The 54,700-nt window shown below is 70.4% G+C and carries 58 protein-coding genes, 3 pseudogenes and 1 riboswitch (2 of these 62 cut by a window edge); of the genes and pseudogenes, 33 read left to right on the top strand and 28 right to left on the bottom strand.

Translation table 11 applies throughout. The features are described from left to right. A protein-coding gene (locus ACQEVZ_RS28270; RefSeq protein ID WP_344501170.1) for a MarR family winged helix-turn-helix transcriptional regulator crosses the window boundary here: on the bottom strand, positions 1-290 show its 5' portion. Its footprint begins 166 nt before the window's first position; only the first 290 of its 456 coding nucleotides appear in the window; it begins with the start codon at positions 288-290; its stop codon lies off the left edge, out of view. Between the two features lie 84 nt (positions 291-374). Here ACQEVZ_RS28270 and ACQEVZ_RS28265 point away from each other — a divergent pair, with 84 nt between their 5' ends. From ACQEVZ_RS28265 to ACQEVZ_RS28250, 4 genes are all read left to right on the top strand, one after another. Then, positions 375-788, top strand: a complete 414-nt coding sequence (locus ACQEVZ_RS28265; RefSeq protein ID WP_433371896.1) for an HAAS signaling domain-containing protein — start codon at positions 375-377, stop codon at positions 786-788. 530 nt (positions 789-1,318) lie between these two features. Further along, the gene (locus ACQEVZ_RS28260; RefSeq protein WP_433371893.1) at positions 1,319-1,864 is read left to right on the top strand and encodes a hypothetical protein; all 546 of its coding nucleotides are present in this window, start codon (positions 1,319-1,321) and stop codon (positions 1,862-1,864) included. A 37-nt stretch (positions 1,865-1,901) separates the two neighbouring features. Further along, entirely contained in the window at positions 1,902-2,369 is a 468-nt protein-coding gene (locus ACQEVZ_RS28255) for a T3SS (YopN, CesT) and YbjN peptide-binding chaperone 1 (protein WP_433371890.1), read from the top strand. Between the two features lie 20 nt (positions 2,370-2,389). Further along, positions 2,390-3,940: an aldehyde dehydrogenase family protein gene (locus ACQEVZ_RS28250; RefSeq protein WP_433371887.1), complete on the top strand. Its 1,551-nt coding sequence runs from the start codon at positions 2,390-2,392 to the stop codon at positions 3,938-3,940. Positions 3,941-4,002: 62 nt separating this feature from the next. On the opposite strand, the gene ACQEVZ_RS28245 is transcribed toward ACQEVZ_RS28250, so the two are convergent. After that, positions 4,003-5,286 (bottom strand): MFS transporter, encoded by a 1,284-nt coding sequence (locus ACQEVZ_RS28245; RefSeq protein WP_433377027.1) that lies wholly within the window; start codon positions 5,284-5,286, stop codon positions 4,003-4,005. Between the two features lie 65 nt (positions 5,287-5,351). On the opposite strand from ACQEVZ_RS28245, the gene ACQEVZ_RS28240 reads away from it, so the two are divergent. From ACQEVZ_RS28240 to ACQEVZ_RS28230, 3 genes are read left to right on the top strand one after another with little or no spacing between them, the layout of a single operon-like run. Then, positions 5,352-6,335, top strand: coding sequence for a GlxA family transcriptional regulator (locus tag ACQEVZ_RS28240; protein WP_433371884.1), 984 nt, complete (start codon positions 5,352-5,354; stop codon positions 6,333-6,335). A 39-nt stretch (positions 6,336-6,374) separates the two neighbouring features. After that, positions 6,375-8,138, top strand: a complete 1,764-nt coding sequence (gene ggt / locus ACQEVZ_RS28235; RefSeq protein ID WP_433371881.1) for a gamma-glutamyltransferase — start codon at positions 6,375-6,377, stop codon at positions 8,136-8,138. Between the two features lie 60 nt (positions 8,139-8,198). Then, positions 8,199-9,419: an RNA polymerase sigma factor gene (locus tag ACQEVZ_RS28230; protein ID WP_433371878.1), complete on the top strand. Its 1,221-nt coding sequence runs from the start codon at positions 8,199-8,201 to the stop codon at positions 9,417-9,419. Here the strand turns inward: ACQEVZ_RS28230 and ACQEVZ_RS28225 are convergent. The 3 genes and pseudogenes from ACQEVZ_RS28225 to ACQEVZ_RS28215 form a co-directional block, all read right to left on the bottom strand. Next, positions 9,408-10,052, bottom strand: coding sequence for a LysE family translocator (locus tag ACQEVZ_RS28225; protein ID WP_344501161.1), 645 nt, complete (start codon positions 10,050-10,052; stop codon positions 9,408-9,410). The two genes, ACQEVZ_RS28230 and ACQEVZ_RS28225, sit on opposite strands and share 12 nt — an antisense overlap. 51 nt (positions 10,053-10,103) lie before the next feature. Beyond that, positions 10,104-10,529, bottom strand: a pseudogene (locus ACQEVZ_RS28220) (GNAT family N-acetyltransferase); the annotation flags it as partial. Between the two features lie 73 nt (positions 10,530-10,602). Further along, entirely contained in the window at positions 10,603-11,187 is a 585-nt protein-coding gene (locus tag ACQEVZ_RS28215; protein ID WP_433371874.1) for a GNAT family N-acetyltransferase, read from the bottom strand. A gap of 304 nt (positions 11,188-11,491) precedes the next feature. Here ACQEVZ_RS28215 and ACQEVZ_RS28210 point away from each other — a divergent pair. Together ACQEVZ_RS28210 and ACQEVZ_RS28205 are read left to right on the top strand one after the other, a co-directional pair. After that, a pseudogene (locus ACQEVZ_RS28210) lies at positions 11,492-13,282 on the top strand (family 43 glycosylhydrolase); the annotation flags it as partial. Between the two features lie 36 nt (positions 13,283-13,318). After that, positions 13,319-14,107, top strand: coding sequence for an alpha/beta fold hydrolase (locus ACQEVZ_RS28205; protein WP_433371871.1), 789 nt, complete (start codon positions 13,319-13,321; stop codon positions 14,105-14,107). On the opposite strand, the gene ACQEVZ_RS28200 is transcribed toward ACQEVZ_RS28205, so the two are convergent. Further along, entirely contained in the window at positions 14,104-14,289 is a 186-nt protein-coding gene (locus tag ACQEVZ_RS28200; protein WP_344501158.1) for a DUF3073 domain-containing protein, read from the bottom strand. The two genes, ACQEVZ_RS28205 and ACQEVZ_RS28200, sit on opposite strands and share 4 nt — an antisense overlap. A gap of 174 nt (positions 14,290-14,463) precedes the next feature. Next, positions 14,464-15,189, bottom strand: a complete 726-nt coding sequence (locus ACQEVZ_RS28195; RefSeq protein ID WP_344501157.1) for an SDR family oxidoreductase — start codon at positions 15,187-15,189, stop codon at positions 14,464-14,466. Positions 15,190-15,267: 78 nt separating this feature from the next. On the opposite strand from ACQEVZ_RS28195, the gene ACQEVZ_RS28190 reads away from it, so the two are divergent. Beyond that, positions 15,268-15,996: a TetR/AcrR family transcriptional regulator gene (locus ACQEVZ_RS28190; protein WP_433371867.1), complete on the top strand. Its 729-nt coding sequence runs from the start codon at positions 15,268-15,270 to the stop codon at positions 15,994-15,996. A 417-nt stretch (positions 15,997-16,413) separates the two neighbouring features. Here ACQEVZ_RS28190 and ACQEVZ_RS28185 read toward each other — a convergent pair whose 3' ends face one another. Next, a complete protein-coding gene (locus ACQEVZ_RS28185; protein WP_433371864.1) occupies positions 16,414-16,593 on the bottom strand; it encodes a hypothetical protein in 180 nt (59 codons plus the stop codon). A 44-nt stretch (positions 16,594-16,637) separates the two neighbouring features. On the opposite strand from ACQEVZ_RS28185, the gene ACQEVZ_RS28180 reads away from it, so the two are divergent. The 3 genes from ACQEVZ_RS28180 to ACQEVZ_RS28170 all read left to right on the top strand — a co-directional run bounded on the left by ACQEVZ_RS28180 (position 16,638) and on the right by ACQEVZ_RS28170 (position 19,930). Continuing rightward, entirely contained in the window at positions 16,638-17,099 is a 462-nt protein-coding gene (locus tag ACQEVZ_RS28180; protein WP_433371861.1) for a hypothetical protein, read from the top strand. Further along, positions 17,096-18,052: an L-threonylcarbamoyladenylate synthase gene (locus ACQEVZ_RS28175; RefSeq protein ID WP_433371858.1), complete on the top strand. Its 957-nt coding sequence runs from the start codon at positions 17,096-17,098 to the stop codon at positions 18,050-18,052. The genes ACQEVZ_RS28180 and ACQEVZ_RS28175 overlap by 4 nt, the downstream gene beginning before the upstream one ends. 159 nt (positions 18,053-18,211) lie before the next feature. Further along, the gene (locus tag ACQEVZ_RS28170) at positions 18,212-19,930 is read left to right on the top strand and encodes a BTAD domain-containing putative transcriptional regulator (protein WP_433371855.1); all 1,719 of its coding nucleotides are present in this window, start codon (positions 18,212-18,214) and stop codon (positions 19,928-19,930) included. An 89-nt stretch (positions 19,931-20,019) separates the two neighbouring features. Here the strand turns inward: ACQEVZ_RS28170 and ACQEVZ_RS28165 are convergent, their stop codons facing one another. From ACQEVZ_RS28165 to ACQEVZ_RS28150, 4 genes are all read right to left on the bottom strand, one after another. Beyond that, positions 20,020-21,513 (bottom strand): amidohydrolase family protein, encoded by a 1,494-nt coding sequence (locus tag ACQEVZ_RS28165; RefSeq protein WP_433371852.1) that lies wholly within the window; start codon positions 21,511-21,513, stop codon positions 20,020-20,022. A 167-nt stretch (positions 21,514-21,680) separates the two neighbouring features. Further along, a complete protein-coding gene (locus tag ACQEVZ_RS28160; RefSeq protein ID WP_433371849.1) occupies positions 21,681-23,708 on the bottom strand; it encodes a glycosyl hydrolase family 28-related protein in 2,028 nt (675 codons plus the stop codon). Positions 23,709-23,973: 265 nt separating this feature from the next. After that, positions 23,974-24,384, bottom strand: coding sequence for a VOC family protein (locus ACQEVZ_RS28155; protein ID WP_433371846.1), 411 nt, complete (start codon positions 24,382-24,384; stop codon positions 23,974-23,976). A gap of 41 nt (positions 24,385-24,425) precedes the next feature. After that, positions 24,426-24,719, bottom strand: a complete 294-nt coding sequence (locus ACQEVZ_RS28150) for a hypothetical protein (RefSeq protein ID WP_433371843.1) — start codon at positions 24,717-24,719, stop codon at positions 24,426-24,428. 132 nt (positions 24,720-24,851) lie between these two features. Between ACQEVZ_RS28150 and ACQEVZ_RS28145 the strand changes: the two genes are divergently transcribed. The 7 genes and pseudogenes from ACQEVZ_RS28145 to ACQEVZ_RS28115 all read left to right on the top strand — a co-directional run bounded on the left by ACQEVZ_RS28145 (position 24,852) and on the right by ACQEVZ_RS28115 (position 29,741). After that, entirely contained in the window at positions 24,852-25,550 is a 699-nt protein-coding gene (locus ACQEVZ_RS28145) for a ceramidase domain-containing protein (protein ID WP_433371840.1), read from the top strand. 153 nt (positions 25,551-25,703) lie between these two features. Next, positions 25,704-26,126 (top strand): hypothetical protein, encoded by a 423-nt coding sequence (locus ACQEVZ_RS28140; RefSeq protein ID WP_433371837.1) that lies wholly within the window; start codon positions 25,704-25,706, stop codon positions 26,124-26,126. Then, positions 26,123-26,311, top strand: a complete 189-nt coding sequence (locus ACQEVZ_RS28135) for a type II toxin-antitoxin system Phd/YefM family antitoxin (protein WP_433371834.1) — start codon at positions 26,123-26,125, stop codon at positions 26,309-26,311. The genes ACQEVZ_RS28140 and ACQEVZ_RS28135 overlap by 4 nt, the downstream gene beginning before the upstream one ends. Further along, positions 26,308-26,561, top strand: a pseudogene (locus ACQEVZ_RS28130) (Txe/YoeB family addiction module toxin). Before ACQEVZ_RS28135 ends, ACQEVZ_RS28130 begins: the two are co-directional and overlap by 4 nt. 288 nt (positions 26,562-26,849) lie before the next feature. Next, positions 26,850-27,377 (top strand): hypothetical protein, encoded by a 528-nt coding sequence (locus ACQEVZ_RS28125; protein ID WP_433371831.1) that lies wholly within the window; start codon positions 26,850-26,852, stop codon positions 27,375-27,377. A 475-nt stretch (positions 27,378-27,852) separates the two neighbouring features. Next, positions 27,853-28,614 (top strand): RNA ligase family protein, encoded by a 762-nt coding sequence (locus ACQEVZ_RS28120; protein ID WP_433371828.1) that lies wholly within the window; start codon positions 27,853-27,855, stop codon positions 28,612-28,614. After that, on the top strand, positions 28,611-29,741 hold the full coding sequence (locus ACQEVZ_RS28115) for an AAA family ATPase (RefSeq protein WP_433371825.1): 1,131 nt from the start codon (positions 28,611-28,613) through the stop codon (positions 29,739-29,741). Before ACQEVZ_RS28120 ends, ACQEVZ_RS28115 begins: the two co-directional genes overlap by 4 nt. Here the strand turns inward: ACQEVZ_RS28115 and ACQEVZ_RS28110 are convergent. From ACQEVZ_RS28110 to ACQEVZ_RS28100, 3 genes are all read right to left on the bottom strand, one after another. Further along, a complete protein-coding gene (locus tag ACQEVZ_RS28110; protein WP_433371822.1) occupies positions 29,731-30,465 on the bottom strand; it encodes a hypothetical protein in 735 nt (244 codons plus the stop codon). The two genes, ACQEVZ_RS28115 and ACQEVZ_RS28110, sit on opposite strands and share 11 nt — an antisense overlap. Positions 30,466-30,546: 81 nt before the next feature. Further along, positions 30,547-30,825 (bottom strand): hypothetical protein, encoded by a 279-nt coding sequence (locus ACQEVZ_RS28105; RefSeq protein WP_433371819.1) that lies wholly within the window; start codon positions 30,823-30,825, stop codon positions 30,547-30,549. A 29-nt stretch (positions 30,826-30,854) separates the two neighbouring features. Beyond that, positions 30,855-31,136, bottom strand: a complete 282-nt coding sequence (locus tag ACQEVZ_RS28100; RefSeq protein ID WP_344501097.1) for a hypothetical protein — start codon at positions 31,134-31,136, stop codon at positions 30,855-30,857. A 145-nt stretch (positions 31,137-31,281) separates the two neighbouring features. Between ACQEVZ_RS28100 and ACQEVZ_RS28095 the strand changes: the two genes are divergently transcribed. Genes ACQEVZ_RS28095 through ACQEVZ_RS28085 form a run of 3 tightly spaced genes read left to right on the top strand, consistent with a single transcriptional unit; the run spans position 31,282 to position 33,204 of the window. Then, positions 31,282-32,325: an App1 family protein gene (locus tag ACQEVZ_RS28095; RefSeq protein ID WP_433371815.1), complete on the top strand. Its 1,044-nt coding sequence runs from the start codon at positions 31,282-31,284 to the stop codon at positions 32,323-32,325. A 40-nt stretch (positions 32,326-32,365) separates the two neighbouring features. After that, positions 32,366-32,806, top strand: a complete 441-nt coding sequence (locus ACQEVZ_RS28090; RefSeq protein ID WP_344501099.1) for a MarR family winged helix-turn-helix transcriptional regulator — start codon at positions 32,366-32,368, stop codon at positions 32,804-32,806. Continuing rightward, on the top strand, positions 32,803-33,204 hold the full coding sequence (locus tag ACQEVZ_RS28085) for a hypothetical protein (RefSeq protein WP_344501100.1): 402 nt from the start codon (positions 32,803-32,805) through the stop codon (positions 33,202-33,204). The genes ACQEVZ_RS28090 and ACQEVZ_RS28085 overlap by 4 nt, the downstream gene beginning before the upstream one ends. Here the strand turns inward: ACQEVZ_RS28085 and ACQEVZ_RS28080 are convergent. From ACQEVZ_RS28080 to ACQEVZ_RS28070, 3 genes are all read right to left on the bottom strand, one after another. Further along, a complete protein-coding gene (locus ACQEVZ_RS28080; protein WP_433371810.1) occupies positions 33,201-33,662 on the bottom strand; it encodes a VOC family protein in 462 nt (153 codons plus the stop codon). The two genes, ACQEVZ_RS28085 and ACQEVZ_RS28080, sit on opposite strands and share 4 nt — an antisense overlap. A 12-nt stretch (positions 33,663-33,674) precedes the next feature. Further along, positions 33,675-34,634, bottom strand: a complete 960-nt coding sequence (locus tag ACQEVZ_RS28075) for an exopolyphosphatase (RefSeq protein WP_433371807.1) — start codon at positions 34,632-34,634, stop codon at positions 33,675-33,677. An 82-nt stretch (positions 34,635-34,716) separates the two neighbouring features. Next, positions 34,717-35,733, bottom strand: a complete 1,017-nt coding sequence (locus tag ACQEVZ_RS28070; protein WP_354889985.1) for a coiled-coil domain-containing protein — start codon at positions 35,731-35,733, stop codon at positions 34,717-34,719. A gap of 9 nt (positions 35,734-35,742) precedes the next feature. Beyond that, positions 35,743-35,879, bottom strand: a riboswitch (cyclic di-AMP (ydaO/yuaA leader). A gap of 388 nt (positions 35,880-36,267) precedes the next feature. Between ACQEVZ_RS28070 and ACQEVZ_RS28065 the strand changes: the two genes are divergently transcribed. Next, a complete protein-coding gene (locus ACQEVZ_RS28065) occupies positions 36,268-37,386 on the top strand; it encodes a glycoside hydrolase family 19 protein (protein WP_433371804.1) in 1,119 nt (372 codons plus the stop codon). Between the two features lie 61 nt (positions 37,387-37,447). Here the strand turns inward: ACQEVZ_RS28065 and ACQEVZ_RS28060 are convergent, their stop codons facing one another. Then, the gene (locus tag ACQEVZ_RS28060; protein ID WP_344501105.1) at positions 37,448-38,773 is read right to left on the bottom strand and encodes an NAD(P)/FAD-dependent oxidoreductase; all 1,326 of its coding nucleotides are present in this window, start codon (positions 38,771-38,773) and stop codon (positions 37,448-37,450) included. A 97-nt stretch (positions 38,774-38,870) separates the two neighbouring features. Then, positions 38,871-39,377, bottom strand: a complete 507-nt coding sequence (locus tag ACQEVZ_RS28055; protein ID WP_344501106.1) for a mycothiol transferase — start codon at positions 39,375-39,377, stop codon at positions 38,871-38,873. A gap of 117 nt (positions 39,378-39,494) precedes the next feature. Here ACQEVZ_RS28055 and ACQEVZ_RS28050 point away from each other — a divergent pair, with 117 nt between their 5' ends. After that, positions 39,495-39,851: a hypothetical protein gene (locus ACQEVZ_RS28050; protein ID WP_433371799.1), complete on the top strand. Its 357-nt coding sequence runs from the start codon at positions 39,495-39,497 to the stop codon at positions 39,849-39,851. A gap of 104 nt (positions 39,852-39,955) precedes the next feature. Here ACQEVZ_RS28050 and ACQEVZ_RS28045 read toward each other — a convergent pair whose 3' ends face one another. Continuing rightward, positions 39,956-40,810, bottom strand: coding sequence for a hypothetical protein (locus ACQEVZ_RS28045; RefSeq protein ID WP_344501108.1), 855 nt, complete (start codon positions 40,808-40,810; stop codon positions 39,956-39,958). Between the two features lie 30 nt (positions 40,811-40,840). Between ACQEVZ_RS28045 and ACQEVZ_RS28040 the strand changes: the two genes are divergently transcribed. From ACQEVZ_RS28040 to ACQEVZ_RS28030, 3 genes are all read left to right on the top strand, one after another. Then, on the top strand, positions 40,841-41,275 hold the full coding sequence (locus ACQEVZ_RS28040; RefSeq protein ID WP_433371796.1) for an N-acetyltransferase family protein: 435 nt from the start codon (positions 40,841-40,843) through the stop codon (positions 41,273-41,275). Between the two features lie 313 nt (positions 41,276-41,588). Further along, positions 41,589-43,010 carry a proline--tRNA ligase gene (gene proS / locus ACQEVZ_RS28035; protein ID WP_433371793.1) on the top strand — a complete coding sequence of 474 codons (1,422 nt, stop codon included), beginning with the start codon at positions 41,589-41,591 and terminating at the stop codon, positions 43,008-43,010. A gap of 224 nt (positions 43,011-43,234) precedes the next feature. Beyond that, positions 43,235-43,696 carry an NUDIX domain-containing protein gene (locus ACQEVZ_RS28030; RefSeq protein WP_433371790.1) on the top strand — a complete coding sequence of 154 codons (462 nt, stop codon included), beginning with the start codon at positions 43,235-43,237 and terminating at the stop codon, positions 43,694-43,696. Between the two features lie 34 nt (positions 43,697-43,730). On the opposite strand, the gene ACQEVZ_RS28025 is transcribed toward ACQEVZ_RS28030, so the two are convergent. Further along, a complete protein-coding gene (locus ACQEVZ_RS28025) occupies positions 43,731-44,711 on the bottom strand; it encodes an FAD-dependent oxidoreductase (protein ID WP_433371787.1) in 981 nt (326 codons plus the stop codon). Beyond that, positions 44,708-46,153: a carph-isopro domain-containing protein gene (locus ACQEVZ_RS28020; RefSeq protein WP_433371784.1), complete on the bottom strand. Its 1,446-nt coding sequence runs from the start codon at positions 46,151-46,153 to the stop codon at positions 44,708-44,710. Before ACQEVZ_RS28020 ends, ACQEVZ_RS28025 begins: the two co-directional genes overlap by 4 nt. A 457-nt stretch (positions 46,154-46,610) precedes the next feature. On the opposite strand from ACQEVZ_RS28020, the gene ACQEVZ_RS28015 reads away from it, so the two are divergent. Next, on the top strand, positions 46,611-47,033 hold the full coding sequence (locus tag ACQEVZ_RS28015) for a helix-turn-helix domain-containing protein (RefSeq protein WP_433377024.1): 423 nt from the start codon (positions 46,611-46,613) through the stop codon (positions 47,031-47,033). A 108-nt stretch (positions 47,034-47,141) separates the two neighbouring features. On the opposite strand, the gene ACQEVZ_RS28010 is transcribed toward ACQEVZ_RS28015, so the two are convergent. Together ACQEVZ_RS28010 and ACQEVZ_RS28005 are read right to left on the bottom strand one after the other, a co-directional pair. Then, positions 47,142-47,471: a PCC domain-containing protein gene (locus tag ACQEVZ_RS28010; RefSeq protein WP_433371781.1), complete on the bottom strand. Its 330-nt coding sequence runs from the start codon at positions 47,469-47,471 to the stop codon at positions 47,142-47,144. A 10-nt stretch (positions 47,472-47,481) separates the two neighbouring features. Next, positions 47,482-48,327, bottom strand: a complete 846-nt coding sequence (locus ACQEVZ_RS28005) for a helix-turn-helix domain-containing protein (protein WP_433371778.1) — start codon at positions 48,325-48,327, stop codon at positions 47,482-47,484. A gap of 58 nt (positions 48,328-48,385) precedes the next feature. On the opposite strand from ACQEVZ_RS28005, the gene ACQEVZ_RS28000 reads away from it, so the two are divergent. Next, positions 48,386-48,958, top strand: a complete 573-nt coding sequence (locus tag ACQEVZ_RS28000; RefSeq protein ID WP_433371775.1) for a helix-turn-helix domain-containing protein — start codon at positions 48,386-48,388, stop codon at positions 48,956-48,958. A 46-nt stretch (positions 48,959-49,004) separates the two neighbouring features. After that, positions 49,005-50,453: a glutamate--tRNA ligase gene (gltX, locus tag ACQEVZ_RS27995; RefSeq protein ID WP_433371772.1), complete on the top strand. Its 1,449-nt coding sequence runs from the start codon at positions 49,005-49,007 to the stop codon at positions 50,451-50,453. Here the strand turns inward: gltX and ACQEVZ_RS27990 are convergent. Genes ACQEVZ_RS27990 through ACQEVZ_RS27980 form a run of 3 tightly spaced genes read right to left on the bottom strand, consistent with a single transcriptional unit; the run spans position 50,347 to position 53,608 of the window. Next, a complete protein-coding gene (locus tag ACQEVZ_RS27990; protein WP_433371769.1) occupies positions 50,347-51,450 on the bottom strand; it encodes a hypothetical protein in 1,104 nt (367 codons plus the stop codon). The two genes, gltX and ACQEVZ_RS27990, sit on opposite strands and share 107 nt — an antisense overlap. 22 nt (positions 51,451-51,472) lie before the next feature. Continuing rightward, positions 51,473-52,357 carry a sulfatase-like hydrolase/transferase gene (locus ACQEVZ_RS27985; protein WP_433371766.1) on the bottom strand — a complete coding sequence of 295 codons (885 nt, stop codon included), beginning with the start codon at positions 52,355-52,357 and terminating at the stop codon, positions 51,473-51,475. Positions 52,358-52,360: 3 nt separating this feature from the next. After that, a complete protein-coding gene (locus ACQEVZ_RS27980; RefSeq protein WP_433371763.1) occupies positions 52,361-53,608 on the bottom strand; it encodes a methionine adenosyltransferase in 1,248 nt (415 codons plus the stop codon). Between the two features lie 214 nt (positions 53,609-53,822). Between ACQEVZ_RS27980 and ACQEVZ_RS27975 the strand changes: the two genes are divergently transcribed. Both ACQEVZ_RS27975 and ACQEVZ_RS27970 read left to right on the top strand, forming a co-directional pair. Beyond that, a complete protein-coding gene (locus ACQEVZ_RS27975; RefSeq protein ID WP_433371760.1) occupies positions 53,823-53,996 on the top strand; it encodes a hypothetical protein in 174 nt (57 codons plus the stop codon). Positions 53,997-54,020: 24 nt separating this feature from the next. Continuing rightward, positions 54,021-54,700, top strand: partial view of an APC family permease gene (locus ACQEVZ_RS27970; protein ID WP_433371757.1) — the 5' end (the start) only. It continues 736 nt past the right edge of the window; the window shows 680 of its 1,416 coding nt (coding positions 1-680); it begins with the start codon at positions 54,021-54,023; its stop codon lies beyond the right edge, outside the window.

Below are 54,700 nucleotides of genomic sequence, written 5' to 3'. Positions count from 1 at the left end.
TTGTCGTCGTCGCAGTCGCGCCGGCGGACCCAGCCGCGGGCCTCGAGCTTGGTGACGGCGTGGCTGAGGCGGCTGCGCGAGGACCTGGTGAGGTCGGCGAGCTCACTCATCCGCCGGGTGCGTCCCGGCGACTCCGACAGCACGACGAGGATCTCGTAGTAGGCGTGCGGCATGCCCGCGTCGTGCTGCAGCTCGCGGTCGAGCCGGTCGATCAGCTGCGTCGCGGCGGAGTAGAAAGCACGCCAGGCGAGTTGTTCCTCGGCGTCGAGCCAGCGGGTCGGTGCGCTCACATCGCTCCCTCCAGGACTGCGTGCCTGCTCGAAAAGTCTTACTGATCATGCTGGAGAGTGCCAGCTTTTCCGGACGGGGGCGCCTTGAACACCTACGATGGCCTGGTCAACGACTATCTCCACGCGGTCGAGCAGGCGCTGCAGAACGTGCCCGCCGGCCGCCGCGCCGAACTGCTCGCCGACCTCAGCGACCACATCGCCGGCAAGCTCGCCGAGACCCGGCACGCCGAGCCGCACCCCGGGTCGGGCGGCCGCCCCCACGCGCCCGAGGACGAGGTCCGCTCGATCCTGGACCTGCTCGGCGACCCGGCGGACGTCGCGGCCGAGCTGGGGGCCGCCGAGCTCCCACCCGCCCGCATCGACATCAACCCGGGCCGCAAGCTCGGCGCCCTCATCTGGGTCCTCATCACCGTGGCCATGGTGTCCCTGCTCTGCATCGGCGTCGTCCTCGCCGGCGTCTTCCTCCTCTACACCGGCCGCCACCGACCCGGGCATTGACCAACGCCTGTCGAGGAGTGTCGATCTGGCCAGCGTCGATACAGGCGGTGCCGATCCAGACTGTGCCGAACGGGCAGGCCGGTCCACGCCGGAGCTGAAGACGGCACACCGCCGGGTGTTGATCGGCGCGTGCGCGAGGCACAGAGCGCCGCCCCGGGTGCGGGGATCGGTGGAAGTCGACCGGTGCGGGCGTCGCGAACCGGGCCGTGCAGCAGCGTCGACCAAGCAGTGGACGGTCGCGGGGTCCGGCGAGACCCCGCGACCGCGGCTTGTCACCGACGCCGCCGGGCGGGACGCGCATTGCTGCGCGATCCGCCCGGCAGACCACCCGTCTGCGCCCTCCCCCTTGCTCCCCCAAGGCGAGGCAGACGTGCCGTCGGCTCCTGCTGGAACTGTCGGTGCGCGGCCACGCACCTGCTGCTCCAGACACCCCCCGTTGAAGCCTCTGGCTGGTGGGTCCAGATCAGCGTATCTAGACGTCTAGGTTCGCGCAATTGTTGATTCGAGGAAGAGTGGTCTAGATTTGCCGGGTGCGTGGCCGGCTTCTCCCAGTCGCCGATGGCTGGTATGAGTGGCGTCAGGAGCCGCCCCTGGCGCAGAGCGTCCGGGTGCGGGTCGGCGTCGCTGATGGTGGTCGGCTGGTGCTGACGGGGTTGCACATCGACGGCTCGCCGAGTGCGGACCTGCTCCGGGCGATCCCCGTCGGGCGGATCGAGGCCGCCGCCAACGCGCAGCTCGCGGTCGTCCACGAGTCGATCGACACGCCGCCGGTGCTCAATCCACGGGCGCGACCGGTCGCGCCGCCCGTCGCCGGTGACACGGGTTGGGAGATGGTCGAGCCGGTGCTGGCGGTCGCCCGTACGTCGCCCGCCGCGGCGAACCCGTCACGGGGACGGCCGGACGTCTTCTACCGCGAGGTCGCCGACGTCTACCTCGACTTCGCGCAGGACTCGCCCCGGCCCGCCTGCGACCTGGCCGATCGGCACGGGGTGCCGGTCAGCACCGCGCACCGCTGGGTCAAGGAGGCCCGCCGCCGCGGCTTCCTGCCCCCGGGGCGCCCCGGCAAGTCCGGGTGACCGGGTGACCGCGCGGTCATTCGATAGGGTGACAGGCGTGTCGATCGACGACGCCGTGCGCATCCGGGTGCACCACCTGCTCACCGACTACCTCGGCGGACAGGCGGTGCCCGCCGACCTGAGCGCCACCCCGGCCGCGATCCGCAGCGGCACCGCCGTGGTCTACCTGCGCCTGGTCGCCAACGATCCGCCGTTCGTGCGGGTCTTCTCGCCGCTGCTGCGCCGGCTGGAGTGCTCGCCGCGGCTGCTGACGGAGCTCAACGAGCTCAACGGCCGGCTCAACTTCGTCCGGCTGTTCTGGCGCGACGACTCGGTCATCGCGTCCTACGAGCTGATGGCCGAGACGCTCGACGCGACCGAGCTGAGCAACGCCCGCGACTGGGTGGCCGACGCCGCCGACTACTACGACGTCCGGCTGCACGACCAGTTCGGCGGCGAGCTGGCGTTCGCCCCGCCGCCCACGTCCCAGCACCCGGCCGACACGCCCCACGGAAAAATGTCGTAGCCCCACGGCAAGATGGGGGCATGAGCAAGCTCCTCGTCTCCACCGTCGGCGGCAGACCCCTCGACGCGCCCGGCGACGCCCGCTTCCGGTCCGTCGACCCGGCCCACCTCGACCAGGTCGTCGCCGAGGTCGCCCTCGCCGACGCCGACACGTTCGTCGCCGCCTGCCGCTCCGCCCGCCGCGCGCAACGGGACTGGGCCGACGTGCCGGCCCCGGTCCGCGGCCGGGTGATCGCCAACCTGGGCCGGCTCGTCGAGGCCAACTTCGAGGCCCTCGCCGCGCTCGTGACGCGGGAGGTCGGCAAGACGACCGCCGAGGCCCGCGGCGAGGTCCAGGAGATCGTCGACACCTGCGACTTCTTCCTCGGCGAGGGCCGCCGCCTCTACGGGCAGACGGTGCCGAGCGAGATGCCCGACAAGCAGCTGTTCACGTTCCGCGTGCCGGTCGGGGTCGCCGCGATCATCACGGCCGGCAACTTCCCGGTCGCGGTCCCCAGCTGGTATCTGGTGCCGGCCCTGCTGTGCGGCAACGCCGTCGTGTGGAAGCCGGCCGAGTATTCCGCCGCCTGCGCCGACGCGTTCGCCCAGCTCATCCGGCGCGCGGGGGTGCCCGACGGGGTCTTCGACGTGGTGTTCGCCGACGGGGCGACCACGTTCGAGGGCCTGGACCGGGCGCTGGAGGCGGGGCTGGTCGACAAGGTCGGGTTCACCGGCTCGTCGGAGGTCGGCGCGCGGATCGGCGAGCTCGCCGGCCGGCACCTGCAGAGCGCCTGCCTGGAGCTCGGCGGCAAGAACCCGATGGTCGTCACCGAGGACGCCGACCTGGATCTCGCGGTGCACGGCGCGCTCTTCGCCGGGTTCGGCACGGCGGGCCAGCGCTGCACGTCGCTCGGCACGCTGATCGTGCAGGAGAGCGTCCTCGAGCCCTTCACCGCGAGGCTGGAGGAGGCGATCGCCGGCGCGCGCATCGGCGACCCCTCCGACCCGTCGGTGCTCTACGGCCCGCTGATGACCGACCGCTTCGCCGCGCGCTTCGAGGAGTTCCTCGGCTGGATCGAGGACCACCACCGGCCGGCGGGCCCGACCGGCAGGATCAGCGCCGCCAACCCGCGCGAGGGCTTCGTCGGCGACCCGGAGCGGGGCCTGTTCTACCATCCGGCGCTGGTCCACGGTGTACGGCCGGAAGACAAGATCTTCCAGCAGGAGACCTTCGGTCCGCTGGTCGGTGTGACGTCCTACGGCACGCTGGACGAGGCGGTCGAGCTGGCCGACGCGCCCGGCTACGGGCTGTCCGCCGCGATCTACACCACCGACCCGCGCAAGGCGTTCACGTTCCGCCGCCGCACCCGCGCCGGGATGGTCAGCGTCAACAACTCCACCTCCGGCGCGGAGGCGCACCTGCCCTTCGGCGGCAACGGCAGGTCCGGCAACGGCAGCCGCCAGTCGGGCGTCTGGGTGCTAGACCAGTTCACCCGCTGGCAGTCGATGAACTGGGACTACTCCGGCCGGCTCCAGCGCGCCCAGATGGACACGCTGGAGATCACCCCGGACCTGGACTTCCGCCTGGGCTGACGGTCCCGCCGAAGCACGGCCGTCACGCCGAAGCAGAGCCGTCACGCCGAAGCAGGCCGCCGCTACGCCGCGGCCACCGCGACCGGCGCGGGCGTCACGACCCCGCGCCGGGTGCGCAACAGCAGCAGCGACAGGCCGGCCGCGGCGATCGACAGCCCGCCCGCGACGTACCAGGCCAGGTCGTAGTTGCCGAGCCGGTCGCGCAGCAGACCGGTGCCCGTCGCCGCGATCGCCGCGCCGAACTGGTGCGACGCGAAGACCCAGCCGAACACCACCGGGCCGGACGCGCCGAAGTACTCGCGGCACAACGCGACCGTCGGCGGGACCGTCGCCACCCAGTCGAGGCCGTAGAAGAGGATGAAGACGACCATGCTCGGCCGCACCGTGGCGGCGAACAGCGCCGGGAGCACCAGCAGCGACGCGCCGCGCAGGGCGTAGTACCAGCCGAGCAGGACACGGCTGTCCATCCGGTCGGTGAGCCAGCCGGACGCGATCGTGCCGACGATGTCGAACAGGCCGACCAGCGCCAGCAGCGACGCCGCGACCGGCTCGGTCATGCCGTGGTCGTGCGCGGCGGGGATGAAGTGGGTGCCGATCAGCCCGTTGGTGGTGGCGCCGCAGATCGCGAACCCGCCCGCGAGCAGCCAGAACGCGGGCACCCGGGCGGCACCGCGCAACGCGCCCAGGGCCCGCCGCGCCGCGCCACCCGTCGCCGGCGGTACCGGCGCCGCATCTGCATCGGTGGCGCCATAGGCGGTCACGCCCAGGTCCGCCGGGTGGTCGCGCAGCCGCCAGAGGACGAGGGGCACCACGACCAGCGCCGCACCGGCCACCGTCAGCGCGGCGGCGCGCCACCCGTGGCTGTCGACCAGGAGCGCGAGCAGCGGCAGGAACACCAGCTGGCCGGCCGCGCCGCCGGCGGTGAGCACGCCGGTGACCAGGCCGCGCCGCTTGACGAACCAGCGGCCGGTGACCGTCGCGACGAACGCGAGCGCCATCGAGCCGGTGCCGAGGCCGACGAGCACGCCCCACAGCGCGATGAGCTCCCAGCTGTGCCGCATGAAGACCGTCAGCCCGCTGCCGGCGGAGACGAGCAGCAGCGCGTACGCCACGACCCGCCGGATCCCGAAGCGCTCCATGAGCGCGGCGGCGAAGGGCGCGGTGAGGCCGAACAGGAGCAGGTTGATCGACACCGCGAGGGAGATGGTCCCCAGCGACCAGCCGAACTCCTCGTGCAGCGGGTGCAGCATGACGCCGGGGGTGGCCCGGAAGCCCGCCGCGCCGACCAGCGCGACGAACGCGACCGCGGCGACCAGCCAGGCAGGGTGGGGTCGTTTCACGGTCATCATCCTTCTGGCTCCGGTACGCGCGGACGAGTGGCCCGGAAGCCATAGTGCGCAAGAATTGGGCCATGGGTAGGCATCTGGTGGCCGTCATCGCGCTCGACGGGGTCGTGGCGTTCGACCTCGGCACCCCGTCGCAGATCTTCGGCGCCGCCCGCGGGGACGACGGCCACCGCAAGTACAAGATCCAGGTCTGCACGCCGGGTGGGCTGCCGGTGCGCAGCGCGGCCGGCTTCCAGGTGCTGCCCGAGCACGGGCTGGAGATCACCGAGCGGGTCGACACCGTCGTCGTGGCCGGAATCCACCGCGGCGGGCCAGTCGAGGACGCCACCCTCGACCCGTCCGTCGCGGCGGCGCTGCTCGCGGCGCACGCCCGCGGGGCCCGGGTCATGTCGATCTGCACCGGGGCGTTCGTGCTCGCCGCCGCCGGCCTGCTCGACGACCGCCCGGCGACCACGCACTGGGGGTGGGCCGACCAGTTCCGGGCGCTGTACCCGCAGGTCAAGCTCGACCCGGACGTGCTGTTCATCGACGACGGCGACGTGCTCACCTCCGCCGGGGTCGGCGCCGGGGTCGACCTGTGCCTGCACGTGGTGCGCACCGACTTCGGCAGCGAGGTCGCCAACCGGGCGGCGCGGCGCAGCGTCGTGCCGCCGTGGCGGGAGGGCGGGCAGGCGCAGTACATCGAGCGGCCCCTGCCGCGGCTCACCGACACCACGACCGCACCCACCCGCGAGTGGGCGTTGCGGCGACTCGCCGAGCCGCTGACGCTGCAGGACATGGCCGCGTACGCCACGATGAGTGTGCGCACGTTCACCCGGCGTTTCCGCGAGGAGACCGGGGTGAGCCCGGCCCGGTGGTTGCTGCAGCAGCGGGTCGACCACGCCCGCGGGCTGCTGGAGAGCACCGACCTGGCGGTGGAGCAGATCGCCCGCCGGTCGGGGCTCGGCACGGCCGCGTCGCTGCGCCAGCACCTGCAGACCACGATCGGCGTCGCTCCGAGCGCATACCGCCGCACGTTCCGGGTTGTGCCCGACGCCCAGGGGCGGTAGGCAGGAGGAGCGATCGCCGTCGATCCTCCGGGAGGCACCATGCGTAGGCTGCTGTTGATCCCCCTTCTCCTCGTGCCCCTGGTGGGCGGACCCGCGACACCCACCCTCGCCTCGTCCACCGGCCCCACCGCGACCGGGCACGGCGGCGCGGTGACCTCGGTCGACCCGACGGCCACCGCGGTCGGGCTGGACGTGCTGCGCCGCGGCGGCAACGCGGTCGACGCCGCCGTCGCGGTCGCGGCGACCCTCGGCGTGACCGAGCCGTTCTCCGCGGGCATCGGCGGCGGCGGGTTCTTCGTGTACTACGACGCCCGCAGCGGCAAGGTGTCCACCCTCGACGGCCGTGAGACCGCGCCGCAGTCGATGACGTCCACGGCGTTCGTCGACCCGGCGACCGGCCAGCCGTACGCCTTCCAGGAGGCGCGGGTCAGCGGCATCTCCGCCGGCGTCCCCGGCACCCTGGCCACATGGGACACCGCGCTGCGCCGGTGGGGCAAGCGGTCCCTCGCCACCAACCTGCGCCCCGCCAGCGAGGTCGCGCGCCGCGGCTTCACCGTCGACCAGACGTTCGCGACCCAGGTCAGCGACAACAAGGCGGCGTTCGCGCAGTTCACGCCGACGGCGGCGCTGTTCCTGCCGGGCGGGCAGCCGCCGGCGGTCGGCAGCACGTTGCGCAACCCCGACCTCGCCGCGACCTACGACCTGGTCGCGCGCCGCGGCATCGACGCGTTCTACGGCGGTGAGGTGGGCCGCGACATCGTGACGGCCGTCCAGCACCCGCCGGTCGCGGCGAACCCGTCGGTGCCGTGGCAGTACCAGATCCGCCCCGGCGGCATGACCCTCGCCGACCTGCGCGCCTACGAGGTCCGCCGCCCCGAGCCGACGCACATGGTGTACCGCGGCTATGACGTCTACGGCATGGCCACCCCGTCCTCGGGCGGCTCCACCGTCGGCGAGGCCCTGAACATCCTGGAGCGCTCCGACCTGGGCCGGCTCGACGGCACGCAGGCCCTGCACCGCTACCTGGAGGCCAGCGCGCTCGCCTTCGCCGACCGCAACCGCTACGTCGGTGACCACACCCCGCGCCCGCTGCTCGAGTCGCTGCTGACCAACGACTTCGCGGCGTCCCGCGCCTGCCGGATCGACCCGCTGCACGCCGCCACGAAGCCGGTGCCGCCCGGTGTACCGGGTGCCTCCTGCGCGACCACGGCGGGTGGAGCGACGGCGGACTTCGGCAAGTCGACGACCAACCTGACCGTCGCCGACAAGTGGGGCAACGTCGTGGAGTACACGCTCACGATCGAGCAGATCGGCGGCAACGGCATCGTCGTCCCCGGCCGCGGCTTCCTGCTCAACAACGAGCTGACCGACTTCAACTTCACCAACACCCAGGCGCCGGCCGACGACCCGAACCTCCCCGCCCCCGGCAAGCGCCCGCGCAGCTCGATGGCCCCGACGATCGTCCTGCAGCACGGCCGCCCGTTCCTGGCCCTCGGCTCCCCCGGCGGCTCGACCATCATCACCACCGTCCTGCAGATCCTGATCAACCGGATCGACCTGGGCATGACGCTCCCGCAGGCCCTGGCCGCGCCCCGCGCCACCCAGCGCAACACCGCGGCCGTGGTCGCCGAGCCCGCCTTCATCTCGGGCCCCGGCGTGGCGCTCGGCACCCTCGGCCACACGTTCACCCCCATGGCCGAGATCGGCGCCGCCACAGCGATCGAGTTCCTCCCCCGCGGCAAGCTCCTCGCCTGCGCGGAACCCGTCCGCCGGGGCACCGGCTCCGCCGGCACCGTCCACTGAGCCCGCGACGGCGGCGCCGCCCTCGTACAGGGCGGCGCCGCCGTGGGATCGTTGTTCTCCGTGAGTGTCGGGGTCGAGGAGGAGCTGCGGCGGCTGGCGCCGCAGGTGCTCGGGGTGCTGGTCCGGCGGCACGGGCAGTTCGACGCCTGCGAGGACGCCGTGCAGGAGGCGTTGCTGGCGGCGGCGCTGCAGTGGCCCCGCGAGGGGGTGCCCGAGCAGCCGCGCGGGTGGCTGATCACGATCGCCTCGCGGCGGCTGACCGATCAGTTCCGCAGCGAGGACGCGCGGCGCAGGCGTGAGTTGTCCATCGCCGTTTCACATGAAACCTCGGACCCGCCTGACATTTCCGACAAAGATGACACGTTGCTGCTGCTGTTCCTGTGCTGCCACCCGTCGCTGACGAGCGCGTCGCAGCTGGCGCTGACGCTGCGGGCCGTGGGCGGGCTGACGACCGCGCAGATCGCGCACGCGCTGTTCGTGCCGGAGGCGACGCTCGCGCAGCGCATCAGCCGGGCCAAGCAGAAGATCCGGGCCGCGGGTGCGGGGTTCAGCATGCCGCCGCCCGCCGAACGCGCGGGCCGCCTCCAGGTCGTGCTGCAGGTGCTCTACCTGATCTTCAACGAGGGGTACACCGCCAGCTCCGGCGACGACCTGCACCGGCCCGAGCTGACCACCGAGGCGATCCGCCTGACGCGGGAGGTGCACCGGCTCCTGCCAGACGACGGCGAGGTGGCCGGGCTGCTCGCGCTGATGCTGCTCACCGACGCCCGCCGGCCGGCGCGCGCCCTGCCGGACGGCACGCTGGTGCCGCTCGCCGAGCAGGACCGCGCGCTGTGGCACCGGCCGGCGGTGGCCGAAGGCGTCGAGCTGATCACGCGGACGCTGCCGAAGGGGCCGCCCGGCCCGTACCAGCTGCAGGCCGCGATCGCCGCGATCCACGACGAGGCCGGGTCGGCGGCGGACACCGACTGGCCGCAGATCCTCGCCCTGTACCAGCTGCTGGAGCGGGTCGCGCCGAACCCGATGGTGACGCTCAACCGGGCCGTGGCGGTGGCGATGGTGCAGGGGCCGGGTGCGGGCCTGCGCCTGCTGGAGTCGCTCGACGCCGACGAGCGCCTCGCCAGGCATCACCGGCTCGCCGCGGTCCGCGCGCACCTGCAGGAGATGTCCGGCGACGCGGCGGCGGCGCGCTCGTCGTACGAGCTGGCGGCCCGCCGCACGACGAGCCTGCCCGAGCGGCGCTACCTGCTGTCGAAGGCCGCCACGCTGTCAAACGGGTAGCGGCCGGGCCTTGTCGGTGGCGAGCTTGACCGCGATCAAGCCGAGCAGCGTGCCCGTCACGTACCGCTGCAGCCGCAGCCACACGGGACGCTTGGCCAGGAAGACCGCGATGCCGCCGGCGGCCAGGACGATGCCCGCGTTGACCACCATGCTCACCGCGATCTGCACCCCGCCGAGCATGAACCCCTGCGCCATCAGGTGCCCGGCGCGCGGGTCGACGAACTGCGGGATCAGCGACGCGTACATGATCGCGGCCTTGGGGTTGAGCAGGTTGGTCATCAGCCCCATCGTGAGCAGCTTGCGCGTCGAGTCCGGCGGCAGCTCGACCTGCGTGAACACCGACGTGCCGCCGGGCCGGACCGCCTGCCACGCGAGGTAGGCGAGGTAGGCCGCGCCGGCCAGCTTCACCGTCGTGTACAGCGCGGGGACCGTCGAGAACACCACCGACAGCCCGGCCGAGGCGAGCGTCAGGTAGACGAGGAACCCGGCGGCGACCCCGGCGAGCGAGATCATGCCGGCCCGGCGGCCCTGGGAGATGCTGCGGGAGACGAGGTACATCATGTTGGGCCCCGGCGTGAGCACCATCCCCAACGCCACCAGCGCGACCCCTGCCGCCGCCCCCACCGTGATCATGTTCCTCACGGTGTCAGGCCCGGTCGGTGCGGGTCGAGAGCCAATCGGCGGTCAGAGGCTCTTCACCCAGCGCCGCCACTCCTCCTGCGGCGCGTAGCCGGCCGCCGCCCACACCTGGTGCGCGAGGGTGTTGTCCTCCAGGACCATCGCGTCGACCCGCCAGGCGCCGAACCCGCGGAAGCGCTCCTCCGCCGCGGCCAGCAGCCGCGCCCCGATCCCCTGCCGACGCCGTTCGGGGTGCACCGCGAAGCGGTACAGGTGACATCGCCACCCGTCGAAGCCCGCGATGAGCGACCCGACGATCTCGCCGCCCGCCACCGCCAGCAGCAGCGCCGACGGGTCCCGCGAGAGCAGCGCCTCGACGGCCGCGGTGTCGTCACCGCCGCGGTTCGTGCCCTCCGCCGCGATCTTCCAGAAGGCCAGCACCGCTGGGACGTCCTCGGCGGCGGCGCTACGCAGTTCGATGTCCACGCCGCCGACCGTACTGGCTGAGGGTCGCCGGCCGGCGGTCGTTTCTCACGCGGAGCCGGCGGCCGGCTGGCGGTCGCTCTCAGGCGGAGCCGGCGGCCGGCTGGCGGTCGTTGAGGATGCGCTGGAACAGCAGCGAGTCCCGCCAGGCGCCGTCGAGGAACAGGTAGTCGCGGGCCGCGCCGATCCGCTCGAAGCCGTTCCTGGCCAGGACCCGCTGCGACGCGAGGTTGTCCACGTTGGTGCTGGCCTCGATGCGGTGCAGGCCGAGGTGCTCGTCGGCGAGGCGGCAGACCGCGGCGACCGCCGCCGAGGTGAGCCCCTTGCCCTGTTCGGCCGCGTCGATCCAGTAGCCGAGGCTGGTGCTGCGGAACGGGCCGCGCACGATGCCGCTGAGCGTCACGCAGCCGAGGATCCGGCCGTCGCGGGCGATCGCGCAGCCGAGGGCCTCGCCGGCCAGGTTGCGCCCGACCTGCGTCTCGAGCCGGTCCCGCTGACCGTCGAGCGTCCAGAAGGAGTCGGGCTGCATCGGCGTCGCGCGCCGGAGATGCTCGCGGTTTCGCTCCTGTACGTCCAGCAGGGCCGCGGCGTCCGTCAGCTCGAGCGGGCGCAGCGTCGCGCCGCCGGGCAGCGGAACCGGCGCCGGCAGCGGCACAGCATCGACCATGGCGCCACCCTACAGCGCCCTCGTTCTGAGAATTTTTGTCAGAACACGTTGAGGTTTGTTGATTCAGGCGCTGGGATAGCCTTGACGTGATTGGTGGTTCTGTTCAATATTTACCGAACATGTGGGAACCGCCACGCCGTCCGCGCCCGCCAGCGCGTCACCGTCGGAGCCGCCACCGATGTTCACCGCAGCCAAACGCCTTGCCGCCCTGACCGCCGCCGCCCTGCTCGGCAGCGCGCTCGCGCCCGTCGCGGCCGCCGCCGCGATCCCCGACCACACGACCGCCGAGTCGGGCAACCCGATCGTCGACGGGTGGTACGCCGACCCTGACGTCGCGGTCTACAACAACACGTTCTGGGTGTACCCGACGACGTCGAAGTCGTACGGGGAGCAGACCTACCTCGACGCGTTCTCCTCCACCGACCTGGTCAACTGGACCAGGCACCCCAACGTGCTCACCAAGGCCAACGTGTCGTGGGCCACGCAGGCGATGTGGGCGCCCGCCCCGATCCAGCGCAACGGCAGGTACTACCTGTACTTCGGCGCCAACGACATCCAGAACAACTCGCAGCTCGGCGGGATCGGCGTCGCCGTGGCCGACAACCCGGCCGGGCCCTACCGGGACGCGATCGGCCGGCCGCTGATCGGGCAGTTCTACAACGGCGCGCAGCCGATCGACCAGGACGTGTTCATCGACGACGACGGCCAGGCGTACATCTACTACGGCGGCTGGGGCCACGCGAACGTCGCCAAGCTCAACGCCGACATGACCAGCCTCGGCACGTTCAGCGACGGCAGCACGTTCAAGGAGATCACGCCGTCGGGGTACACCGAGGGCCCGCAGATGTTCAAGCGCAACGGCAAGTACTACCTGATGTGGTCCGAGGGCGGCTGGACCGGCCCGGACTACTCGGTGTCCTACGCGATCGCGAACTCGCCGACCGGCCCGTTCACCAAGCTGGACAGGGTCCTCACCCAGGACGCCGCCGTCGCCCGCGGGTCCGGGCACAACTCGGTGATCAACGTGCCGGGCACCGACACCTGGTACATCCTCTACCACCGCCGGCCGCTCAGCGAGACCGACGGCAACCACCGGCAGCTCGCCTACGACCGGATGACGTTCAACGCCGACGGCACCATCCAGCGGGTCACCATGCGGGTGAAGGACAACTTCGCCGACGGCAACGCGCTGGGCTGGAAGACGTACGGCGGCGCGTTCTCGGTCTCCGGCGGCAGATATCAGGCCGGCAGCTCGCTCGGCGGCAAGGCGCAGCTGGACACCAACTTCGGCGACTTCTCCTACGACGCCGACGTGACCGTCACGTCCGGCGGCGGCGACGCGGGCCTGACGTTCCGGGTCAGCAACGCGGCCACCGGCGCCGACAGCTACAACGGCTACTACGCCGGCATCAGCCCCGCCGGACGGGTCGTGCTCGGCCGCGCCGCCAACAACTGGACCCAGCTGGGCACCGCGAACCTGACCGTCACCGCCGGCACCAGCTACCACCTGCGGGTCACCGCGATCGGGTCGTCGATCAAGGTGTACGTGGACGACATGACCAACCCGCGGATCAGCGTCACGGACGGCACGTTCGCGTCCGGCAGCGACGGGGTGCGGGTGTACAACGCGGCCGCGGCGTTCGACAACGTGGTGATCGGGGCGCCGGTCGGCGCCGGGGTCAACGTCGCGCAGGGCCGGCCCGCGACCGGCAGCACGCCGTGCGCGGCGTCGGAGGGGCCGGAGAAGGCCGTCAACGGCAGCGTCAGCGGCGGCAACTCCGACAAGTTCTGCTCGTCGGGCGCCGGCGCGTGGCTACAGGTCGACCTGGGCTCGACGCGTTCGCTGAGCCGCTTCGAGCTGGCGCACGCGCAGGCCGGCGGCGAGGCCGCGAGCATGAACACGAAGGCGTTCACGATCTCGGTGTCCAACGACGGCACCACCTGGACGCAGGTCGTGAACGTCACCGCCAACACCGCGGCGAACACCAGCCACCCCGTCAGCGGCGTCTCCGGCCGGTACGTGCGGCTCAACGTCGTGACGCCCACCCAGACGACCGAGGTCGCCACCCGGATCTACGAGCTGCGGGTCTTCTGAGCTTCCCGGGCGTCCATCGACGTCTAAGCTTCCCGGGTGTTCATCGACGTCGAAGACGGTCATCTCCACGCGCAGATCCGCGGCGAAGGCCCGGACGTGGTCCTGCTCAACGCCGGCGCCGCGGATCTGCGGATGTGGGACTCGACGGTCCCGTGGCTGGCCGGGTTCGCCCGGGTCATCACCTTCGACCACCGCGACATGGGCCTGTCGTCGCACGCCACGAGGCCCTACAGCGAGCTGGACGACCTCGCCGCCGTGCTCGACGCGTTCGCCGTGGATGCCGCGGTACTGGTCGGCGTGTCCGACGGGGCGCGCCGCGCGCTCGCCTTCGCCCACCGGTACCCGCAACGGGTGCGGCACGTGGTGGCGGCCGGCGGCGCGTTCGGCGACTTCCCCGACCCGAGCCCCGCGGAGTCCGCGGCGTACGCGGTCATGCGGGAGCACTTCGCCGGCATCATCGGTGAGGCCGACATCCATGCCTACGCCGCCCGCGACATCGGCGCGTGGGGCGCCGCCCTCGACGAGCCCGACCGGCGCCTGATGGTCGGGCTGCAGGTCGCGAACACCTACTGGATCCGGCTGCCGGAGTCGCTCGGCACCGAGCTCGACCCGCCGGTGAAGCACCGCCTCCACGAGATCACCACGCCGGTCAGCGTGGTCGTGGGCGGCCACGACTTCGCCGCCACCCAGCTGTGGGCCGAGCGGATCGCGTCGCGGACGCCCGGGGCGACCCTCACGGTCATCCCCCGGGCGGACCACTTCCCGATGCTGTCGGCCCCCGACCCCTTCCGGCGGATCGTCGCCGCCGCGGTGGGCGGCCGCTAGCGCGACGTGCGGTCGTCGCGGTCCGGGGTGTAGTAGTAGTCGCCCTGATCGGCGTCGTCGTGCTCCGGGGTGGGTGCACCGGCGAGCTCGTGCTGGAGGGCGGTGAGGTCGGTCGGCGGGGTGAAGTACTTCAGCTCCCGGGCGATCCGCGTCTGCTTGGCCTTGGCCCGTCCACGTCCCATGTCGGCTCCCCGTTTCCCGCGCTCCGGGAGGCGGTGGCAGTGCCGCGCCCGGGCGTCGTGACAACTTGAATTCGTCCTCGTGCCCGACACGGTACATCCCCGTCGCAGGTGTCGTCTGCCGGCGATGAGACAAGAGTCCGACGACACTGCGTGTTTACGGGTGCCGCCGCGTGGTCAGGCGGCCCCGCCGTTGACGTAGATCGTCTGGCCGTTGACCCAGCGGGCGGGTCCTGCCAGGGAAGACACGACCTCGGCGATGTCTTCGGGGGTGCCGAGGCGCTCCATCGGGTTCATCTTCGCCATGCGCTCGACCGTGGCGTCGTCCTTGCCGTCGAGGAACAGGTCGGTGGCGGTCGGCCCGGGCGCGACGGCGTTGACGGTGACGTCGCGGCCGCGCAGCTCCTTGGCGAGGATCGGGCTGATCGCCTCGACGGCGGCCTTGCTCGCGGCGTACGCGGCGTAGGTCGGCAGCGACAGCCGCGTGATCGACGTCGAGAAGTTGATGATCGCGCCGCCGCGGCGCACCCTGCGGGCGGCCTCCCGGCCGACGACGAACGTGCCGCGGATGTTGGTGCGGTGCACGCGGTCCAGGTCGTCGAGGTCGAGCTCGGCCAGCGGCGCCAGGACCATGATCCCGGCCGCGTTGACGACCACGTCGACGCCGCCGAGCTGCCGCTCCGCCGTGTCGAACAGGGCGGCGACGGCGCTCTCGTCGGCGACGTCCGCCTGTACTGCCAGCGCCCGCCCACCCTTGTCGGTGATCTCGGTGACGACGCTGTCCGCGGCGGCGGGCGCGTGCCCGTAGGCGACGACGACGGCCTGCCCGTCCTGCGCCAGCCGCAGCGCGACGGCCCGCCCGATCCCGCGCGACCCTCCGGTGACGACGGCAACCCTGTCCATGACGACCTCCTTGTTATCGTTGCTAACAACTTCACGTTAGCATTCACTCGATAACATGCAAGTGTTAGCGTTGTTACCGTGACCACTACCCGCGAAAAGATCGTCGAAGCCGCCGCGGCCCTGCTGAACGAGGGTGGCCGCGAGGCGATCTCGACGCGCGCGGTCAGCGCCGCCGCCGGCGTGCAGGCCCCGACCATCTACCGGCTCTTCGGCGACAAGCAGGGCCTGCTGGACACCGTCGCGAGCCACGGTTTTGTGTCGTACCTGGGTGGCAAGATGGGGCTGCCGGAGACGGGGGATCCTGTGGAGGATCTGCGGAGGGGGTGGGATCTGCACGTCGCGTTCGGACTGGAGCACCCCGCCGTCTATACGCTGATCTACGGCGAGCCCCGGCCCGGCGTCGAGTCGCCCGCGGCGCGCGCGGCGGCCGAGGTGCTGGCGGGGCAGGTGAAGCGGATCGCGGCGGCCGGCCGGCTGCGGGTGAGCGAGGAGCGGGCCGCGCACCTGATCCACGCGGCGGGATGCGGCATGACGCTGACGCTGATCGCGCTGCCACCGGAGGCCCGCGACCCCGCACTGTCGGTCCTCGCCCGCGAGTCGATCATCGCGGCCGTCACAAGCGAGCGAGCGGCCGACGACGGCGGCGATGCCAGCCCGGCGGGCGCCGCGGGGGCGCTACGGGCAGCGCTGCCGGGGGTCACGGCCCTGACCGGCGCCGAGCGTGCCCTGCTCGACGAGTGGCTGACCCGCCTCGCCGACTCAGGCCACAGCGCGGACGCCCGCCCCGGCGACCACGCGACCGCCTGACCCGAAGCACAGCGCGGACACCCGACCAGGGGCACAACGCGGACACCCGACCCGCAGGCAACACGGCAGCCTGACCAGAGACGCAACGTGGACGCCCAACTCGCGGGCCACGCGACCGCCTGACCCGAGGCCACACGGACGGACGCCCCAGAGCCACACGGCAGCCAGCCTCACAGCTGGACGGATGCCTGACCTGAGGCCGCACGGCAGCCGACCCGCGGCTCAGCGCCTGCCCGACTCGTGGGCCACGCGAGTGCCCGACCCGAGGCCACACGAGCACCCAGCCCCGGACCGCGGAGGCCATGCGCACGGCCGCCCCAGAGCCGCACGGCAGCCGATCTGAGACGACCAGGCCACCCAGGCCACCCAGGCCACCGTGTCGACGTTCGTCCCAGCACGACAGGTGACCGGGGGCGGCTAGCCGAGGGTGGCGCAGACGGCGTCGAGGACGGCGGTCTTGAGGTCGGGCTCGGGGACGTCGGTGAGCATGGCCGTGCAGTCGCTGAGGCCGCCGACCGCGACGATCGCCCGGGTCCGGTGGGCGAGGGTCGGGTCGGGGCAGGGCCGAAGAGCAGGGTGGTGAGGCGACGGCCGCACGTGCTCATCTCCGGCGCGACGTCTGCGCCGGCCTCGGCTGGGAGGTGCCGCGCCTGCTGGAGCACCTGGACGCCGCCGACGACTTCTACCTCGACTCGATCAGCCAGATCCGGCTGCCGTCCTGGTCCCGGGGGCGGATCACCCTCGCGGGCGACGCGGGCTACGGGCCCGGCCCCGCGGTCGGCGGCGGCAGCAGCCTCGCGATCGTCGGCTCGTATGTCCTCGCCTCCGAGCTGGCGGCGGCCGGCGACGACCATGCGCCGGGGTTCGCGGCGTACGAGCGGGCCATGGCCGGCGCGGTCGCGGCCAGCCGCACGATCGGCCCCTCGGTCCTCGGCACCCTGATCCCGCGCAGCGAGCTGCAGGTCTGGACGACGGCCCAGGCGCTGCGCGTGCTGCCGCGGCTGCCCGGCTTCGTGCAGCGCAAGCTCACCTCGTTCGGGGGCGGGCCGGCGGCGATGCTCAACGGGGTGCGGCTGCGCGACCCTCTAGTGTTGCGGGCATGAACCGGGTGGTCGCCGCCGACGCGGCCGGGCTGCGCCGCGCCGCCGAGCTGCTGCGGCAGGAGTCCGTCTGCGCGTTCCCGACCGAGACGGTCTACGGGCTCGGCGCGCACGCGTTCTCCGCCCGGGCCGTCGCCGAGGTGTACCGGTTGAAGCACCGCCCCTCGTGGAACCCGCTCATCGTGCACGTCGCGACGACCGCGGAGGCCGAGGCGCTCGCGCACGAGTGGCCTCCGGCGGCGCGCCTGCTCGCCGAGCGGTTCTGGCCCGGGCCGCTCAGCCTCGTCGTGGAGCGCGCGCACCACCTGCCGGCGAACGGCGGGCCGCCGACCATCGCGATCCGGGTCCCGGCCCACCCGGTCGCGCTGGCCCTGCTGCGCGAGTGCGGGCTGCCCCTGGCGGCGCCGAGCGCGAACCGGTCCGAGAGCATCTCGCCGACGACCGCGGAGCACGTGATCCGCAGCCTGCCGGACGTGCCGCTGGTCCTGGACGGCGGCGCGTGCCGGCTCGGCATCGAGTCCACCGTCGTCGACGTGACCGTGTCGCCGCCGCGGCTGCTGCGTCCGGGCGCGCTGAGCCTGCGGGCGATCCGCGACGTGGTCGGCGCGCTGCAACTGCCGGGCTCCGCCGAGGCCGCTCCGGAGGTACGGTCGCCGGGCCTCGCGCATCGCCACTACGCGCCGCGGGCCCGGCTCCGGCTCGTCGACGACCCCGCCGCGCTGGCGGAAGGGTCCGACCCGGGGACCGTCGGCATCCTCACGCACCTGCCGGCGGCCGCCGAGGGGGCGCACGTCGAGCTGCTGTCCGCGGACCCGCTCGAGTACGGCGCCGACCTGTACGCCGCCCTGCACCGCCTCGACGACGCCGGCGTGGCGACGATCCTGGCCCAGCACCCGCCCCACGGCGACGACTGGCTGGCGATCCGCGACCGACTGACCCGGGCGTCCGCCCAGTAGGTCCGAGCGGGACGGCGACCCCCCGTCTGAGTCGCCGGCCCGTCCCGACCGCCGAAATGCTGCCGGTTCCCACTGCCGTGCCGCTGCCGGTATGCTGCCGTCCGACCGTCTGCGGCACTGACCAGCAGCTTTCTGCCGGACCACAGCACGAGGGATTGGATGGACGGCGGATTCCGCTTCGAGATCCTCGGCCCGCTGCGGGCCTGGGCCGGCGAGCGACCGGTCAACCTCGGCCCCGCCAAGCAGCGCGCCGTCCTCGGCGTCCTGCTCCTGCAGCCCGGCCGTCCCGTGCCACCCGCTCAGATCATCGACGCCGTCTGGCCGCACGACCTCCCTGACAACGCGCTTCCGGAGAACGCGACCAACGTCCTGCAGAAGTACGTCGCCGCGCTGCGCCGCCTGCTGGAGCCGGACCGGTCGCCGCGGACCCCGTCGCGCCTGCTGACCCTCGACGAGGGCGGCTACCGGCTGGCGATCGAGCCGGCCGCCGTCGACGTGACCGAGTTCGAGGCGCACGTCGACGCGGCCACCGCCGCGCACGCCGCCGGCCGCGACGACGACGCCGCCGACGGCTTCCGGGCCGGGCTGCGGCTGTGGAAGGGCGAGCCGTTCGCGGGTCTCGGCGGGCCGGCGTTCGAGGCGGTGCGGGTGCGGCTCGGCGAGCGGCGCGTGTCGGCGTCCGAGGCGCTCGCGGAGATCCGGCTGCGCCGCGGCGAGCACCGGGAGCTCGTCGCCGACCTGACCGCCCTCGTCGAGGAGTTCCCCCTGCACGAGCGGCTCCGCCAGCTGCTCATGCTGTCGCTGTACCGCAGCGGCCGCCCCACGGACGCGCTGCAGACCTTCCGGGAGCTGCGGTCACGGCTGGACGACCAGCACGGCATCGAGCCCGGCGAGCCGCTGCAGGACCTCCAGCGGCGCATCCTGCGCTCCGACCCCACCCTGGCGCTGCCGTCGTCGCCGGTACCGCCGACGCACACCGCACCGTCGTCGTCCTCCGCCGCGCCGATCTCCGCGGCGTCGTGGGAGCCGGTCAGCCCGGCGCCGGTGGAGTCCTCCGTCAGCCCCGCACCGTTCCTGGCCGCACCCGGGCCCCCGCCCCCTCCGCCGGTGCTGTTCCCGATGCCGATGCTGGTGGCGGCGCCGGTGGGGATGCGGCGCTGGCCACCCTTCGCCGTCGGGGTCGACCCGTACTTCGGCCACGAGTTCAACCGGCAGCCGTGGATCACCTGGATCGAGACGCTGGTCGGCATCGTCCTCAGCGCCTGCACGCTGTCCACGTTCGCCTGGGTGCCGTTCCTGTACCACGGTGCCCGCCGGCGCAGCCGTCCGCTGCTCGCCGTCGCCCTCGGGTACCTCGCCGTGGCGGTGACGTACTGGACCGTCGAGATCATCTACCTCGAGGACGACCTGTCGCAGCCACCGCTGGCGGAGGCGGTCGCGATGCTGTCGCTCTTCAGCGTCTCGCTCGGCGCGCCCGTCCACGTCCTGCTGATCAACGAGCACCTGCGGCACCTGTGGCGGCGCCGCCGCAGCGGCCCGCTCGAGCGGCGCGAGCGCGCCCGGCAGCTGCTGGTCACCAGCCCGGTGGCCCGGTTCGCGCTCGCGATCGGCCGGCCCGACCTGCCCCGCCGGCACAACGACGGCGGCCTCATCGACGTCAACGCCGTGCCCGACCACGTGCTGCTCGACATCAGGGGCATGCGCCCGGCCGTGGCGCACCGGGTCATCGCGGACCGCGCCGCCCGCGGCCCGTTCGTGTCGATGCTGGACCTGGCGCTGCGCTGCGGCGTGAGCCCCGACGACACCGCCGCGTACAACGACCGCCTGCTCTTCCTGCCGCCGCCCGTCGTTCCCCGCCCGCCGGTCCTGCACGGCTAGCCCCGGCACCGCGCCGGCGCCCGCGACCGCCCGCCGGTCGCGCACGCGAAGGCCCGCACGCAAGGGCAAGCACGCGGCAGGCACCACGGTCAGCACCGGCACCCGGCCACCGCCACGCCCGGCGGCACGGTCCGGGCCGCCGCGGCCACCGCCTCCAGCATCGCGTCGCGCCGCTCCGGCGTGATCAGCTCGCCCCGGACGACGACGGCGTGGATCCGCCGGGTGTTGCGGATGTCGGCGAGCGGGTCGGCGTCCAGCACCACCAGGTCGGCCGCCGCCCCCTGCCGCACTGTGCCGGAGCCGAGCCCGAGGAACCGCGCCGGGTCGCGGGTCGCCGCCTGCAGCGCGCGCATCGGCGGCAGGCCGGCCCGGACCAGCAGCTCCAGCTCGTCGTGCAGGCTGAACCCGGGGTACACGTAGGACGTGCCGGTGTCGGTCCCGGCCAGCACCGGCACGCCCGCGCGGTGCAGCGCGCCGACGAACCGGACCCGGTGCCCGAAGAGCTCCTCGTGCTCGGCGGCCTCCTGCGGGGTGCGCCCGTCGAGGTAGATCTCCTGCATCGCGAAGTCCCACCCGGCGCGGACCTCCGCGGGGATGTACCGCAGGCGCGGGTCGTCGGCGTCGACGGTGCCCGGCAGGTCCAGGACGCGGTGCATGACGAGCGTCGGCGTCTGGTGGCTGTCGTTGCCGCGCAGCCGCCGGAAGACGCGGGCGGCCCGCAGCGGGTCGAACGTCCGGGCCGCGGTGACCTCGAGCGGGTGGACCCGGTGCAGCCAGCCGTTGTAGTCGCCGGCCTCGACCACCAGCCGGGACAGGGCGCGGCGGATCTCGTCCTCGTGGCCGGAGGTGGCGTACCAGGTGGTGAAGACGTGCTCGAAGCTGCGCTGCCCCAGGTCGCTCGCGGCGGTCACCAGCACGGCGTCGGGGCAGTGCCCGGCGAACTCCAGCCCGAGCCGGTGCGCCTCCTGCGCGATCGCGGTGAACGATTCCGCGGACAGCCGGCTGTACACCTTGACGAAGTCGGCCCCGTCGGCGGCGACCTGCCGGACCGCCGCCCGGGCCTGCGCCGCGTCGGCGACCTCGACGTAGGGCGCGCCGAGCCCCGTCCACAGCGACGGCGACCCGTCGATGAGCGGGCTGGCGATCACCGACCGTGGGCCGAGGAGCGTTCCCTCGGCGACCCGCCGCCGCCACTCGTGCAGCGTCGGGTAGCCCGACATCTCCCGCACGGTGGTGACGCCGTTGACGAGGTAGAGCGGCGGGTCGACCGTGTCGATGCCGCTGCTGTGCACGTGCGCGTCGGTGAGGCCCGGGATGACGAACCGGCGGCGGCCGTCGACGACCGCGGCGTCGCCGGGGATCCGGACGCTCCGTGCCGGCCCGAGCGCGGCGATCCGGTCGCCGCGGGCGAGGACGGTCATGTCGTGGCGGGGCGGCGCGCCGGTCGCGTCGATGACGGTGCAGCCGACGATCGCGACGGCGCCCCGGGTGGCGGCAGCGGCGGTACCGGTACCGGTGACGAGGCCGGCACCGAGGCCGACGCCGGTCCCGAGCACCGCCCGGCGGGAGACGTTGAAATCCATGCCGATAACTCTTCGCCGTGCCGCGCCGCGGGTCAGTGGCGCCAGCGCGCCGGTCGGAGGTGGGGAAAACCCCACCTCCGGCACACGGGAAGAACAAGGAAGGGCGGGCGCCCCCGAAGCGCCCGCCCTTCCCGGCTTCACCGGCTTACCGGTTCACCGTTGTGCTGTTACCACGGCTGAGGCGCCGGGGGCACGACGACCGGCGGGCGGTCGTCGCAGGTGATGGTGTTCGGCAGCTCCCACGACGCGAGCCACGGGCCCGTGGTGCCGCCGCCGTCGTTGCCGCCCTTGTCGACGACCGAGAACTCGGAGCCGGCCGGGGTGAAGTGGAACGTGCCGCAGTTGTTGATGCCGACGGCGCCGACGTTGCGGGCGTCCACGTTCTCGAACGAGGCGGAGCCGGCGACCCGGGCGCTGAGCACCGAGGTGCCCGTGCCGTCGACCCGGATGTCCTTGAACTTCACGCCGTTGATGGAGTAGAGGTCCTTCACCGGCCAGTCCGAGACCATCATGATCGCGTTGTAGGTGTTGTCGAGGAAGTGGTCCCCGGTGACCTGGATGTCGGCGTCGATGCTCTTGTCGAGCGCCATGAACCAGATGGCGCCGAGGCCGATGTTCCAGTTCAGCTCGTACGTGCCGGCGCGGACCGTCGTGTTGTCGGTGACCTTCACGTAGCCGGTGAACGCCTCCGCGCCGAAGCGGGAGCCGATGTGGATCGCGCTGCCCTCACGGATCGGGTCCGCGACGAGGTTGTTGGACACCGTGGTGTCCTTGCCGCCGTAGATCGCGATGCCGTTGGCGAGGACCGGGGTCTGCACCGTGTTGTGGTCGAACGTGTTGCCCGCGTTCGCCGTCTTCTCCGACCACATGGCCAGGCCGTCGTCGCCGGAGTTGCGGACGAAGTTGTTGGACACGCTGGAGTTGGTGACGCCGGTGTGGAAGTTGAGGCCGTCCGCGATCTGGTCGACGATCACGTTGTTGGTGATCTTCGTGTTGGACATCGGGCCGTCGAACCACAGGCCGACCTTGGTGTGCTGGATGTACAGGCCGTCGATCGTCGAGTCGCTCATCGCGCCGCCGATGCCGTTGACCTGGTCGGTGTCGATGCGCTCGCGCACGTCACCGATGATCGAGAAGCCGGACAGGTGGACGTTCTTGCTGCCGCCGTCCTGGGCATACTTGCCGTAGAACCCGACACCCGTGTGGATCGAGTTGTCCGGCGCAGGCGTGCTCAGGGCGACCTCTTTGCCCTTGATGATGGTGTACCAGTTGCCTGCGCCCTCGATCGTGACGTCGTCGACGAGGATGTGGCGGTTCACCTGGTACGTGCCCGGCGGGATGTAGACCTTCAGGTGCGTCTTCTTGGCGAACGCGATGGCCTTGTCGATCGCGTCGGCCGAGTCACGCCGGCCTGACGGGTCCGCGCCGAACAGCAGCACGTTCGCCGCGATGATGCTGATCTTCGGGGCACCGACGAGCTCGGAGTCGAGCAGGTCGATGACCGTCCACGCGGCGCTGTTCTTCGGCGCGGTCAGCCGCACCGTGTCGCCGGCCTTGTACGTCTTGCCCAGCAGCAGCCGCTGCTCGTCGTAGAAGTGGTTCGGCCGGAACGGGGTGGTGATCGTCGGCGCGGGCGTGGTGGCGGCCGGCACGCAGGCGCACTCGGTGATCCACCAGTCGGGGTGCAGCAGGCCCGCGTTCGGGTCGTTCGAGAACGGGTACTGGTTGTACAGCCACGAGTACTGCGACGTGAGCGTCATCGTGGTCTTCTTGCCGCCGTTGACCGTCACGTCCAGCGGCGAGGTGATGCCGCCGCCGTTGGGCGCGTCGGGGATGCTGTAGCGCACGTTGATCGCGTTGGCGCTCTTCGGCAGCGTGAACTCGACGTACTGGCCGGGGAGCAGCTTCACCGCGCTGCGGCCCGACGCCTCGGCGGGCAGCGTGTAGGCCGTGCGGTCCGGCCCGATGACGGTGCCGTTCGTCTTGGCCTTCTCGGCCTCCTGCTCGACGAACGCGACGCTGGCGCCGCGGCCCGCGCTCAACGCCGGGTCGATGGCGGCGCGGGTCACCGCCGGTGCGGCTCCGGGGTTTCCGGCGACGGCCGGGCCGGCACCGGTGACCACGACACCGACGCCGACCGCCGCGGCTGTCGCCGCGGCGGCCCAGCGCGGTAAGGGTCCAATGCTGCGTGACATCGACGACTCGATTCTCTCGGGAGGAGGGCGGACGCCCGAGACGCTCTACGGCGGGGCGGCGCCATGAGGATGAGGGTGAGGTGACATTAGGACCCTCATCCCGCACTCCACAAGGTCCTGCGAAATATTTACGCAACGTTGCAGCCAGATCTGTCGTCGCCTTGTCGGTTCTTTGCAGCAAACTGATGCGATGTTTGCGGTACACGGGCATGCAAAAGCGGCGGAATCCGGCACCCGGATCCCGCCGCTCGGTTTGTCCGCGGCCCTACGCCTGCGTGCCGATGTCGACCATCCACGGGATGCCGAACTGGTCGACGCAGGCGCCGAACTCGTCGCCCCACATCTGCTTCTCCAGCGGGACGCTCACCTTCCCGCTCGCGGACAGCTTCTCCCAGTACCCACGCAGCTCCGCGGCATCGTCACCGCTGAGGCTGACCGTGATGTGGTCACCTGGGTTGTGCGCCATCTCCGGCGGCGTGTCGGACCCCATGATCGTGTAGCCGCTCGCGGTCTCCAGCTGCCCGTGCATGATCTGGTCCGCGATCGGCCCGGCCTCGGGGTTGAACTCGCCGAACGTGTTGAGCCGCAGCGTCCCGCCGAAGACGCTCTGGTAGAACTCCATCGCCTGGCGGGCGTTGCCACGGAAACTCAGGTACGGATTGAGCCGAGAGGTCATCACAAACTCCCTTGGTCGCGATGGACGCCGTCGACCCGACCCTAGGCCCCCGCCACCCCCACCGGCCCCGATTCACTCTTTCCCCCACGGCCGGTTCGTCTTTCCCACGGCTTGCACGTCGCCAGCACCGCCGACACGACCAGCACCGCCGACAGCGGCACGAACATGACGCCCCCGACGAAGCCCATCGCCGGATACGCCACGTCCTTGTCCACGACCCCGCTCAGCCCCGCGACCCCGAGCGCCAGCAGCACCACGTCACTGCCCAGCCACCCCACCGCCGTGACGACACGCAGCGTCTGCACAGCCTTCCGCCACCACGGCGTGAACCTCATCCCCCCACCCTGCCGCACGCCGCGCCACCGGTCGTCGACCCAGCGCGGTAACCCCGCCTACTCCCACCGTCGTACACGAAGGTTCGTCCGGCGGGCACCTCGTGGTGACGCGGACCGGCGAGACTCGGTCGCGTGTACGTCGACTCGTACTGCGAACGGACGGCGCCGGGCCTGTGGAACGAGCCGCTGAACGCCGCCAGCAACGCCGCGTTCCTGGTCGCCGCGCTGCTGCTGTTCCTGGTGCTGCGGCGGGCCGGCGCGGCGCCGCGCGGCGTCAGGGTGCTGCCGGGACTGATCGCGCTGGTGGGCGTGTGCAGCTGGATCTTCCACATGGCGGCGACGGCCCCGACGGCGGCGCTGGACAGCCTGTCGATCCTGGTGTTCATCCTGGTCACGGTGACCGTCCTGGTCCACCGGCGGTGGGGTGTGCGCTGGGCCCTCGCCTGGCTCGCCGCACCCGCGTTCGTGCTCTTCGCCGCCGCCGTCACCTGGGCGCTGTCCGCCGGCGCCGGCACGACGCTCGGCGGATACCCGCCGGCGCTGCTCGCGCTCATCGGCTTCGGCGTCGCGGCCCACGGCGCCGCCGGGCGGGCCCTGCTCGCGGCCGCCGGCGTGTTCGCGGTCTCGCTGACGCTCCGCACCGTCGACGGCCCGCTGTGCGGCGCGATCCCGACCGGTACCCACTTCCTGTGGCACTGCCTGAACGCCGTTGTCCTGTTCCTGGCCGGCTACGCGACGCTGCTGAGCGTGCCGGGCACCGGCCGGAAGGCGGTGGCGGCCGGTGCGGGGGTCCGGTCCGACACGAACGGGTGCGAATCCGCAGCATCGTGAATGGCTCGGCCTTCCAGGCGGTGCGGTCACACGCCGGCGGCGTCGCGTGGGTCGGCCACCGGGCTCTACGTCGCCGACACCGACGCGATCCGGGTCTTCGACCTGGACAACGTCTGGCGCACCAGGGCCGACTCGACGCGCAAGAAGATCGGGATGCACGACGGCAAGGCGTACGCGGCGGACTACCGCTACGCGATCCCGCAGATCGGCTACTACACGCCGCAGGTGAAGCCGCCCGAGCGGCCGCTGCGCATCTCGTCGATCAGCCTCGACCGCAGCAGCTCACCGAACTCGCTGATCACCGGCGAATACAAGAAGGACCGCGGCGGGGTCAACTCCCCGAAGCCGGCCAACGCCCGGATCGTGCGCTGGGACCTCGACGGGGACGGCAAAGCTGACCAGATCCAGCGCGGCGTACGTGACGTCACGGGCCAACATGAACGGCGCGATCACGTTCGGCGACGCACCCGGATTCGTGCTGAGCACCAGCGAGTACGGCCGCAGGCCCGGGTGGCTGCACCGCGCCACCGTCGGGACCTCGAACCGGCACACCAAGGTCCTGCTCGGAGGTCGTGATCACCCGCTCCGGCCATGAGTCCGCGGTGGTCATCTCGCTGCGTGAGTGCGAGTCGCTGAAGGAGACGGCGTACCTGATGGCGAGCCCGGCCAACGCCCATCGCTTGAACGAGGCGATCGAGGAGCTCCGCGGCGGCGGCGAGGTGCACGACCTGCTCGACCCGGACGAGGCGCCGGCGGCGTGAAGGTGCAGTTCGCCGGCCGCAGCTGGGACGACTACCTGAGCTGGCAGCAGGACCGCAGATGCTCCGGCGGGTGAACGCGTTGATCGAGGACATCCGCCGCAACGGTCATGAGGGCATCGGCAGGCCCGAGCAGCTGCGCGACAACTGGTCGGGCTTCTGTTCGCGGCGCATCGACCATGAGCACCGCCTGGTGTACCGGATCGCCGACGACACGGTTCAGATCGCGCAGTGCCGCTACCACTACGAATGACCGGCCACCCGCCGCGGCAGCAGTCTCCAGAGGGAGCGGGGGTGAGAATCCCCCGCCCGCGGCTTGTCGCGGAGCATCACGGTGGGCCGCCAGGGACTCGAACCCTGAACCTACGGAGTCGCGGAGTGCGGTTTCGTTAAGCTGGATTCGTTGCTACACAACGGTTCCCGCTTCTCTGTGGTCCAGCTCCGGTGGGGTGCGTTGCTGTACTTTTGCTGCTGTACTTCCTGAGGGCATGCGACCTCTCAGGGTAATGCCGCGGCGGTGCACGCAAGCGCAGACCGTGCGGTGAAGCGCATCGACGCAACGAACGGGGATCTCATGGGAGTTGACCACTACTGGAGAAGGACGTCAGCGGAAGCAACCAGTGGCTACAGCCCCGAAAAGCTCCGTGACCTGGTCCCATCCGTGCACAGCGACCTGTTCGGCAGCGAACAGCGTCAGGGGGTCGTGGCCTGCGCCGAGGACACCGGCGACTTGATGAAGGCTCTGATCCGCTTCGGGGCGACCGACGCATCCCAGGCTCCGGCCGTGGAGCTGTTCAGACGTCTACCACGGGACTGGGACGAGGACTGGCTGGTTGGCATCATGCCCCCGGATGCCGTGCGTCAGGTGGCGGCATTTTTCGCTGAGGCCCCACTTGACCGCTGGGCTGAGGAACATCGTGCCGCGCTTGAAGCCGAGCTGGTGGAGCTGGGATGGGGAGGGGGGACCGTTCTGCTGCGGGACATGCTCAGAGATGCGCAGGCAGTCACGGAGGTCTTTCGCGCCGCCGCCGCTGGCGGTGAAGCGGTCATCGTCAAGATTGACGCATAGCGTCAGGCCAGCGCCGACCTAAGCCCCGCCGGAACCCAGAGGCCCCCGGCTGGAGGCCCGCCGGAGGCATATGAGCGTCACTCCAGATGGGGATGGCAGGGAGCGTAGAGACCGGTGTCTGGCGGGAGCCACGTGCAATGCGCCCGATGGACCCGAGTCATCGTCTGGCCGGGCTCCGACGAGCCGCGAGCCGACTGCTGTCTTTCAAGAGCGCGTCGTCCGGCCCGGACGTGGCGTCCCGGCCGGACGGGCCTATGGCGCCGACACTTGGGCCGGGCGCCGCTTGCACGCCGAGCCGGGCGACGCGCAGCAAGCGTGTCGAATGCGGCCGTGACGAACAGGTAGGCCCGGCGATGGGTCTTGAGGGGGTGCGGGTGGAGCGCAGTCCCCCGCTGGGGAGCGCGGCGGAGCCGTGCGCGGGGCACAGCGCAAAAACTGGTGTCGGGGGTTTGGGGCGGTCGGCTACAACGGTCAGGTGCTGCGCAAGTATCCGAGAACGCCTCACCTGCAGGGGTCCCGTCTGCAGCCGGGCGACCATGACCTGGCCCAGGTGCCGTTCGCGGAGCTGGTGGGGCGGGAGCTCGTCGTGGAGGAGAAGCTCGACGGGGCGAACTGTGCGGTCAGCTTCGACGCCGGTGGGGAGATGCTGCTGCAGTCCCGCGGCCACTACCTCACCGGAGGGCCGCGGGAGAAGCAGTTCGGGCCGTTGAAGGCGTGGGCCGCCACCGTCCGGTTCCTGCTGCGGCCGGTCCTGACCGACCGGTACGTCATGTACGGCGAGTGGCTCTACGCCAAGCACACCGTCTTCTACGACGCGCTGCCGCACCACTTCTGCGAGTTCGACGTGTTCGACCGGGAGACGGAGACGTTCCTGTCGACCGTGCGGCGCCGTGAGCTGCTCGAAGGGCTGCCCGTCAGCTCCGTGCCCGTGCTGCGCACCGGCCGCTTCGGCAAGCTCGCCGAGCTGACCGCGCTCGTCGGGCCCTCGACCTGCCGCACGCCGGGGTGGCGTGACGCGCTGCGCGAGGCCGCGGTCGCCGGCGGCGCCGACCCCGACCAGGTCGTCAAGGAGACCGACATGTCCGAGGACATGGAGGGGTTGTACCTGAAGCTGGAGTCCGCCGACGCGGTGCTCGGCCGGTACAAGTGGGTGCGGCCCAGCTTCCACACCGCGATCCTCGACTCCGGCAGCCATTGGCAGGACCGGCCGATCGTCGCCAACCGGGTCGGCGCGTGAACGGCTTCGAACGGCTGTGCCCGGACGGTCCCGAGTGGACGGTGCCGTGGGACGCGGTCCGTGCCGAGTTCGACTGGGTCCGGCGGATGGACGGTGTGCCGCAGGACGCCGTGCACCACGCGGAGGGTGACGTCGCCACCCACACGCGGCTGGCGTGCGAGGCCCTCGCTGCGCTGCCGGCGTGGCAGGAGCGCCCGCGGGACGAGCGGGTCCGGCTCTTCGCCGCGGTCCTGCTGCACGACGCGGCGAAGCCGTTCTGCACCCAGGTCGAGGAGGACGGGCGGATCACCGCCCACGGCCACTCGCGGCGCGGCGACCTCATCGCGCGGCGGGTGCTGTGGGAGGCGGGCGTGCCGATCGCCTGGCGGGAGCACGTCGCCGCGCTGATCCGCCACCACCAGGTGCCGTTCTGGGCTCTGGAGCGGCCGCGCGGCGAGCTCGACCGGATCGTCCACCGGGTCAGCCTGCTGGCCCGCAACGACGACCTGGGGCTGCTGGCCACCGCCGACATCCTCGGCCGCGTCTGCGCCGACCAGGCCGGGATGCTCGACAACGTCGGGCTCTTCCTCCAGTACACCGGCGACGACGACTGCCTGGACAAGCCCCGGCGCTTCCCGTCGGACCACGCCCGCTTCACCTACTTCCGCAATCCGCTGCGGGAGGCGGACTACGCGGCCTACGACGACACCAGGGTCACCGTCACCGTCATGTCGGGGCTGCCCGGCTCCGGCAAGGACCACTGGATCGCGGCGAACCGCCCGGGCGTGGCCGTCGTCAGCCTCGACGGCTGGCGCGAGCGGCTCGGCGTCCAGCCCACCGGCGACCAGGGCCCGGTGATCGCCGCCGCGACCGACCAGGCCAAGGTGCTGCTGCGGGCGGGCACGCCGTTCGTCTGGAACGCCACCAACCTCACCCGCCAGCTGCGCGCCCGCTGCATCGGGCTGGTCGCCGACTACGGCGGCCGGGTCGAGATCGTCAGCGTCGAGGCGCCGCCCGACGTGATGCGCCGCCGCAACCGGGCCCGCCCGCGTCCGGTGCCGGACGGCGTGATCGACCGGATGGTGGGGCGCTGGGAACTGCCCGACCCCACCGAGGCGCACCGGGTCGACTGGGTGCTCAACGCCTGATGTTGGACGCCGAGGTGATGCGCTGGCGCTGCATCGCGAGGGCCTGCAGGGCGGAGGAGCGCACCAGCAGCAGCGGGTTGAGCGGCTCGTTGGCCGCGATGGGCTGGGCGTGGGGGCGGTTCCCCACCGACCAGCCGTCGTGCAGGTCGTACTCGACGGAGAAGGTGCGGTCGCGGGCCTTCGAGTAGTCCAGCAGGATGCCGGGGCCGAGCGCCCGGGTCGCGACCTCGCCGGCCATGTGCGGGATCGGCGAGAAGAAGAACGCGACCTTCGGGATCGGCTGGAACAGGTCCACGTCGATCAGGTCGAAGATGCCGACGGGCTGGTACATGCCGTGCGTGTCATGGATGCACAGGCCGGCGCCGAGCTCCATCCGCCCGGTGTTGTCGATCTCCATGTGGCCGGCCGGCCCGCCCGGCGTCACGATGCCGGCGCCGTCGTTGCCGGAGACCGTCAGGACGCTGCCCAGCGGCGCCGGGTAGTTGTGCGTCGGCACGATCTTCGTGCTCGGCGCCATGCCCTGGTGGCGCGCCGTGAACATGGAGTAGGTCTCCTGCCACGTCAGTTCGAGGTGGCGTTCGAGGTAGTGGACCGAGAGCCAGATCGTGGGGACGCCGCTCGCCGAGGTGGCGACCGCGTGGAGGCCGAAGAGCGCGAAGTGGTGGTCGCGCAGCTGATCGATCGTGGCCTCGTTCATGTCGATCGTGAGTTTGTGCTGCTCCACGGCAGTCCTCCAAGGTCCGGCGGCGGTTGGTCCTCAGTGTGGAGCTGCTGCGTTGCACAATCGGGGCAATTCGCGAAATAGCTACGCGTTTCGCGCGGCGGTGATGACGACTCGGGCGGCCTGCTCCAGCTCGGCCCGATCGGGCGCGAAGGCGTCGGCGATGTCCGGGTGAAGGCTCGATCTCGCGACCTCCAGCAACCGGGCGGCGACCTCGTCGGCGGACTCGCCGTGGTAGTCCTGCTCGACGATCTCGGCGGCGCGCTGCAACGCCGAGCTCAGCTGGGCTTCGAGAGGCTCCTGCAGCTTCTGTGCCGCCGGGCTGAGCTGAGCGTCGTCCAGAGAGACGTGTAGTTCCTGCATGCCCGCGCGTTACCCATGTCGCTCGATTTTCACGCGCTGCGCGTCAGCAGCGGCATCGACCTGGGTGCGTTGCGCCGGACGGGGTAGGTCGAGCGGACCATCGCCAGCGCCCACGCCATCCGCGCGACGGCGGTGTCCGGGTGGTCGCCGAACTCGCCCGCGACCTGCGCCGCGCAGCCCTGGATGCCGACCCGCCGCAGCGTGGTCGCCACCGCGGTGCGGATCTCGTCCCGCCTTGGTGCCTGGGAGCACTGCAGGTTGGAAACGAACAGTGCCTCGGCTCGTACCGCCTCGAATGTCGTGGTTGCCATCTCGACCCCTTGAAGGTGTGTTCCTGATAACACCAACGCTAGAAGCGAACAGGGGGTTCAGGCTCCCGGATTTATGCCACGGTCGCGGAATTGTCACCCTACGTGTGCTGGTGCGGCGGGGTGGGCGCTGTGACAGGGTGATCCAGTGTCGTTGACCCCATCAGGTCCGGTCCGCCTGCACCGCGCCGCGCGCATCGAGGACGCCTTCCACGACGTGCTGGAGCGGCGGCTCCGGCTGCGCGGGTGGAAGGTCGCCGTCACCCCGTACACCGGCTACGGCGCCCCCGGCTGGGTCCGCGTCCTCGGCCGGGTCCTGCTGGCCCGCCTGGACCCGAAGCCCGGCAGGCGCCTCAAGAAGCTGCGTGGCTGGCGCTCGTTCACCGCCGTCTCCGTGGCCAACGCGCCCGTGCGGATCACGGCCGGGGGGCGCACCTGCGAGGTCCGCTGCGACCGTGGCGGCTTCATCGACACCGTCATCGAGGCCGACCTGGCCCCGGGCTGGGCGACGGTCACGCTGGAGAGCGAGGACAGCGCCCCGGTCGAGGCGCCGGTGAGGATCATCGACCCCTCCGTCCGCTTCGGCATCGTGTCCGACGTCGACGACACCGTCATGGTCACGACGCTGCCCCGCCCGCTGCTCGCCGCGTGGAACACGTTCGTCCTCGACGAGCACGCCCGGGCCTCCGTGCCGGGGATGGCCGTCCTGTACGAGCGGCTGGTCAACGCCAACCCCGGCGCTCCGGTCTTCTACCTCTCCACCGGCGCCTGGAACGTGGCGGCGACGCTCACCCGGTTCCTGTCCCGGCACCTGTACCCGGCGGGCCCGCTCCTGCTGACCGACTGGGGCCCGCAGCCCGACCGGTTCTTCCGCAGCGGCCAGGCGCACAAGCGGGCGTCGCTGGCCCGGCTCGCCTCGGAGTTCCCCGACATCCGGTGGCTGCTCGTCGGCGACGACGGCCAGCACGACCCCGAGATCTACGCGGAGTTCGTCGCCGAGCACCCCGACAGCGTCGCGGCCGTCGCGATCCGGCACCTCTCGCCGACCCAGGCCGTCCTCGCCGGCGGCTTCCCGACCCCGGTCGGCAGCACCCGCCGCCTGCCCTCCTCCGCGGACGCCGCCCAGCGCTGGCTGCGCGCCCCCGACGGCGCCGGCCTGTGGCGCCTGCTGCGCGACACGGAGCTGCTGTAGTTAGTAGCCATGGCTACTATTGCCATGTACAGTTTCTGGCATGAGTCCTACACCCGGGTTCCTGGTCTGGCGGCTGTCCATGAAGTGGAAGGTCGCCGTGGACCGGGCGCTGGCGCCGCTGGGGCTCACGCACGCGCAGTATTCGCTGCTGGCCACCCTGTATGGCCTGCAGCACGACCCGCGCAGCGCCGAGCTGCCCAGCCAGCGGCGGCTCGCCGACCACACCGGCCTCGAGGCGCTGTACGTCTCGAAGCTCGCCCGGACCCTGGAGTCGGCCGGCCTGCTCGACCGGCTCCCCGACCCCGCGGACACGCGCGCCGTGCAGCTGCGGCTCACCGACCGCGGCCGCTCGGTCAGCGCCGAGGCCGTCGGCATCGTCCGTGAGCTCATGGCGGAGCTGCTCGCGCCGCTGCCCGCCGATCGCCAGGCCGCGTTCGTCGCGGACCTGCAAGCCCTCCTTCTGGAAAGAGGTCCGTCATGACCACCCTCAACGGGCGCATCCTCGGCCAGGCCGAGCGCGCCACCCGCGCCGTCCTCGACCGCCTGCTCGCCCGCTCCGGCACCACGTTCGAGCAGTGGGTCGCCGTCAACCTCACCGCCGCCGGCCCGCTGACCCGCGACGAACTGCTCGCGCAGATGTCGGCCGGCCTCCGAACCGACCCCGCCGGCCACGTCGACGCGGCGTTCGCGGCCGGCCTGCTGACCGGCGACGTCGCCCTCACCGACCTGGGCCGTTCGCGGTACGAGGAGATCAGCGCCGGGATCAATGCCATCACCGGGCAGATTTATGGTGATTTATCGCCAGAAGACCTCGACACGGCCGGCCGGGTCCTGCTGCAGGTCACCGCCCGCGCGAACGCCGCACTCGCGGCGGCCTAGAACTCCGGCATGACCATCCACAGGTGGCCGTCGGGGTCGGCGAAGGTCCCGGCGTAGCCCCACGGCTGGTCGGCGGGCTCGGTGACGACCCGCCCGCCGGCGGCCCGGGCACGCTCGATCACGGCTCGCACGTCCTCGCGCCCGGGCACCGGCCGGTGCAGCACGCACTCGCTGGTGCCGGCCGGCGCGACGGCGTGCTCGCCGATCGCCCAGGCGAAGCCGTCGGCGGGCACCAGCATCAGGGCGACGCCGTCCGCGAGTTCGAACCGCAGCGGCTCCGGCAGCCCGTCCCCGCTCGGCTGGCCGTCCCCGCCTGGCTGGCCGTCCCCGCCTAGCTGGCCGTCCCCGCCTAGCTGGCCGTCCCCGCCTGGCTGGATCGGCCCGGTTTCGAGGACGGCGCGGTAGAAGTCGTGGGAGGCCACGCGGTCGGCGACCGGCAGCGCGATGGTGAAGGTCATGCAAGGTGTACGTCAGGACGCGCCGGAACTCATCGCCGCGGCGCGCGGGGCGCCGACCTTCGCGATGATGTCGGCCAGGACCTGCTCGGACTCGTCGTGCGGGACCTGACAGGTGCCGGCCGCGAGGTGGCCGCCGCCGCCGTACTGCAGCATCACCGAGCCGATGTCGGTCGGTGACGTGCGGTCGAGGATCGACTTGCCCACCGCGAAGACGGTGTTGAGCTTCTGCTTGCCCCAGATCACGTGGATGGAGACCCGGGCCTCGGGGAACAGCGCGTACACCATGAACCGGTTGCCGGCGTAGATCACCTCCTCGTCCCGGAGGTCCACGACGACCACGTCGCCCTCCAGGTGGCTCACCCGCCGCAGCTGGTCGACGAAGAGCTCCTGCTGCTCGCGGAACAGCTCCGCGCGCTCCGCCACGTCCGGCAGCGCCAGGATCTCCTCGACGTCCTGGTGGTCGATGCACGCGTCGATGAGCTGCATCATCAGCTGGTAGTTGGAGATCCGGAACTGCCGGAACCGGCCCAGTCCCGTGCGGCTGTCCATGAGGAAGTTCATCAGCGTCCAGCCGACCGGCTGCAGGATGTCGGTGATGTCGTACTGGGCGGAGTCCGCCTTGTCGACCGCCTCCATCAGCTCGTCGGACACGTTCGGGAACCGCGCGGCGCCGCCGAAGTGGTCGTAGATGACGCGGGCCGCCGACGGGGCCTCCGCGTCGATGATGTGGTTGCTCCGGTCGTCCTCGCCCGCGTTGCGCAGGGTCTCCGAGTGGTGGTGGTCGAAGACGAGGTGGGCGCCGGGCGCGTAGGGCAGGTTCGTCAGGATGTCGTCGGGTCCGATGTCGACCGTGCCGTCCTGGACGTCTTTGGGGTGCACGAACGTGATGTCGCCGATGAGGTCCAGGTGACGCAGCAGGACGGCGCACACCAGGCCGTCGAAGTCGCTGCGCGTCACGAGTCGGTGCTTCACTTCGGATCCCCTCACCCTGCGTCGGCCGGTCGACAGTTGCCCTATCGGCCGGCCGTACGCAGACGTGAGGTCTTGGCGGTGCTTACAGGAGCGAGAGGTGCACGTGGTTGGTGTGGTCGCTGGAGGGGTCCCCGCCCACGCCGCTGTAGTGGTGCCAGCCGACCGCGGGTGTCCACACCTGTTTGAACCAGATGACGTACATGACGCCGAGCCGGTCCGCGTTCTTCACGAAGTACGTCGCCAGGTTGGCCCCGTAGACCTTGTCCTCACCGGCGGCGACGCCACCGAAGCCCGACTTGGCCTGCACCGAGAAGTCGCACGCGCGGCCCTTCGGGTGCTCGTACGGCCCGCTCGGCCGGTAGCAGGACACGAACCGCTTGAAGCCCGCCGCCTGTGCCTGCTGCATCGCGTGCAGCGTGCGCATCGTGATGCAGCCGCTGGTGGTCGGGTCGTTCTGCTTGCACGACTCCGAGGACCAGCCGCCGCTGGCGTTGCGCGGCGACGGCTGCGCGAGCGGCAGGTTGGCCGACACGAAGCCGTTGCTCGGCCCGCCCGCCTGGGCCAGGCCCTTCTCGGCTTCCTTCTTCTTCGCGGCCATGACGGCGACCTGCTCCTGCTGGAGCTTGACCTCGCCCTCGAGCGCCGTCTTCTGCGCCGCCTGGTCCCGCTTCAGCTGGTTGAGCTCGCGCAGCAGGTTGTCGTTGTGGTGGGCGATCTCGTCGATCGAGCCGGCCCGCTCCGCGAAGCCGGTGGGGCTCCCTGAGTCCATCAGCGCCACGAACGTGGTGAGCGGCCCCGTCCGGTACGCGGCGACGGCGATCGCCGACACCTGCTCGGTGACCCTGGCGAGGTTGGCCTCGGTCTGGGCGAGCTTGGCGGTCAGGTCCGCCTGGTTCTTCACCGAGGCGTCGTACTTGTCCTTGGCCTCGATCCACGCGCGCGTGCTCTCGTCGAGGACCTGGGCGAGGGACGCGTTGGATCCCTCGTCGCCCGTGTCGTCTCCCGGCTCGGCGGCGGCCGGAGTGGCGGCCATCCCAAAAAGGACGGCGGCCGTCATCAGGACGGCGATGATCCGCCGACCGGGATGTCGTGATGACATCTGGCTCGTTGTTCCTTCCGTCGGCCGCCGACCGGGTTAGCTGACGGGTTCGGGACGGAACGACCCCTACCGCGGTTGCCCGCGGATTCACCCCACTGTGCGGTTGGGTCCCCGATTCGCCGGTGTCGAGCCGGCGATTGGGCGGCAGTCGCGCCCGGCGCCGCGGGGGGCGGCGCCATGTCGGACGGGACCGACGGCCAGCCTACCCAGGGCGATCAGACCGCGCAGCGTACTGCCTGTCCGCCGCTGTGACGCACCTCTCGAAACCGCGCCGTCCAAGCAGGTCGCCTAAGCTTGGCGAAAGAATCTCGCGTGACGGAAATCACTCAACTGGCCTCACCCCGCCGGCAACGTTCTCGCCCGGGCGATTGTTTTACGCCACCCCGCGGTCACCCCGCGTCACCCCGAGTCACCTCGGAAAGGTGAGGTTAGCGGAACCGTAAAGATTCTTCATAAATCGATGTGATTGCTCCTGTACCGCGGTGGTGGCTGGTCGGATGGGGGCTCAGCGTCGATCTGAACGGAAGTGATCTGGTGTCCAGAGTGCGCCTGTGGGCGGGGCTCGCCGCGACCGCCGTCGTCGGTGGCGTCGTCGCCGTCTTCAACATGCTGCCGGCGTCGGCGGCCACCTGTGCGCCGGCGTGGCAGGCGTCGGCCGTGTACACCGGGGGTGCCACGGTGTCGCAGAACGGGCACAACTTCCTCGCCAAGTGGTGGACGCAGAACGAGGCGCCGCCCGGGAACACCGGCGTGTGGCAGGACCAGGGGTCGTGCGGCGGGAGCACGCCGCAGCCGCCGACGCAGACCGGGTCCGCGGGCGGGTGCAGCTTCCCGGCGTGGGTGCAGGGTCGCAACTACGTGACCGGTGACATCGTGAAGTTCACCGACGGTAAGTACTACATCGCCGAGCACGACAACCCGGGGTACAGCCCGACGATCAGCACCTGGTACTGGGACCCGTACACCTGCAACGGCGGAGGGGGCGGCACGACGCCGCCGCCGAACCCGACCACGAACCCGCCGTCGAACGGGGCGTTCGTCGTCAGCGAGGCCCAGTTCAACCAGATGTTCCCGAACCGGAACCCCTTCTACACGTACAACGGCCTCGTCGCGGCGCTGAACGCCTACCCGGCGTTCGCGAAGACGGGATCGGACGCCCAGCGCAAGCAGGAGGCGGCGGCGTTCCTCGCGAACGTGAACCACGAGACCGGCGGCCTGGTGTACATCGTGGAGCAGAACACCGCGAACTACCCGCACTACTGCGACACGAGCCAGCCGTACGGCTGCCCCGCCGGGCAGGCCGCGTACTACGGCCGCGGGCCGATCCAGCTCAGCTGGAACTTCAACTACAAGGCCGCCGGTGACGCGCTCGGCATCGACCTGCTGCGCAACCCGAACCTGGTGCAGACCGACCCGGCCGTGGCGATGAAGACCGCGCTCTGGTACTGGAACACGCAGACCGGCCCGGGCACGATGACGCCGCACAACGCGATGGTCAACGGCGCCGGGTTCGGCGAGACGATCCGCAGCATCAACGGCAGCCTCGAGTGCGGCGGGCGCAACCCGGCGCAGGTGCAGAGCCGGGTCGCGGCGTACCAGCGCTTCGTCGGCATCCTCGGCGTGGGCGTCGGAGCGGGCTCGCTCAGCTGCTAGTCGCCGAAGACCAGGAGGGCGCCCCGGGGAGTGGGGCGCCCTTCTCTTTGCCTTCCGACGGTTACGGCAGGTGCTGGCGGTACTCCTGCAGCGCGCGGCGGGCGAAGACCTGCTGGAACGTGGCGACCCGCTCCGAGCGGCCGCGGCCGATGAAGCTGACGAACCAGTGCAGCACCGCGGTGACCCGGTTCTTGAAGCCGACCAGGTAGAGCAGGTGCACGGCGAGCCACATGAGCCAGCCGACGATCCCGGAGAAGTGCAGCTTGCCGACGCTCGCCACCGCCGAGAAGCGCGAGATCGTGGCCATGCTGCCCTTGTCGAAGTACTTGAACGGCTGACCGGTCGCCTCGCCGGCGAGCCGCTTCTTGATCTGGCCGGCGGCGTGGCGGCCGCTCTGGATCGCGACCTGCGCGACGCCCGGCAGCCGGTTGAGCGACATCATGTCGCCGATCGCGAAGATCTCCGGGTGGCCCGGCACGGTGCAGTCCGGCTCGACCTCCAGCCGTCCGGCCCGGTCGGTCGAGGCTCCCGTCGCCTTCGCCAGCTGCGTCGACAGCGACGGCGCGGCCACGCCCGCCGCCCAGATCTTCGTCATCGACTCGATCCGCTGCCGCCCGTTGCGCGTCTCGACCTCGATGCCGGTCTCGTCGACGTCGACGACCTTCGTGCCGAGCTCGACCTCGACGCCCATGGTGTGCAGCTGCCGCAGCGCCTTCGTCGACAGGTGGTCGCCGAAGCTCGACAGGACCGTGTCGAGCGCGTCGATCAGGATGATCCGCGCGTGCTTCGGGTCGATGTTGCGGTACTGCCCCGGCAGGTGCCGGTGGGCGAGCTCGGCGATCTGGCCGGCCATCTCGACGCCGGTCGGACCGGCGCCGACCACGACGAACGTCAGCCACCGCTCGATCGCGGCCGGGTCGGTCTCCAGCTCGGCGAGCTCGAACGCGCCGAAGATCCGCCCGCGCAGCTCCAGCGCGTCGTCGATGCTCTTCATGCCGGGCGCGTGCTCGGCGAACGCGTCGTTGCCGAAGTAGGACTGCGACGCGCCGGCGGCGACGATCAGCGAGTCGTACGGCACGGTGTAGCTCGTCCCGGGCGCGACCGCCGTGACGGTCCTCGCCTCCGGGTCGATCTCGGTGACGGTGCCGAGCAGCACCTTCGCGTTGTCCTGCCGCTTGAGGATCTCCCGGATCGGCGGCGCGATCTCGCCCTCCGACAGGATGCCGGTCGCCACCTGGTACAGCAGCGGCTGGAACAGGTGGTAGGCGGTGCCGTTGATCAGGGTGACGTCGACCGGCGCGTTCTTGAGCGCCTTGGTGGCGAACAGTCCGCCGAAGCCGGCGCCGACGATCACGACGCGGTGGCGTCCTTGTGCACGCTCGTCCATCTGCATCTCCCGATAGGGGTGTGGATCGTGCAGATCAAGTACACCACTCCCGGCGGGTGATGGCCGTGTGTCCTCCATGACGTTTCACGGCCGCCTGTCAGGGAATCAGTCCCCTCACGTAGGCCGCCTGGCCCACGTGCTGCGCGTCGTCGTCGAGGACGCTGACCAGCCGCACCCCGAGCGTCACCGGCGGGTCCCATCGCTCGTCGACGATCTGGTCGAGATCCTCTTCCGTGAGCTTCTCCAGCCACGCGATGGTCCGCGCCGACACCGCCTCGAAGTATTCGATCAACACGTCGGCGCTTTCCGGCTGCACCGCCTGGACCTGCGCGGCCGTGTGACCGTAGCCGGTGTCGTGCTGGTCCTGCCGCAGCCCGAAGCGCGGGGCCCAGTCGCCGGTCACCCACAGCTGCTCGGCGCCGTTGATGCGCTCCGCGATGTGGTCGTCCTGGACCCGCGTCAGGTGCCAGACCAGCCACCCGACCGTGTTCGCGCCGGGCGCCGGCGCCCACCGCAGCTGCTCCGGGCTGAGCCCTTCGACCGCGGCCCTGACCAGATCAGGCAGTCGCCCGTACCCCTCGACGAGCAGTTCGTTCACCCGCACAGCAAGCTTCCCCTCGTGGCACGTTTCCGGGAGTTGACCTTCGACGAACGTCCGTAGTGTTCAGCACATCGCAAGAACGCAGCGAACACCACATAAACTTCCACAAAGGAGAACGACATGAGCGAGTACGGCGAGTTCGAGACCGGCGACCAGCACGAGTCCCTCGACCAGATGCACGAGGTCGACGCCAGCGAGAACAACTACGACTCGCAGTTCGGCGTCTACGAGCAGGACCACGCCTCGGCCGAGAACACCAGCTTCGACCAGGGCCACCACATGTCCTACACCACCCCGGCCGGCGCGCAGTACGAGGAGTCGGACTACACCTCCTACGACCACTCCGCCGCCGAGACGGACCACACGTTCGCCGCCGAGGGCTCCGAGTCGGCGTCCTCGAGCGAGTTCCACGAGCTCGAGGCCCTGCAGGCCCGCCTCGACGCCACGTTCGCCGAGGGCACGTTCGCCTCGAACTGAAGTCCTTCGTAGAAAAGGGGCCCCTTCCCCCGGGGCCCCTTTTCCGTCTTCAGAACTTCTTCCATCTTCAGAACTTCTTCCGCCTTCAGAAGCTTCTTCCGTCTTCAGAACTTCGTGGGAACGAGTGCGGCCAGCGCGCTCACGACGAACGGGCTGATGATGACCAGTCCGCTGCGCAGCTCCCCGAACGTCGTCTGGTCGATGCCGAGCAGCTTCTCCAGCTTCGACCGCTCCTCGGCCTTGTCCACCAGATCACCCAGCGCGACATCCGTGAGCGGGAAGTTCCGGTCGACGAACAGCGCGCACCGGCGGCGCAACGTCGTGCTCGCCGGCACGTACATGACGCCGACGACGAACGAGGCGACCGCCCCGGAGAACAGCACTGCCGCCTTCGGCAGCTCCGCACCCCATCCCGTGGCCGCGCCGTTGACGAGCGTGACGAGCAGCACCAGGAACCCGAGCTGGTTGAGCAGCCGGCTCACCAGCCGCCGCAGGCTGAGCAGGGTGTTGAGCTGCTGCCCCGGCGAGCCCTCGATCCTGCGCCGGGCCACCCGATGGACCGCGCCGAGCGTCGCCGCCGACGGCAGCGCCCCGCAGATCGCGATCGCCGACAGGGCCAGCCCGCGACCCGTCAGCCCCTGCTCGCCGAGCACGAACGGCGTGGCCGCCACCAGGCCGACCGCCACCGCCACCGACGCGAGCACCAGGTGCAGCACGTGAAACAGCCGGACCCGGTGCACCGTGCCGAGGTCCCGCCACCGCGCCGCGCCGAACCCGAACGCCTCGCCACTGGCCGCCCCGAGCACCGCCGCCAGCACCGCGAACAGCACCCACCGCGGCTCGTGCCCGTGCTCCGGGCTCGTCCACGCGATCCACGTCCCGAGCACCGCCCCGAGCAGCATCGCGAGCAGCCGCAGCTCCCCGGTGATCGTCTCCTCGGCATCCTCCACCACCGTCACGCTGGGACAGCCTTTCTGTAGGGTCTGTCCATGGTCACCGTCGCCCCGCTCACCACGGAAGACCGCGCCGCGTGGGAGGTCCTCTTCACCGGGTACAACACCTTCTACGAACGCGTCCTGCCGCCTGACCGCTTCGACGCCGCGTGGGCCGGCTTCCAGGCCGACACCCGCATCCACGCCCTCGGCGCCAAGCTCGACGGCCAGCTCGTCGGCATCGCGCACTTCCTCGTCCACGCGAGCACCACCACCGACGACGTCTGCTACCTGCAGGACCTCTTCACCGCCCCGTCAGCCCGGGGCCAGGGCGTCGCCCGCGCCCTGATCGCCGCCGTCGCCGACTGGGCCCGCGCCCGCCAGTGCAACCGCGTCTACTGGTCCACCCACCACACCAACGCCACCGCCCGCCGCTTGTACGACCAGGTCGCCGTCAACCGCGGCTTCATCCTCTACCAGATCCCCCTCTGACCTGCCCCGCCATCCAGAGGGAAACACATGCGTGCCACCCCGCCCCGACAAGGTAACCTGTCTGCGCGGGCTGCTAGCTCAATGGCAGAGCTGCGGACTTTTAATCGTCGGGAATGCGCCTTCATCGCCATTACAGATGGCTGCTGAACAGCCAAAACACCGGCACTGACTGTCCATTGTGGACCTGAGTTGCTCGATAGTCGCTCGTCTGTTTTGGAGCGGTTGAGTGTTGTCAGCACTCACGTGAGCCACTGTTCACGCAGGAACGTTATTCGCTGTCGAGCGATCGGCCAGACACCTAACGTAGTGGCTCATGGCCACAGTTCGTCGAGGCTCGGTCCTCACGTCCCAGGACGCAGATTTCCCGCGCTGGTACCAGGAGGTGCTGGACAAGGCGGAACTCGCCGATAACGGCCCGGTGCGGGGGACGATGGTGATCCGTCCGTACGGCTACTCGCTGTGGGAGCGGGTCCAGGCGGAGATCGACACGCGGATCAAGGTCGCCGGTGCCGAGAACGTGTACCTGCCGTTGTTCATCCCGGAGAGCTACCTGCAGCGTGAGGCCCAGCACGTGGAGGGGTTCAGCCCGGAACTCGCCGTGGTGACGCACGCGGGCGGGAAGGCGCTGCCCGAGCCGCTCGTCGTCCGTCCGACGAGCGAGACGGTGTTCGGCGAGTTCATGTCGAAATGGGTGCAGAGCCACCGTGACCTGCCGCTGCTGCTCAACCAGTGGGCGAACGTGGTCAGGTGGGAGATGCGGCCGAGGCTGTTCCTGCGCACGACCGAGTTCCTCTGGCAGGAGGGACACACCGCCCACGCTACGGCCGAGGACGCGGCCGCGTACGCGCGGCGCATCCACCTCGACGTGTACCGGGACTTCCTGCAGAACGTCCTCGGCATGCCCGTGCTGGTCGGTGTGAAGACCGCACGGGAACGGTTCGCCGGCGCCGTCAACACCATGTCCTGTGAGGCCATGATGGGTGACGGTAAGGCGCTGCAGCTGGCGACGAGCCACGAGCTGGGGCAGAACTTCGCGAAGGCGTTCGACATCACCTACACCGACACGGCCGGGCAGCGGCAGCACTGCTGGACCACCTCATGGGGCAGCAGCACCCGCATCATCGGCGGTCTGATCATGGGCCACGGCGACGACCACGGGCTCGTCGTCCCGCCGCGGCTGGCACCGATCCAGGTGGTCGTGCTGGCGGTCAAGGACGACGAGCAGGTCCTGGACGCCGCGCACCGGCTGACGGTCGAGCTGACCGCGGCCGGCGTACGGGCCCGGGTGGACCTGCGGACCGACCAGGGGTTCGGCCGGCGGGTGACGGACTGGGAGCTCAAAGGCGTCCCGCTGCGGATCGAGATCGGCCCCCGCGATCTCACCGACGGCGAGGTCGGCGCGATCCGCCGGGACACCCGCGCCAAGACGCCGGTGCCGGTCGGGCAAGTGGTGACGACCGTTGTGCGGCTGCTGGACACCGTCCAGCAGGAGCTGCATGAGAACGCCGTCCGGCGGTTGGCGTCGCGCATGGTCGACACCGAGTCGCTGCAGGAGGCGCGGGAGGCCGCGCGGTCGGGGTTCGCCAGGATCCCGTGGAAGATCCTCGGGGTGGACGGCGAGCGGGCGCTGGCCGCGGACGCCATCAGCGTGCGCTGCCTGCAGACCGCCGAGGGTGCCGTACCGGCGGACCCTGACGCCGTCGACGTTGTCGCGGTGGTCGGCCGAAGCTATTGACGCGGGACGGTTTGCAGAGCAGGTTCCGAACCCAGCCGAGCTGAGGTCCGCTTCGGCTCGGTGACCATAGTGTCCGGCTCGTCCGGGTCGGCGTACCGCCGTAGCGGGGTTCCGGGCGCGACGCCGATCCGCACCCCACGCTCAGGGTGATCCACCTGAGCCGTCGTGACCGCAGGGGCAGGTGGGGCGTCAGGCGACCCCGCCGATGAGTTCAGGAGATTCCGATGAACGAGGTCGTCAGACGCGTAGCCCGCGGCATCCTCATCGACAACGGACGGCTGCTGCTGATTCGTCGGACGAAGCCGGGGTGGGAGCCGTACTGGACGACGCCTGGCGGCGGTGTCGAGCCCGGCGACGGATCGGTGGAGCACGCCCTGGCCCGGGAGTTGCGGGAGGAACTCGGTGCCGAGGTCAGCCACGTGCAGCAGGTATTTCTGGTCTCCGACCCGATCGGGGACACTGGCGTCGCCGTGCAGCACTTCTTCGTGTGCCGCTTGCGGCACCTTGACCCTGACCGGCGCTGCGGACCGGAATACCTCGAACCAGGCCGCGGTCGCTACGACCTCGACCCACTGGTGCCCGGCGGAAGCGGTGCGCTGCCTGTTGACCTGAAACCCGCGGTCGTCAAGGCGTTTATCGAGGCGAACTGGGTCGCGCTCGTCGACGCGGTAACCCCGAACCGTTGACGGGGCACCGCCGGAACACCGCTTCTACGCAAGATCACTGGGGCTTGCAGTAAGTCAGCGCGGCGATCGTGAAAGCGGCTGCATCGGCGGCGCACCCCCACGACAACGTGACACCGGCGCCACCGTGACCGTAGTTGTGGACGACGCAGACCCCGTGCATGTCGTGGCGTTCGACGCGGACCTGCCCCCGAGTGGGTCGAAGGCCGACGCGGTGCGCAACGATCCGTGCATTGCGCAAACGAGGCTCGACCTCGGCGCATCGATGCACGATCGCAGCCGCGGTCTCGGGATCGGGTTCGCGGCGCCACAGATCTGGCTGAGCGGTGCCGCCGAGCACAAGGTTGTCGCCGTGCGGGTAGTAGTGCAGCAGGTCAGGCGATGAGCCTGTGTCCTCGGAGAAAAACTCCGTGAGCCCCGGATTCTCGACAACGACGAGTTGGCCTCGAACGGGAAAGAGGTCCGGGTCGGGCACGAGATCACGGGCCCCGATGCCCGTGCAGTTGACGACGACCGGCGCCTCTGCGACTGCCTCCGTCAAGGCCGTGACCCGCCTCCGCTCGATCTGACCGCCCGTGGCAGAGAGCCGCCGCCGCAGGTATCCCAGATAGGTCGGCATGTCCACGAGCGGCGCGGTGTACCGCCAGCCAGCGGCAAACCCAGGCGGGAGCTCGCCCGCTGCGCACATACGGAATCCGTCGAGTTGGTCGCCCCAGGCCGGTGGGTCGACCGGCTCCCGTGCGGCTTCGATGCCGGAGACGAGGCGCACCCCCGTGTCCGGCTCATCGGTGAGGCGTCTCAGGATGTCGAGGGTGGCGGCGCCCCATGCCTGCACCCGGTCGAGGGGTTCGACGTGGTACGGGCCCCACATCGCGCCGGCGGCCATCGAGGTGGTCTCCTCAGTGGGCTCAGCCGTCCAGATGACGACGCGGACACCGGCTTCGGCGAGGCAGATGGCGGTGGTCAGTCCGGAGACGCCGGCGCCGATCACGATCGCGTCAGGCCTGCCCTGGTTCACGGCGTTGACGGTAGTCGTTCGACGGCCTGGTTGCGGAGGGCGGTCTCCAGTGCTGGCAGGAACTCGCCGACGGCGTGGTTGCGTTTGCGGCGGCGTAGCTCGGTCGCCAGGGTGTTGAGCAGGGCGGTACTGCGGGGTGAGCGAACCTGGCCCAGGCGGGGCAGGGCGAGTTCGGCGACCGCGCACGCGTCGTCGAGCTTGCCGTGGGCAGTGTAGGCCAGGGCGAGCCAGGCACCTTCGTAAAGCGCTCGGCGCTGGTACGGAACGTCGGGTCGCCGTGCGTACGCGCCGGTGCGCAGCAGAGCGGCGCCTTTGCGGAGCAGTCCACGTCCGTCCGCGCCGGCTCCCTCGGCGACAGCATGACGTCCGGCGAGGATCATGGCGTATCCGGCCTGGCAGTCGAGATGGTTGGCAGTGAGGTAGTACATCCACGGCGGGTCGCGGTCGGGGTGGCGCCGGGCGAGGTGTTCGTGTGAGTCCTGCCAACTTCGCTCGCAGTTTTGTGGCCGTCCGGCCGCAGCGTAGGCGTAGGCGAGTCGCGACTGCACCGATGCTTGGACGCTGGCGGCGGACCTGTCTGCGGTGCGCCACGCAGCCTCGCCGAGCACGACGCCGTCGCCCGCGTCGCCGAGTGACGCGGCCTGGAACGACAGGTCGGCCAGGATGTGGGCTTCCATCGCCCGGTATCCGGCCTCGTGGGCGGCGCGGAGCCCGGTGAAGAGATATCGCTGCGCCAGTCCGGGCTGGGATGCGTCGATGGCCTTCCAGCCGGCCAGTTGGGCCAGGTCGGCGAGTGCATGCAGAAGTCGGCGACGTACGCCGTCGGTGTGTCCGCCGTCGCGGAGTACGAGCAGCACGGCTCTCATCTGCGCGCCGACGTAGTTCAGGCCGGCGGCGCCGCCTCGTTCGTCGTCGAGTAGTTGCAGGCGGGGAACGCTGGCTTCGATCTGGTCGACGAGCGGGTCGTCGGCCGACGTGGCGGGAAGTCCGGCGGACCCGGTGCCGAACTGGGCGTCCAGGTACACCCCGACTGCACGGGCGAGGGCCGCGCCGGAGACGGACAGGAACAGTCGGCGGTCCACCAGCCCTCCCAGCAGCCAGTCTTCCGCGATCCGCGTGGTGCTTGCGGGTACCCAGGGTCCGTCCATGCCTGCGCTGGCCTCGAGTACCAGCGTGCCATCCGCGACCTCGTTGTGCCCGGGCCAGAGGTCACGAGTGGTGATGACCCGTCCGAGCCGGCGGGAGATGACGTACGCGGTCAGCGCTGGCAGTGGGCTGCGCGGTACGCCGCCGGCGTCGCGCCAGTGGTAGGGGGCGGTCTCGGCCAGGGTGCCCGCGCCGAACAGCCGGTTGAGTTCACGGGCCAGCCCTCGGGGCGTCAGGCCCGCCTCGGCCAGGTGCGCAGCGATCGCGTGGTTGGTGCGATCCGACGGAGCGGCCACCGATCCTCCCGCGATCGACTGACGGTACCGCGAGGGTAGCGGATTGTATCGATCGACGGGCACCGCAATTGACGTTCTTGACGGTTTGATGGCCTCCCCGCAGCTCCCGGATCGGGATGTGCTGGACGTACCCCGCTGGCGTACCGCCTCCGGCTGCGCCGGCGGGTGACAGCCTCGACGCGAGCGGAGACCCGGCATGCGCACCTCGGCGATGACCCAGGCGCCTCCACTCTGGGAGTGGGGTTCGACTGGCATCTGACCAGCAGGTGCAACTTCTTCTGCGAGTACTGCCATCGCGCCGGAGTGTGACCTGGTCAAACTTGGCGGTCGACACGGCGGGCCGGCCCGTCTCAAGAAGTTTTACACGGAAGGTGCCGGCGTCTGGCGACGAACTGTAGCGGGCTACGCCATCCGCTTGTACCGCGAGCAACGAGCAAACTGGCAGGAGGTATCCGACATGGCGCAGGCATCGGCTGAGCTGCAACCCTTCGCTTCGCTGCGGCACTACCTTGGCGCCGAACTGCGTGCTTGGCGGCTGCTTCGGGGGTACTCCTTGGCACGGCTTGGAAGTGAGGTGCATGTCTCGGGTGACTTGCTGGGCAAGATTGAGAAGGCCCAACGTAGGCCAGCTGACGACCTCATCGCGCGGTGCGACGACGTGCTCGATGCCGGAGGCGCCCTCAGGCGCCTGCACGGCCTGACCCGCCGCGGACTTCGTAGATTGGACAGCAAACCGGAAGCGCCCGCGCCAGCAGGAGTCAGCATTTCCAGTACCGGGAGGCCAACGTATCCGGATTGGGCGGCTCAAACAGATGGCGGTACGGCAGAGGTGGTCAACATCGCCGCGTACCGTCGGCGCCGGATAGCTTCTGCTGGCTAGAGATCCACTACGGCGCCGTGCCTCACGGAGCAGGCTGGCGCACCTTGCCACAGCGTCGGCCAAGACCTGCAACAATCGCCGTGCAGGTCGGCGTGGTGTGAGCTGGGCTCAACTCAGCGGCTGTACATAGGCTCGGACGAACCAATCGCGGACCATCGCCTTGTGCAGGTGACCGGCGACAACGACCCCGTCACCGCCAAGTGTGACGTGGATGTGGACCTTGCCATCGGTGATCTCGCCGGTGCCGGTCAGCTCGAACGGCTGATCGTAGTCAGAAATGATGTCGTCGAGCGGGTCGCCTTTCGGCATGACCGATACCGTGCACTCCTGCACCGCGCCGATCAACGTGAGCGCAGCGTCGGTGACCCCCCGCTCTGCCGCCTGTTTTGTGATGGAGGCCAGCACTTCCTGGTCACGACCGACATGGGCAATGAACACCGAACTCCTCCTAGACAGCAGTGGGGTCGAGACCGGCAAGTGTGTAGCCGATGGCGCGTAAGTGCTCGCTGCTGGTCTCGGTCTTCAGGGCGCCCGCGAGGGCGTGGTCTACGACCGCAGACGCCTCCGGCCTGGTCCGGGCCAGCAGCACGATCGAACACCAGCGGGCACCCGCGTCGGTTGCGTTGGTGACTTCTGCGGTGAGCGCGTCGAGCTGGCGCTGCTCGGCCAGCGGAGAGCCGCTGCGGACGAGGTGACCGGCGTCCTCCCACGGCAGTCCGAGCACGCGGGAGACCACCGCGGTGAGGTACAACTCGCGTACCTCGACGTCGGCGACGAGCTGGCGGGCGACCTGCCCGTCCAGGACCGGGGAGCCGATTTTCGCCAGGATGCCCGAGGCGTTGACCCGCAGCACCGGCTTGCCCTTCTGCGCCCACTTCGTCAGCGCGGCCAAGCTCGGCGTGTCCCGTGCGACGAGCGCGGCGATGGTCTTGTCGACGGCGTGCGAGGTCTGCGCAGAGGCGAGCACGTGATACCGCTCGGCCCGGACGCTCGCAGCGATGTCGCTTGCCTCGTCGGGCACACCACCTGCCACGAGCGTGGACACGGCGCCGATCAACAGCTCGCGCCTGTTCAAATCGTCCCCCACCACCTTCTGGTACGCCCGGATCAGTGCGGGCGTTACTGCCCGCTCGCCGGTCTCTGCATTGCCGAGGTAGCTACGGGAGAACCCGGTGCGTTTCGCCATCCCGGCCAAGCTCAGCCCGGCGGCTTGCCGAGCCCGCCTCAGTGTCCCGCCGAGATCATCCACGGTCCAGCGATCCTTCGATTTGGAGCAGCCTGGAGACAGCCACATCGTTCCATGTCACCAGCCGTAAACGCGAGACTACGAGAGGGGTGATGGATCGCCAGTCTTGCCGAAGACTGCGACGGATCCTCTGCCTGAGGTTGCGCGATTTCAGCTCGATTCGAGATTGGCTGGAGGAGAAGAGTTGGCGCAGATATCGTCCGAACTCAAGCCCTTCGAGTCTTCTCTTCACTACCTCGGGGCCGAAGTGCGCGCCTGGCGGCTGCTACGGGGATACTCCCTCGCTCGACTCGGTTCCGCCGTGCACGTCTCCGGCGACCTCCTCGGCAAGATCGAGAAGGCCCAGCGTCGGCCAACGCCAGACCTTATCGAGCGCTGTGACCACGCGCTCTCGGCTGCCGGCACCCTCGTTCGCCTGTACGAACTCGCATACGGCATGTGCCCGGCGGACACCCAGACAGGTGCTCCGCCAGATCTTCGGCAGTCGATAGATGGTTCTTGCCATGCATCGCCCGAACAGCCGATCGTCATCGGTTTTGAACATGCCCCCGGCGTCGCCGATCTCACGGCATACCGACGCCGCCGGCAAGTACGACCAGCTGATTGGGACCGCCCAGGTCGTTGGCGTAGACGGACATCCGGTGCATCGACGCGGGATGAGTTGCAGGACGGCGAGTGAGGATGTCGGGTGCGGAGCCATCGTTGATACAGATACGCTGGTAGGTATGTCTGATTCCGCGATTCGTGTGCGGTTCGCGCCGTCCCCGACGGGTATGTTCCACGTCGGTAATGCCCGGTCGTTGCTGCTGAATTCGGTGGTTGCGCGACAGTCGGGCGGGACGTTGGTGCTGCGGATCGAGGACACCGACGCGGAACGTTCACGGCCGGAGTGGACCGAGGGCATCATCCGGGCGATGGCCTGGCTCGGCGTCGGTCCTGATGACTACGAGGGTCCGCTGCTGCAGTCGGAGTACGCGGCTGAGCACGCGAAAGCGGCCCTGCAGCTGTTCGACACCGGCCGAGCGTATTACTGCGACTGCACCCGTGAGGATGTCCAGGCCCGTTCAGGCAGTCAGTACGCGGGTTACGACGGGTACTGCCGCAGCCGTGATCTTGCCGCTGCCGACGGTCGGGCGTTGCGGTTCCGCACTCCGGACGAGGGCGAGACCGTGGTACATGACCTGGTGCGCGGCGAGCCGACGTTCGAGAACAAGCTGATCGAGGACTTCGTCATCGCTCGTGGCAACGGATCGCCGGTGTTCCTGCTGGCGAACGTGGTGGATGACGTCACCATGGGGATCACGCACGTGATCCGGGCGGAGGAGCATCTGCCGAATGCGCCGAAGCAGCAGTTGCTGTGGGAGGCGCTCGGGCACCGGCCGCCGACGTGGGCGCATACGCCGATCCTGGTCAACGAGCGGCGGCAGAAGCTGTCGAAGCGGCGCGACAAGGTCGCGTTGGAGATGTACCGCGATGAAGGTTTCCTCGCCGCGGCGATGCGCAACTACTTGATGCTGCTCGGCTGGGCTCCTTCCGGTGACCGTGAGATCGTGCCGTGGTCGGTGATCGAGGAGGAGTTCCGTCTCGACCAGGTGAACTCGGCGCCGGCGTTCTTCGACGTGAAGAAGCTGACAGCGTTCAACGGCGAGTACATCCGGGCGTTGAGCGTGGAGGACTTCGTCGAGGCGTGCGCGCCATGGCTGATCGGACCGTTCGTGACCGCGGAGCAGAAGGCGGAGGCCGGGTTCGGGATCACGAAGCCACCGTGGCAGTCGGACGCATACGACCCGGCAGTGTTCGCCGCGGTCGCGCCGCTGGCTCAGACCCGCATTGGTCTGCTGGCCGAGATCGTGCCGAACGTCGACTTCCTGTTCCTCGACACGGTTGAGATGGATGCGGCGTCGTGGGCGAAGGCGAGTAAGGACGCCAGGGTGTTGGGCGACGTCATCGCTGCGTTCGAGGCGTTGCCGACGTGGGATGCGGAGCAGTTGAAGACCGCATTGTTGACGGTAGGCGAGGCGCACGGGCTGAAGCTGGGCAAGGCACAGGCGCCGGTCCGGGTGGCGGTTACCGGCCGGTCGGTGGGGCTGCCGTTGTTCGAGTCGCTGGAAGTACTGGGCCGGGCTCGGACGTTGAACCGGCTGCGTGCTGCGGCGGAACTCGCTGCTGTGTGAGGCTCCGGTAAGCCGCGACCTGGTCGGTGAGCGGCCGACGATGCTCGGCGCAGACTCGGTCGACCAGGCCACGGTGTTCCGTGCCGACGATCCGCATCAGTTCGCGAGCGCCAGCCGCCGGCCCCAGCACAGCGGACATCTTCCGATCGAATGCCGCCAGCCTGGCCAGGTCGAACGACGAGTCACGGGGGACCGGCAGAGTAGGTCTCAGCCGCTCGACCAGATGCTGGAAGTTCTGCGGCGGCCGGCCCTCGGTGAGGTAGGGCTCGGTCAGGTACCACCGGATCGCAGACGGGCGGATGAGTGCCGATGTCAGGTCTACGACGCGGACCGGGGTCACGTTGGCATCCCGCAACTTCGGCACGAACATGTAGGCCACAGGCTGCCCACCGCCGAGCAGTTGCCACAGCCGGTGCTGAATGCCCACCGCGTCGATCTTGTCGGTGCCGCGCACGATCAGATTGATGCCGAGGTCGACGTCGTCGACGACGGATGCGAGATGCCATAACGCCGTGCCGTCGGACCGCGTCAGCGGAACCCGGTTCCGGGGCCGGTGATTGGACAGCGACATGTTCACCACCACTGCCGTGCCGGAGACAGGTGGTACGACTCGGTCTGCGGCGTCCAGGTTCAGGTAGGGCATGCCGACGGCCCAGTCGAGCACTCCCAGTCGGTTGAGCTGTTCGACAGCCGTCTGGTACCGATCGCCGCGTTCGCTTTGGTGCAGTAGGACAGGCGCCGTGGCGATGTCGGCGACATGCCCTACCTCCTCCAGCAGTTCGGGGAGGTTGGTCATGTCGGCCCGCTGGCTGTCGGTGTCGTCGCAGCGAAGATGGATGTACGCAGTCGTGCCGAGATGCTCCGCCACGGCATGGCCCAGCAGAGCTGTGAGTAGATGGGTACGCAATACGCCGACGCGGAATGACCGGTTGTTCGGCGAGATCCCGATCCGGGTGTGTACGTCACCGTGAAGCCGGGCGAGCGCTGGATGCTGCAACCAGGGTAGGGGCGGCACGACGTCACCGGCCGAGCAAGCCGCACCACAGCGGCACCGTCGTGATCGTCGGGTGGGCGTGGGCATGCCCGTAGCGTCCCGCTTCGCCGAACTCGTCGCCGTGGTCAGCGCAGACGACGACCAACACCCGCCGGCCGGCGAGGCTGCCGAACAGCGAGCCCAGTTGCCTATCGGCCCACTCCAGCGCCTGCCTCTGCAAGCCGAGCAGGACACCGACTTCGGCCTCCGAGAAGGCGGCCGGATCGCTGCGCTTACTGTCGTGGAGCTCGTAGAGCCGTTCCAGCAGCGGTACCACGGCGGGTGTGAGTGGGTTGTCGGGTGTGGTGTACGGGATGTGGGTGCTCGGGCAGTTGACGAACAGAAAGAACCGGTCCTGGCCTCGGCATAGCCGTCCCAGCTCGGCGGCATGCGTCAAGGTGAGATTGTCGCTTCGGCTGGCCACCCGGGCAGCTGGCGATCCGGCATCGCGATTGGTGCGCCCGAAGTAGTGGAATTGGTCGAACAGGCCGGGCAGGCAGTTGTTGGGCTCTGCCGGGTCGAAGAACGTCACACCACCTGCTCCGATGACCGTGAAGCCGCTTGCTCGGTAGTGGTCCATGAGGGTCCGACCGTTGAAGTCGATGCCGACCGTTCGTGACGTCGGCCGGGCGGCCATCGACCGCCAGATCGCGGCGACAGTGTGGGGACCGAGCGGATAGCCACCCTCGAGAGGGCGGGGCAGGTTGCCGGTGAAGAAGGCGGTGTGCGCGGGCAGCGTGTAGGTGCCGGAGGTCTCCGCCCGCAGCAGTCGGCTGAGCCGGTCCAAGTTCGGGGTTTGCGCGGCGACGGCCGTGTCGTACCGGCACGAGTCCAGCGTCACGAGCACCACGTCGTGGCCTGTGAGGTCCATGGCTCAGCCCTCGACGTTGAGCGCGGGTCGCCGGAACCGGTTAATGACCGACGTGGTGAGCAGCCACTTCGACAGCAGGTCCAGGTTCGACAGCACGTCGTCGACGATGTCGCCGATAGCCTTCTGTTCGCTGCTCGTGCTGCCGGCGGCCAGGCGAACGCCGACGAACGCTGGGTGGCTCAGGAGGTGTCCGTTGCGGGACAGCAGGACGGTCTCGTTCGACAGGCCGAGCTCTGCGTTCACCCGGTCGGCGATGCGCATCGCTGCGAGTGTGTAGAGCTTGCCGGTGTGGTGCATTGGATTCTTGCCGGCCATGGCCTCGACGCCTGTGCAGCGGACGGCGGGGATGACACCGTTGGACTTGTTCCCCCGCCCCACCAGACCGCAGTCGCCTTTGCCCAGCGACGTCCCGAACGGCGCCAGGTAGGCACCGCCGTTGCGGTCCTTGGTGTTGAGTGCCAGCGAAACCGTCCCATCCCATGCCCAGGCGCGGATCTGCTGTTCGGCGAAGTCGCGCACGGCGGTCTCGGCCTGGGCGAGCGTCGAGCGATATTGCTCGAAGGTCGGGGTGCGCTCGGGATGGAACGGCAGGCACATGGTGACGTCGGCGTGATCGCCTACCCGGGTCACCATGACTTTCACGTCAGAACCGACCAGCGGGAACGTGTCGCGGAACGCAGCATCGTTGACGAAGTTCTCCAACGCGATCGCCAAGCGCTCCGTCACGGTGGCAGGCGCGTACGCAGTGCAGAACGATGTGTCGTTGGCGCGCCGCTCCGAGATGGCGACGTTGTAGTCGCCGGCGGTCGACGGCCGGTAGAACCCCCGCGGGTGGTCCATAGCAACGCCTGAGGTGTTCTCCACAAGGCAGCGGACATTCGCCGCGATCGACTCGTCTCCGGTAGCGATGGCCAGTACGTCTCTGACCGTCGACTCGAAGAGGTCTGCAATCGGCAAGGCCTCGTCTCCAACGCTTGGTGTGACCTTGCCGAACAGGTACGCCGAGATCGGCTTGGCAATTTTGTAACCGCCGAACGTGACGTTCGCCGCCGCCCCGATCAGGGCGACCTTGTCCACCCAGTGGTTGGGTACCGCCCCGAAGCGCTCCAGGCCGCTCAGGGAGTAACGGAGGGAGAACTCTTCAGCCACCAGATCAGCCATCGAGTCCGGATGCCCGATTCCCTTTCGCTCGACAACCTCGAACGGCAGACTCGTTGCCTCACCGATAGCACGATCCTTGATGATCAGCATGGGCCATCCCTAGTTGCGTGCAGGCGGCGCCTGCCAACAATGCAGATCTATCAATTCACTCCGGTGGGTGTTCGCCGCACAACGCTCCGCATGCTGACACTCCCATTGTCCGCATGCGGAAGGCGAACGCGGAACTTGCCGAGCGCCGCGACAAGGTCTCTGTTCCGCAGCCTGACTCTTCGTGACCGTCGGATCGGACAACAGGTCTGTCCGCATGGAACGTATCGACGTGGGTGCGTTGAACCGTGATGGTCAATTGGTCACCCGCCGCTGCAGCTTGGACGGCGGGCAGACCTGGATGTCATACGTGCAAAGCAATTCAGCATCCGCGCATCAGGCGGTGATGCGTGTGATTCGCCATGCCCGCCGGCCGGAGTGCCGGCGGTGACGTTGCCCAAGGGGAGGACGAAGCATGAGTACCGGACAGCGGATACCGATCGATGTGAACGGTCAGGCCGCGACGGCTGGCTACCGGCCGGAGTTGCGGCGGTCGCTGGGGTTCAAGGATCTGGTGTTCTACGGGTTGGTGTTCATGGTGCCGATCGCGCCGATGGGGATCTTCGGGTCGGTGTACAGCGGCTCCGGTGGCATGGTCGCGTTGACGTACCTGGTCGGGATGGTGGCGATGGTGTTCACCGCCGCCTCGTACGCGCAGATGGTGAAGGCGTTCCCGCTCGCGGGCAGTGTCTACAACTATGCGGGGAGGGGGATCGCCGCGTGGGTGGGGTTCCTGGCCGGGTGGGCGGTCCTGCTGGACTACCTGCTCGTCCCGAGCCTGCTGTACCTGATCGCGGCGGTCGCGATGCACGCCACCGTCCCGGCGATCCCGGTGTGGGCGTGGCTGCTCGGGTTCGTGGCGTTCAACACCGTGGTGAACCTGCGGGGTATCCGGATGACCGCGCTGATCACCCGGATCATGCTGATCGGCGCGCTCATCGTTCTGGCGGTGTTCCTCGTGATCGGTGTGTGGGCGCTGCTGGACGGGCGAGGTCGTGGGTTCTCGTGGGAGCCGCTGTTCAACAGCCACACGTTCACGTGGTCGCTGGTGTTCGGTGCGGTGTCGATCGCGGTGCTGTCGTTCCTGGGCTTCGA

Source organism: Dactylosporangium sp. CA-152071, assembly GCF_050936335.1.
GTDB lineage: Bacteria > Actinomycetota > Actinomycetes > Mycobacteriales > Micromonosporaceae > Dactylosporangium > Dactylosporangium maewongense.
Note: the sequence above shows the minus strand (reverse complement) of the source record. Positions and strands in the feature narration are given on the sequence as shown.

What these genes read in the sequence shown, in the direction of transcription:
- ACQEVZ_RS28160 (WP_433371849.1), bottom strand. Translation starts at nt 23,708, where the DNA reads ATGTCACGCAGCATTGGACCCTTACCGCGCTGGGCCGCCGCGGCGACA.
- ACQEVZ_RS28080 (WP_433371810.1), bottom strand. Translation starts at nt 33,662, where the DNA reads ATGACCTTCACCATCGCGCTGCCGGTCGCCGACCGCGTGGCCTCCCAC.
- ggt (WP_433371881.1), top strand. Translation starts at nt 6,375, where the DNA reads ATGCGTAGGCTGCTGTTGATCCCCCTTCTCCTCGTGCCCCTGGTGGGC.
- gltX (WP_433371772.1), top strand. Translation starts at nt 49,005, where the DNA reads ATGTCTGATTCCGCGATTCGTGTGCGGTTCGCGCCGTCCCCGACGGGT.
- ACQEVZ_RS28015 (WP_433377024.1), top strand. Translation starts at nt 46,611, where the DNA reads ATGGCGCAGGCATCGGCTGAGCTGCAACCCTTCGCTTCGCTGCGGCAC.
- ACQEVZ_RS28030 (WP_433371790.1), top strand. Translation starts at nt 43,235, where the DNA reads ATGAACGAGGTCGTCAGACGCGTAGCCCGCGGCATCCTCATCGACAAC.
- ACQEVZ_RS28150 (WP_433371843.1), bottom strand. Translation starts at nt 24,719, where the DNA reads ATGAGGTTCACGCCGTGGTGGCGGAAGGCTGTGCAGACGCTGCGTGTC.
- ACQEVZ_RS27975 (WP_433371760.1), top strand. Translation starts at nt 53,823, where the DNA reads ATGGAACGTATCGACGTGGGTGCGTTGAACCGTGATGGTCAATTGGTC.
- ACQEVZ_RS28005 (WP_433371778.1), bottom strand. Translation starts at nt 48,327, where the DNA reads ATGTGGCTGTCTCCAGGCTGCTCCAAATCGAAGGATCGCTGGACCGTG.
- ACQEVZ_RS28060 (WP_344501105.1), bottom strand. Translation starts at nt 38,773, where the DNA reads ATGGACGAGCGTGCACAAGGACGCCACCGCGTCGTGATCGTCGGCGCC.
- ACQEVZ_RS28170 (WP_433371855.1), top strand. Translation starts at nt 18,212, where the DNA reads ATGGACGGCGGATTCCGCTTCGAGATCCTCGGCCCGCTGCGGGCCTGG.
- ACQEVZ_RS28165 (WP_433371852.1), bottom strand. Translation starts at nt 21,513, where the DNA reads ATGGATTTCAACGTCTCCCGCCGGGCGGTGCTCGGGACCGGCGTCGGC.
- ACQEVZ_RS28140 (WP_433371837.1), top strand. Translation starts at nt 25,704, where the DNA reads ATGCACGACGGCAAGGCGTACGCGGCGGACTACCGCTACGCGATCCCG.
- ACQEVZ_RS28215 (WP_433371874.1), bottom strand. Translation starts at nt 11,187, where the DNA reads ATGGTCGATGCTGTGCCGCTGCCGGCGCCGGTTCCGCTGCCCGGCGGC.
- proS (WP_433371793.1), top strand. Translation starts at nt 41,589, where the DNA reads ATGGCCACAGTTCGTCGAGGCTCGGTCCTCACGTCCCAGGACGCAGAT.
- ACQEVZ_RS27985 (WP_433371766.1), bottom strand. Translation starts at nt 52,357, where the DNA reads ATGGACCTCACAGGCCACGACGTGGTGCTCGTGACGCTGGACTCGTGC.
- ACQEVZ_RS28240 (WP_433371884.1), top strand. Translation starts at nt 5,352, where the DNA reads ATGGGTAGGCATCTGGTGGCCGTCATCGCGCTCGACGGGGTCGTGGCG.
- ACQEVZ_RS28100 (WP_344501097.1), bottom strand. Translation starts at nt 31,136, where the DNA reads ATGGCAACCACGACATTCGAGGCGGTACGAGCCGAGGCACTGTTCGTT.
- ACQEVZ_RS28175 (WP_433371858.1), top strand. Translation starts at nt 17,096, where the DNA reads ATGAACCGGGTGGTCGCCGCCGACGCGGCCGGGCTGCGCCGCGCCGCC.
- ACQEVZ_RS28070 (WP_354889985.1), bottom strand. Translation starts at nt 35,733, where the DNA reads ATGTCATCACGACATCCCGGTCGGCGGATCATCGCCGTCCTGATGACG.
- ACQEVZ_RS27980 (WP_433371763.1), bottom strand. Translation starts at nt 53,608, where the DNA reads ATGCTGATCATCAAGGATCGTGCTATCGGTGAGGCAACGAGTCTGCCG.
- ACQEVZ_RS28225 (WP_344501161.1), bottom strand. Translation starts at nt 10,052, where the DNA reads ATGATCACGGTGGGGGCGGCGGCAGGGGTCGCGCTGGTGGCGTTGGGG.
- ACQEVZ_RS28085 (WP_344501100.1), top strand. Translation starts at nt 32,803, where the DNA reads ATGACCACCCTCAACGGGCGCATCCTCGGCCAGGCCGAGCGCGCCACC.
- ACQEVZ_RS28250 (WP_433371887.1), top strand. Translation starts at nt 2,390, where the DNA reads ATGAGCAAGCTCCTCGTCTCCACCGTCGGCGGCAGACCCCTCGACGCG.
- ACQEVZ_RS28200 (WP_344501158.1), bottom strand. Translation starts at nt 14,289, where the DNA reads ATGGGACGTGGACGGGCCAAGGCCAAGCAGACGCGGATCGCCCGGGAG.
- ACQEVZ_RS28105 (WP_433371819.1), bottom strand. Translation starts at nt 30,825, where the DNA reads ATGCAGGAACTACACGTCTCTCTGGACGACGCTCAGCTCAGCCCGGCG.
- ACQEVZ_RS28040 (WP_433371796.1), top strand. Translation starts at nt 40,841, where the DNA reads ATGGTCACCGTCGCCCCGCTCACCACGGAAGACCGCGCCGCGTGGGAG.
- ACQEVZ_RS28050 (WP_433371799.1), top strand. Translation starts at nt 39,495, where the DNA reads ATGAGCGAGTACGGCGAGTTCGAGACCGGCGACCAGCACGAGTCCCTC.
- ACQEVZ_RS28090 (WP_344501099.1), top strand. Translation starts at nt 32,366, where the DNA reads ATGAGTCCTACACCCGGGTTCCTGGTCTGGCGGCTGTCCATGAAGTGG.
- ACQEVZ_RS28155 (WP_433371846.1), bottom strand. Translation starts at nt 24,384, where the DNA reads ATGACCTCTCGGCTCAATCCGTACCTGAGTTTCCGTGGCAACGCCCGC.
- ACQEVZ_RS28245 (WP_433377027.1), bottom strand. Translation starts at nt 5,286, where the DNA reads ATGACCGTGAAACGACCCCACCCTGCCTGGCTGGTCGCCGCGGTCGCG.
- ACQEVZ_RS28195 (WP_344501157.1), bottom strand. Translation starts at nt 15,189, where the DNA reads ATGGACAGGGTTGCCGTCGTCACCGGAGGGTCGCGCGGGATCGGGCGG.